The 57,671-nt window shown below is 49.2% G+C and carries 35 protein-coding genes (1 of these 35 cut by a window edge); 9 read left to right on the top strand and 26 right to left on the bottom strand.

The genetic code is table 11. The features are described 5' to 3' along the window. The 9 genes from Pan54_RS05735 to Pan54_RS05695 form a co-directional block, all read right to left on the bottom strand. Positions 1–2,818: the 5' portion of a hypothetical protein gene (locus tag Pan54_RS05735; protein ID WP_146502598.1), read on the bottom strand. 1,070 nt of this gene lie to the left of the window's left edge; the window shows 2,818 of its 3,888 coding nt (coding positions 1–2,818); its start codon is at positions 2,816–2,818; the stop codon falls past the left edge of the window. Positions 2,819–3,018: 200 nt separating this feature from the next. Then, positions 3,019–3,732 (bottom strand): hypothetical protein, encoded by a 714-nt coding sequence (locus Pan54_RS05730; RefSeq protein WP_146502597.1) that lies wholly within the window; start codon positions 3,730–3,732, stop codon positions 3,019–3,021. 37 nt (positions 3,733–3,769) lie between these two features. Next, positions 3,770–4,801, bottom strand: coding sequence for a VWA domain-containing protein (locus tag Pan54_RS05725; protein WP_165441600.1), 1,032 nt, complete (start codon positions 4,799–4,801; stop codon positions 3,770–3,772). Then, on the bottom strand, positions 4,795–5,721 hold the full coding sequence (locus Pan54_RS05720) for a vWA domain-containing protein (RefSeq protein WP_146502595.1): 927 nt from the start codon (positions 5,719–5,721) through the stop codon (positions 4,795–4,797). Before Pan54_RS05720 ends, Pan54_RS05725 begins: the two co-directional genes overlap by 7 nt. Next, positions 5,718–6,683, bottom strand: coding sequence for a hypothetical protein (locus Pan54_RS05715; RefSeq protein WP_146502594.1), 966 nt, complete (start codon positions 6,681–6,683; stop codon positions 5,718–5,720). Before Pan54_RS05715 ends, Pan54_RS05720 begins: the two co-directional genes overlap by 4 nt. Continuing rightward, positions 6,683–7,522: a DUF58 domain-containing protein gene (locus Pan54_RS05710; RefSeq protein WP_242631445.1), complete on the bottom strand. Its 840-nt coding sequence runs from the start codon at positions 7,520–7,522 to the stop codon at positions 6,683–6,685. Before Pan54_RS05710 ends, Pan54_RS05715 begins: the two co-directional genes overlap by 1 nt. A 166-nt stretch (positions 7,523–7,688) precedes the next feature. Next, on the bottom strand, positions 7,689–8,741 hold the full coding sequence (locus Pan54_RS05705; RefSeq protein ID WP_242631228.1) for an AAA family ATPase: 1,053 nt from the start codon (positions 8,739–8,741) through the stop codon (positions 7,689–7,691). A gap of 205 nt (positions 8,742–8,946) precedes the next feature. After that, positions 8,947–9,879 (bottom strand): phytanoyl-CoA dioxygenase family protein, encoded by a 933-nt coding sequence (locus tag Pan54_RS05700; RefSeq protein ID WP_146502592.1) that lies wholly within the window; start codon positions 9,877–9,879, stop codon positions 8,947–8,949. Positions 9,880–9,939: 60 nt separating this feature from the next. Further along, positions 9,940–11,292 (bottom strand): Gfo/Idh/MocA family protein, encoded by a 1,353-nt coding sequence (locus Pan54_RS05695; RefSeq protein ID WP_207310052.1) that lies wholly within the window; start codon positions 11,290–11,292, stop codon positions 9,940–9,942. Positions 11,293–11,681: 389 nt separating this feature from the next. Between Pan54_RS05695 and Pan54_RS05690 the strand changes: the two genes are divergently transcribed. Further along, positions 11,682–12,611, top strand: a complete 930-nt coding sequence (locus Pan54_RS05690; protein ID WP_146502590.1) for a PIG-L deacetylase family protein — start codon at positions 11,682–11,684, stop codon at positions 12,609–12,611. 366 nt (positions 12,612–12,977) lie between these two features. Here the strand turns inward: Pan54_RS05690 and Pan54_RS05685 are convergent, their stop codons facing one another. From Pan54_RS05685 to Pan54_RS05660, 6 genes are read right to left on the bottom strand one after another with little or no spacing between them, the layout of a single operon-like run. Further along, entirely contained in the window at positions 12,978–13,979 is a 1,002-nt protein-coding gene (locus Pan54_RS05685; protein WP_207310051.1) for a hypothetical protein, read from the bottom strand. A gap of 1 nt (position 13,980) precedes the next feature. Then, positions 13,981–16,374: a glutamine amidotransferase gene (locus tag Pan54_RS05680; protein WP_146502589.1), complete on the bottom strand. Its 2,394-nt coding sequence runs from the start codon at positions 16,372–16,374 to the stop codon at positions 13,981–13,983. Next, a complete protein-coding gene (locus Pan54_RS05675; protein WP_146502588.1) occupies positions 16,371–20,126 on the bottom strand; it encodes a hypothetical protein in 3,756 nt (1,251 codons plus the stop codon). Before Pan54_RS05675 ends, Pan54_RS05680 begins: the two co-directional genes overlap by 4 nt. Beyond that, entirely contained in the window at positions 20,123–22,231 is a 2,109-nt protein-coding gene (locus Pan54_RS05670) for a BatA domain-containing protein (protein ID WP_146502587.1), read from the bottom strand. Before Pan54_RS05670 ends, Pan54_RS05675 begins: the two co-directional genes overlap by 4 nt. Further along, positions 22,228–23,220 (bottom strand): DUF58 domain-containing protein, encoded by a 993-nt coding sequence (locus Pan54_RS05665; protein WP_146502586.1) that lies wholly within the window; start codon positions 23,218–23,220, stop codon positions 22,228–22,230. Before Pan54_RS05665 ends, Pan54_RS05670 begins: the two co-directional genes overlap by 4 nt. Then, positions 23,217–24,233, bottom strand: coding sequence for an AAA family ATPase (locus tag Pan54_RS05660; RefSeq protein WP_146502585.1), 1,017 nt, complete (start codon positions 24,231–24,233; stop codon positions 23,217–23,219). Before Pan54_RS05660 ends, Pan54_RS05665 begins: the two co-directional genes overlap by 4 nt. Before the next feature lie 187 nt (positions 24,234–24,420). Between Pan54_RS05660 and Pan54_RS05655 the strand changes: the two genes are divergently transcribed. Then, positions 24,421–24,600 (top strand): IS110 family transposase, encoded by a 180-nt coding sequence (locus Pan54_RS05655; RefSeq protein WP_146502584.1) that lies wholly within the window; start codon positions 24,421–24,423, stop codon positions 24,598–24,600. Between the two features lie 373 nt (positions 24,601–24,973). On the opposite strand, the gene Pan54_RS05650 is transcribed toward Pan54_RS05655, so the two are convergent. Then, positions 24,974–25,738, bottom strand: a complete 765-nt coding sequence (locus Pan54_RS05650; RefSeq protein ID WP_146502583.1) for a creatininase family protein — start codon at positions 25,736–25,738, stop codon at positions 24,974–24,976. A 278-nt stretch (positions 25,739–26,016) separates the two neighbouring features. On the opposite strand from Pan54_RS05650, the gene Pan54_RS05645 reads away from it, so the two are divergent. The 3 genes from Pan54_RS05645 to Pan54_RS05635 all read left to right on the top strand — a co-directional run bounded on the left by Pan54_RS05645 (position 26,017) and on the right by Pan54_RS05635 (position 32,568). After that, positions 26,017–27,558, top strand: a complete 1,542-nt coding sequence (locus Pan54_RS05645) for a sodium:solute symporter family transporter (protein ID WP_146502582.1) — start codon at positions 26,017–26,019, stop codon at positions 27,556–27,558. Positions 27,559–27,601: 43 nt separating this feature from the next. Continuing rightward, positions 27,602–30,535, top strand: a complete 2,934-nt coding sequence (locus tag Pan54_RS26035) for an FAD-dependent oxidoreductase (protein WP_207310049.1) — start codon at positions 27,602–27,604, stop codon at positions 30,533–30,535. A gap of 104 nt (positions 30,536–30,639) precedes the next feature. Continuing rightward, positions 30,640–32,568: a sulfatase gene (locus Pan54_RS05635; RefSeq protein WP_242631227.1), complete on the top strand. Its 1,929-nt coding sequence runs from the start codon at positions 30,640–30,642 to the stop codon at positions 32,566–32,568. Here the strand turns inward: Pan54_RS05635 and Pan54_RS05630 are convergent. The 7 genes from Pan54_RS05630 to Pan54_RS05600 all read right to left on the bottom strand — a co-directional run bounded on the left by Pan54_RS05630 (position 32,565) and on the right by Pan54_RS05600 (position 46,610). Next, on the bottom strand, positions 32,565–33,845 hold the full coding sequence (locus tag Pan54_RS05630; RefSeq protein WP_146502580.1) for a lactonase family protein: 1,281 nt from the start codon (positions 33,843–33,845) through the stop codon (positions 32,565–32,567). The genes Pan54_RS05635 and Pan54_RS05630 overlap by 4 nt on opposite strands. Positions 33,846–34,221: 376 nt before the next feature. Beyond that, positions 34,222–35,508: a DUF1501 domain-containing protein gene (locus Pan54_RS05625; protein ID WP_146502579.1), complete on the bottom strand. Its 1,287-nt coding sequence runs from the start codon at positions 35,506–35,508 to the stop codon at positions 34,222–34,224. Positions 35,509–35,724: 216 nt separating this feature from the next. Beyond that, complete coding sequence (locus Pan54_RS05620) at positions 35,725–39,378, bottom strand: DUF1553 domain-containing protein (protein ID WP_207310048.1); 3,654 nt, start codon at positions 39,376–39,378, stop codon at positions 35,725–35,727. 144 nt (positions 39,379–39,522) lie between these two features. Beyond that, complete coding sequence (locus Pan54_RS05615; RefSeq protein WP_146502578.1) at positions 39,523–40,950, bottom strand: DUF1501 domain-containing protein; 1,428 nt, start codon at positions 40,948–40,950, stop codon at positions 39,523–39,525. Between the two features lie 10 nt (positions 40,951–40,960). Further along, entirely contained in the window at positions 40,961–44,227 is a 3,267-nt protein-coding gene (locus Pan54_RS05610) for a DUF1549 domain-containing protein (protein WP_146502577.1), read from the bottom strand. Further along, entirely contained in the window at positions 44,224–46,026 is a 1,803-nt protein-coding gene (locus Pan54_RS05605; RefSeq protein WP_146502576.1) for a FecR domain-containing protein, read from the bottom strand. Before Pan54_RS05605 ends, Pan54_RS05610 begins: the two co-directional genes overlap by 4 nt. After that, positions 46,023–46,610 (bottom strand): sigma-70 family RNA polymerase sigma factor, encoded by a 588-nt coding sequence (locus Pan54_RS05600; RefSeq protein ID WP_146502575.1) that lies wholly within the window; start codon positions 46,608–46,610, stop codon positions 46,023–46,025. Before Pan54_RS05600 ends, Pan54_RS05605 begins: the two co-directional genes overlap by 4 nt. Positions 46,611–46,990: 380 nt before the next feature. On the opposite strand from Pan54_RS05600, the gene Pan54_RS05595 reads away from it, so the two are divergent. Beyond that, entirely contained in the window at positions 46,991–49,189 is a 2,199-nt protein-coding gene (locus Pan54_RS05595; protein WP_146502574.1) for a right-handed parallel beta-helix repeat-containing protein, read from the top strand. A 140-nt stretch (positions 49,190–49,329) separates the two neighbouring features. On the opposite strand, the gene Pan54_RS05590 is transcribed toward Pan54_RS05595, so the two are convergent. Both Pan54_RS05590 and Pan54_RS05585 read right to left on the bottom strand, forming a co-directional pair. Then, positions 49,330–49,695, bottom strand: a complete 366-nt coding sequence (locus tag Pan54_RS05590; protein WP_146502573.1) for a SpoIIAA family protein — start codon at positions 49,693–49,695, stop codon at positions 49,330–49,332. Between the two features lie 197 nt (positions 49,696–49,892). After that, positions 49,893–51,266, bottom strand: a complete 1,374-nt coding sequence (locus Pan54_RS05585; protein WP_165441599.1) for a hypothetical protein — start codon at positions 51,264–51,266, stop codon at positions 49,893–49,895. Between the two features lie 198 nt (positions 51,267–51,464). Between Pan54_RS05585 and Pan54_RS05580 the strand changes: the two genes are divergently transcribed. Further along, positions 51,465–54,449 carry a PVC-type heme-binding CxxCH protein gene (locus Pan54_RS05580; RefSeq protein WP_146502572.1) on the top strand — a complete coding sequence of 995 codons (2,985 nt, stop codon included), beginning with the start codon at positions 51,465–51,467 and terminating at the stop codon, positions 54,447–54,449. Positions 54,450–54,599: 150 nt separating this feature from the next. Here Pan54_RS05580 and Pan54_RS05575 read toward each other — a convergent pair whose 3' ends face one another. Then, entirely contained in the window at positions 54,600–56,069 is a 1,470-nt protein-coding gene (locus Pan54_RS05575; protein ID WP_242631226.1) for a sulfatase, read from the bottom strand. 283 nt (positions 56,070–56,352) lie between these two features. Here Pan54_RS05575 and Pan54_RS05570 point away from each other — a divergent pair, with 283 nt between their 5' ends. Next, the gene (locus tag Pan54_RS05570) at positions 56,353–57,246 is read left to right on the top strand and encodes a GGDEF domain-containing protein (protein WP_146502571.1); all 894 of its coding nucleotides are present in this window, start codon (positions 56,353–56,355) and stop codon (positions 57,244–57,246) included. Further along, positions 57,233–57,598, top strand: a complete 366-nt coding sequence (locus tag Pan54_RS05565) for a hypothetical protein (RefSeq protein WP_146502570.1) — start codon at positions 57,233–57,235, stop codon at positions 57,596–57,598. The genes Pan54_RS05570 and Pan54_RS05565 overlap by 14 nt, the downstream gene beginning before the upstream one ends. Positions 57,599–57,671: the final 73 nt, after the last annotated feature.

Genomic DNA, 57,671 nt, shown 5'->3' with positions numbered 1-57,671 from the left:
GCTCCAGTTCCTGTGTGTGATGCAGATCAATATAGACACCAAAAGGTTCCTCATTGCCTACGGTACTGCTTCCATCGAGGCGAGCAACCAGTTCGAGTTCGGTGACCAAATCCTTGTAGTAGTCGTAAACTTTGCGGGCTTCAAGTGCTCCCGGGTTATCGCCCACAAGTTTGAAACCTGCTTCGAGATAGCGAAACTTGCAGGAAGGACTGACCGCGCTCATGCGTGTGAACAGTCCATTTGCAAACTGATCGCGGTGACGTTCCCCCAATTCACCGGGCATTTTTTGAAGCATCTCGGCAATCTGCTCGACTTCACCAGGAGCCTCGCTATTCTTTTCGCTGATCCCCTGCAGTTCCGTGGCTCCCAGAGCCGCATAGAACCAGTGTTCGAACACGAGTGTCGACTGTTCGCGCTCAGGAAGTTCTGGTGCCAGTTTTAGATAAGCCTGAGCCGCATTTTCGAAAACGTCAAACGCGACCTGACGACGGGCACTGAATTCGGATGAAGGAGCCACTTCCTGCAAATAGTCATTCTCGTCATGCAATAAACAGGCTTTAGTAAGCGATAATTGCCAATGTTCTGGATACTGTTCCAGAGCCTTACTCAGCACGCTGCTGGCGACCTGATAACCACGCGTCACTTCAGCCTGAATATCCGCTTTTTTACGTTTGGTTTTGGCATCACGTTGCACGTTGGGATCACGCCAGGTGCTGCTCAGATTCGAACGCATTTTCTGGATCAAGCCTGCCATTGTCTCGGGCTCAATCGATCCCCATGTTCCGAATATTTCTTCGATGTCTTCGACATCATAAACCTCGGCGACGCTATGACATGTCATGAAGGCACTGACCAGCAATTCTTCATCGAGCTCTCCTTCAAGTGGCAGGGCTTTCAGACGGGTGATCCATTCTGAGAGTTGCTGTAAATTGCGTTCCTGTCGGGAACGAGTCAGTGGGATTTTCTCGGCCTTCTGTTCGTAGCCGTACATGAACATGTAATAGTTCGTGCGTTCGCGTGCAGCATTGGGGTTGTGATTTTTCGTCCACACTCTCAGGAATTCTTCAGCCAGTTCTCGTGCGGTCTCGGGATGTGTTTCAGAGAGCTGCTCGATATACGGAAAGGCTTCATCGGCTTCGTTAACCTTCAACCAGAGTTGACAGATTGTCTTGGTGAATTCTGGTTGAGAACTTTCATCCAGTATATCAAACCATTGTTCTGAGGGTGAGAATTCCAGAATAGCATTGATATCAATAGGACTCACTTGGCCCATGCGAAATGGTTGTGAAGAATCTCTCATCGAATAGGAGGGTTGAGCATAGTAGATATTTCCATACTGGTCCCGTTGCATTGAGTAGCCGTACTGACTTTGCTGAGAATGTTGATAGGCAACCTTCGCTTCAGTCAGCCAGTTACTGGCCAGCAGATTCAGAATTTCTGACAGCTCGTTTGTCACCTCTGTTTTTGCATCAAAGAATGATTGAACCGCTGCATGCTGTAGTTCGATATATTCCTGACGACTCGTAGCGTCTTGAGGTGTCTGGGCAAGACGCTGAGCAGTTGCGGTACCAATTTTAGCCAGAATTTCCTGACCTCGCTCAGGGTATTTGGTAAAGCTTTCTTCCAGCCAGGTTTTGCCGAGTTCCTCCCGGAGTTTGGGGGCTAAAGTGACAGCTCTGGTCAACGCCTGTGCCCGATCTGTTTCTGCTCCATCTTCTATCGCCAATGCCAACAGCGTGACATCCCAGGCTTGTTCTCGGAAGGATTCTTTCCGGTCTTTATTGAACTGAGCCAGATAATATTCGGCCAGCAGATTGAGTTCCTGCAGACTTTTCTTCTCTTTGGCCTTTTCCACGGAAGGCAGGAAGTCGATCGTGAATTGATTATATGAGGCGGCACTCAACAGGAGTGCGGAATTCTGTTTCGAGAATTCCTCGGTATCGATCTCTTTCAATTGAGCCACAAAATCTTCAATTCGATGTCCTGAAGCTACGGCTCGACGAAGCAAATTGGCCAGTTTACGAATTTGGATATCAGTCAAATCCTTGGGGGAAGCCAGTAAGATTCCCGTGAGATCCTGAAAATTTAACGAATGCTTTTCTGCATACGCCCTGGCGGGGCGATTTTGTGACTGATTCGCGTAATTTTGCAGGAACTGCTGCATTTCCGCAGACAGGCCGACAACCTGAGTGAAATCCATGCCGACCTGTGAACCCAATTGAGTAATCATTCGATCATAAGCGGCAACGGCTTCAGCTTCGGTCAGTCTCTCACGATTGGCCAGCAATTTCTTCAGTTGTTCCCATTCCCCAAGAGTCACAGATTCAGACAACAGCTTGATTGTCTCTGCGAATTTTTCTTTATCTTTCGCCAAAGCCTGCTGACTTTCGGTAAGAGGAGCTGGCTTTGTTGTGGCTGCAGGTTCTTCAGTCTTTTCTTCTTCTGCTGCTGCTTTCTCTGCTGGCTTTTCGGGTTTGTTTTTAATGACCCATAATTTGAAAATCGCTGAGGGGCGGCGGTCAAAACTCATACTTTGAATTTTCTTAAGACGCTGAGCCTTCCATTGTTCCTCTGCCTGCTTTTCTGCAGCTAGCCGCGCCTGTTCTTCCGATGCGGCATTTGCGGCAGGTTTTGTTTCTGTAGATGCATCTGCAGAAGTTGGAGCAGTTACTGAAACCGGCTTCTCTTCAACGGCAGGCTTTGCTGGTACGACCTGCAATGGGACATTTTGAGCAGGGACAGCCTGAGCTTTCAGATTAGGATTCAGATACAAACTAAACACAAGAAAAGCGAACGTGACGGCAAGCTGTCTCGACATAATAACCTCAGCAAAAGTATCTTTATTATCCTTCTCCCTGGGGAGCGGTTTTCTTCCTTTCTCCTGATGGAGAAAGGCCAAAGGCCGGATGAGGGGATCCCTTCGACGTTCTTATTACAATCAACACCCATTGCCCCTAACCCTCTCCCCGAGGAGAGGAAACTTTTTCGTCTCAGGTGAATTCACCCTGACATGTCTGCTCAAGAGCCATTTCCATCCGGGAGTGGCCCCAGACCTGCACTTTTGCCTTTTTTCTCATTTTTCTTGGCAACCTTACGACTCGGTTTCTTCCCCTGGCATTGACCACTACAGCAGCCTTTGCATTGGCAGGGAAGATTCAACGCCTGGAGTTCACTCAAGTCCATTCGTGCCAGTCGAATGGCGGCTTCAAGATCGTGTTGACGCGTGGCAAACTCTGTAGAACTTCCTTCTGCTTTTGCCTGTTCAGCCATCACCCGGTAATGCTGCCGTGAAGCTTCGATCTCTGGTTCCCACTCGGTATTGGGAAGCCCTTCGAGTCGCATCAGCCAGGTCATGTAGTATTGAGCACTGGCGAGGGCCTGACGGGTTTCTTTGACCAACTCGGGAGATGAAGTTTCGTCCGTTTCGAGTTCCTTGAGAAGTCCTTCCAAAGCAACTCTGGCTTCGGGAAGTTCGCTCGATTCCATTTGCGTTTTCGCGAAAGCGAGACGTATTTTTCGTTGTTCCGTTTTGCGATCCTCAGGAATTTCAGAGAGGGACTTTGCAAAGCTATGTTTGGCTTGATCAAAATCTCCTTTCTCGGAACTCATCTGTGCCTGCTGGAGAGAGGCATCAGCTTGATCGAGCTGCATCTGTTGCTGGCCTGGTCCGACATGATAGGCCCAAGCAAAAACCGGAATCGAAAGCCAGCAGAGTATTGCAAAAAGTCGCATCAATTACCTCCTGTTAAAATTCTAATTACAGATTCGTTTAAACAGCAGAGTTGATTTTCGAAACTGTTTGAGAGCCTCGGAGCGATTTTCGCTCATTTTCTCGATTGTTCATTCTAACGCCCGGATAGTAGTTTCGTCCAAAATATTCCAGGAATAATGGTAGAAATGCGAAAGCGAATCCTCCTGCACCAATCAATAACAGAGCATAGTCTCGCTTCGTCCATGGCTCTTTAAGATTTTGTGTACCACGATGGCTGATCTCTGAGACGAGATCGGAAGGCAGATGGTGTCGATTGCCATCGTGATAGATCCCACGCAGTCTGGTCGCGATTTGTCTTAACGTGAAAACATCCTGTTTGGACTGACGTCCGTCGATAAAAGAGCCCTGTGCGGGATCACCCACTCCCACCACAATGACATTACCAACGGAAACGGGCATAGGCTGCAATCCCTGCGGGGGAACCGTATCGCCATCTGTGACCAATAGCAGAGTCGCACTGCCGGGATTCCAGGGTTTCGCTAAAACTGCAGCTTCTTTAACACCATCGAGCAGTCTTGTCTGACCCGATTCAAACGCATGATAGAGGGGTAAATCTCCCAGTACGCCATCGACAACATCAAGATCTTTCGAATCGACAACGACAGGCTTGGCTCCGTTATATACCGCGATGACCGAAACCAGGAATTCCTCAGCCGGGATGCGTTCAAATAACGAACGCATCACATCTCGGGCTCGTGATTTGCGGGATTGTGTCTGAGTGGGGCCGGCATCTTCGAGTCTCATACTCGGCGAAACATCCAACACAATTAAAAGGTGTTGTTCTTTTCCCGGCTGAACTTCTCCCTCAGGTCGAAAAGCCCGCGGTTTTTCAACCAGCAAAGTCGACAATCCCCAAGTCAGGAATCCGATTGAGACGACTCGTATGACAGGGGCAATTTTAACCCAGTGGCCCGGCTGTTGATCATATCCAAAGGCGAGTGGAGCGAGGCGCTGGCAGCGACGCAAATGCCAGAACTCGGCGATGAGCGCCAGCAGGCAGACTATAGCAGTGATAACTTCAATTACCATGGCGTGTACCTCAGTCCGGAAAGTCCGATCATTGAGAGTGCCAGAAAACATAAACCGGTGATTGCCGCAGGCTGAAATTGATCGTGTGTCTCGGCAGAGATCTTGACCAGTTTCGTTTGCTGCATCTTGTCGACCCGAGCAAAGACATCAGATAAAGCGTCCTTATCTCCCGGCTGAAAAACTTCGCCATTGGTTTCGTAAGCAATTTTGACAATCTCATCAGGGACTTCCCCTCCTGCTACATGCACGTCGTAAAGGACGATGTTATCCTCCTTGAGTGCAGTCGCTATTTCGCTGGCTCGATTACCGAACAAGTCGGCACTGGCACCGTCTGAAATGAGGATAATCATGCGGTCCCCTTCCTCTCGTTCCAACAACGTTCGGCGACAGGCTTCCAGAGCCTTGCCGATTTGTGTACCCCCACCAAGTCCAGGAGGCAGTCGTTTGCGCGGGTCCATGAATGGCAATGCGTATTGGAATGCAGATGTGTCAGTCGTTAACGGCACCCATTGCAATGTTGCATCGCTGAAAAATGTCAGACCAAACGCGTCTCCTTCACGATGTTTGACAAAATCATTAATTGCTTTCATCGACGCTTCATAGCGTGTCCCTTCCTCGAACGGAGCAGTCATGCTGCCAGAGATATCCACGCAAAACTCGATGTTGGTCAATGCCCGTTTTGACCGGGGACTTCCTTGCTCTTGAGGGCCGGCCAACAGGAAGATCACAATCATCAGAATTGCAGCCGGTAGCGATTCAAACAAATTGATCGTCCGTCGCCATCCCAGGCCGGAGCCATGATTCCCGTAGTCGCTGGGAATTGCGATCTCACGACCGGATCGTTTCCAGGTCCAGGTCAGTAAACCGATCGGAATAACGAGCAGCGCCAATAGTTCGGGATGAGTGAATCCGACAATCATTTCTCACCTGCTTTAGCCAATTCGAGGTGATGATTAGGATTGTTATCGAGGTTTGTAGAGTCTAATGGATGAACAGACGAGTTGGGAAATTCAGCCTCAGTGATGTTCTCATAAGGAGCCAGCAGAGCAGCAATATCGACGGGAGCGGCTGGATCGGGACAATGCAGCCAGAATTCCAATTGTCTCAGCAATGGCCCGGCTTCATCGTGAGCTTTTAATTTCTTCATCACATCAGCCGGCGACATCTCCTCCAGATGTAACCGCTGACTCCAGTAGCCAATCAACATCCTCTCCAGTTGAGCACGCTGGTCGGCTGGCAAGGAACCATCTCGAGCAGAATGGACAAGCGGAAGCAGGCGTTCGGCTAACGTCAATTGCGATTCCGTTTCACGGACTTCCACTTGCTCTCGTTTTCTTCCAGCAAATATCAGAGCCAGCAAACCGAGCACCCAAACCACGCCGCCAGCAATGAGCAGTAATTGATATCCGCCCAGCGAAGGAAGGATCGGTTCAGATAACTCTGTGGGAACGACTTGACCGGCTGGTAATGTCTCCGTAACACGTACCAGAACAGGATCGATCTCGTCCACAGCCGATCCGTCGGACCGAATGAGATAATCGATCAGATTGTACGTTCCCGGTTCAAGGGCATAAAAATCAAAATCGTACCGATGATCCGTCCCATGCCCGAACGTTTCGATAATTCGTAATAAAAAGGGATCGTGACGATTTTCGAGAGGGCGAACAATCAGTTCTGAACCCGGCAGTACCACTTGTTCCAAAGTCGCGGTCATACCGACTGTTGTTGTGAGATCGGTCTCCGTTTCTTCAGAAACGGAGTTAGTAACTTCAACAGAATCTCCAGTCACATTTTCAGCTACTGCCAAGCTGGATTGGATGATAATCAAAGCATTGAATGCAATGATAACGAGCAGGATTCGATTTGATTTTGACAAAGACATTAGCGGGCTCCTCGTCCGATCAAGCCGCGAGCGGCGAAGAATTGCCGGAGTCGCAATGCGATCGGCTGATCCGTGTCAACAACTAGATGGTCAATCCCACTTCGTCGCAGATCGTCTTTCAGTTTTTCATGATTACTCCAGATTTTGCGGCCATGTCCAACAATTGTCTGCCCGCTTTCCGCTTCACGAGCTCGATAAAAACCGGTTCCTCGTAAAGTTCGCTCTGCAGGATCGCGCATTTGCAGCACGCAACAATCGTGGCGTTGTGAAAGACGTTTGACAATCGGTAATGCGCCCGGTTCGTGCATATCACTGATGATGATCATCAGCACCCGATGAGGCAAACTGGGGCCAAGTTGTGTGAGTCGCTCGGCCATTTGTGTCGGTTCATCGTCGCGGTATTTTCGCAACTTATGCAGCCATTGCAGAATCTGGTCTTTCGCCAGCGAAGGTTGAAAATGCAGAGGTCTCGAACCAACTCCGATGATTCCCACCGGACTGATTCGATCCAGACATGCCAAAGCCAATCCGCCTGCAATCTGCACACCGAGTTCATACTTACTATGACGATAACTGCTGATCGCCATCGAAGCGGAAGTATCCATCACCAGATAGACGGGCAGACGTTTGGGAGCCTCATATTCCTTAACGAAAATTTTCCCCGTTCGAGCTGTCACTCGCCAGTCGATCGACTTGATGGGATCGCCAGGGAGATAAGGCCGCGACTGCACAAACTCCAGCCCAGAACCTAGAAACAGAGAGCGATCCGTTCCGTAATTCAAGCTGTCAGCAAGTCTGCGAACTGCGACCAGAAATTTTCGGGAATCGAGCGGCTCCACGGCGTTCAATGTCCGCGCATTTCGATCCCTGTCTGGAATAGAACTCTGACTCAATGAAAACCGTCTCAATATGATTTACTTTCTGGGCTCGTCAAAGAATATTCGCAGTTCGCAGGTTGGGTTAGCGAAGTCATAACCCAACCGACTTCTGTGGATCAGAATCATTTTAAGCCATTGCAGGCTTTCCATTTGTGATAGGATTTCCCCCCGCTTCTGTCATAATTTGCTGGAGAATTTGTGGACCGGTTTGCCCATCTGCCAGTGCTTCGTAGTTGAGTCGAATTCGATGCAGAATGATGTCTTCTGCAAGTGCATACAGGTCTTCTGGAATGACGTAATGTCGACGGTGAATAATCGCGCGGGCTCGTGCGGCTTTGATGAGTGCAATGCCTGCTCGGGGGCTACATCCGAAATCGAGACGGGAATCGAGTCTTGTTCGGTGGACAATATCAATCACATGATCCGTGAATGTCTCACTGACATAAACCTGTTGCACGGCATTCATGGCCGCAATCAAATCTTCAGCCGAACCGACCGCTTCCTGCTCGAGCACATCAAACTCCGTCCGGGCTACCGCTCCTTCGCCTTCACGTCGAATACCGAGCCGGGCATTTCGTATTAAGACTTCGCGTTCCTCGGCTGGTGTCGGATATTGAAGGCGATGGCAGAGCATGAAGCGGTCAAGTTGAGCCTCAGGCAATTCGAATGTTCCAGCCTGTTCGACGGGATTCTGAGTCGCGATGACGAGAAAAGGAGCCGGCAGTTTGAAGGTTTCGTTTCCGATCGTCACTTTGTGTTCCTGCATCGCTTCGAGCAATGCACTTTGAACTTTCGGAGCGGCTCGATTGATTTCATCTGCAAGCAGCAGGTTCGTGAAGATTGGCCCCTTATGCACGCGAAAGTCGTTCGATTTCTGATCCAGAATTTCCGAGCCGACAATATCCGACGGCAGCAAATCGACCGTAAATTGAATTCGACTGAACTCCAGATGAATACTTTTCGCGAGTGCAGAAACGAGCAACGTTTTTGCCAGACCGGGAACGCCCTGTAGCAGTGTGTGTCCACCCGTGAATAAAGAAATGAGCAAACGTTCGACAACCACATCCTGACCAACCACCACCGTAGCGATTCGTTGTCGAATTCGATCGATAAAATCCCAGATGGGTGTCATGTCTGGACTTTCCTGATGTGGCACAGAGGATTCACCGGAAAGAGACATAGACCTTCTCCATCTACTAATATACAACCGACTCATTATCATAGATTAACAATTGATCACATTTCCATCATCCTACATTGCATCTACTCGAAAGATCAAACAATTAGAGAAAATTATTCGATATGATGTCTCTAAAGTACAAAGGGACTATTAACTGGGCTACTACATATCCATGTCTGCGGTCAATGAAGATGTGGTTTGCATCTCAACGGATTGTTGGCAGGCTCGACCAGAAGTCGGACCATTCGTCAGAAGGGTCGACCAGGAGCGGATAAAATGGATCGCCCATCGGCTTACCGGTTGGGAATTCAGGATATGTTCCGGCTCCGGGACGATTCGTATCATCAACATTTGAAACAACACCATCAGCCATCACATTAATAACCGTCGCCCGACGAGAACGCTCGGACCGATTTTCGTAAGAGCCATGCATGAGAACCGGGTGATGAAAACTGGCCTGGCCAGCTGACATGCAGATCGGTACTTTATTGTCGAAATCAAGCTGTTGCTCAGGCGTGAGAGCGTCTCGAACAGCATCCATGTCACCTGCCAGTTTCGTCTTTTCAACCAGCCCCCAACGATGTGATCCGGGAATGTAATACAAGCAACCGTTTTGCGTGTCGACATCATCCAACCCGATCCAGCAGGTCAAATGAGCCATCGGTTTAGTCCATGTCCAGTAAGAGTAATCCTGATGCCACGCGACTACTCCCCCATGTCGGGCTGGTTTGCTGAATAGCTGATCGTGGAACATTCGAAACCCGCTTCCCAGCAATTGGTATGCGGGAACAAGAAAGGCAGGATTCCAAAGCAGGTCATGGAAACCGGGTCGCACCCGCCATGCTCCAAGAGCGTGAAACAGCGTTGCATTCGTGTCGTCGGCTTCATTGGAATGATACTCGTAGAAATATTCTCGACCACTATGATCCGGAATTACCATCTCTGCCAACTCTGATCGAAGTGCTTCCACTTGAGTAGAGTTGAGCAGTTGGATACCGTGCAGAAATCCTTGTACCTGAAATTGATTAATCTGATCAGGACTCAATTGATGTTGACTCCATTCCTCAACGGTCTTTGGTTGAGTAAACAGTTTCGTCAGAAGCCGGTGTTGTAAGCCGAGATCCTGTCCAGTTGTCATTTTCTGAGCCTTATCAAATCGAAAACTTCAGCGTTTAACACAATCATTTTTTGTGACTCATTAACTGACTTCCCAACCCTTACGGTAGGTGCCATTAATGATCACTTCCGTTTCTGGATTGTTTGTCACCTGCATCTTGTCGTGATTCCAATTTAGTTTTCCGCCAGTGCGAACAGCCAACACCCCTAACAATGTAATTTCGGTCAAACGGGAGCCGTATTCAAAATTGCTGAGAGCAGGTCGTCCTCCTTTGCAGGCATCCAGCCAGTCGCGATAATGGTCCTGCACACGAGGAATTGTGGCAGGTGGCAACTCCGGCTTTTCAATCAGTTCTCCATTTTGTATCAACCGTGGTGTCCCACCTGCACCTTCACAAAGCAAATGTCCCTTTGTGCCGACAAACATCACGCCACGACTGTAACGACTGCGTACAGGATCCACTCCCTCAGGAAGTTCCGGCATCACACCGCCGTCGTACCAGGTAATTTTCAACTCTTGTTGATCTCCTGATTTTGGGAAGTGGAAGTAGCAGATCGTTCCCTGTGGAGCCAGATCCGGGTGAGTCTGGCCGACACAATGAGCTTCGACAGTTGCAGGAGCATACAGGTTGAGTGCCCATGTGGGAGAGTCCATATCGTGGCAGGCGAAATCACCGAGTGCTCCGCAGCCGAACTCCCAGAAGTCGCGCCAGTGGACCGGATGATAAGCCGAATGAAATGGACGCAGCGGACGAGGTCCAATCCATAAATCCCAGTTGAGTCCCTTCGGCACCGACTCTGCTTGAGTTGGAGGAGCCATCAGTTCAGGATTCCAACGCTTGGCGGGAACCCAGGAATGCACTTCAGTCACATCACCAACTGCTCCACTGCGAATCAACTCAATCGTTTGAGCCATCGTGTCGCGTGAGTGTCCCTGATTCCCCATCTGTGTTGCAACCTGCATTTCCTTAGCAACTTTGGAAACGAGACGAGCTTCACGGATGTTATGGGTTAACGGCTTTTCACAGTAACAATGTTTCCCCAATCGCATCGCATGGACTGCATTGTGAGCATGTTGATGATCGGGCGTAGAAATCATCACGGCATCGATGCCCTCTTCGCGATCGAGCATGACACGATAATCTTCGTATTCTGCACAGCCGTGGCTGGGTGTTTTCGCCGCATAAAAACCTTCAATTTCCGATTTGAAAGGCATGCGACCATTCACTGTCCGATAAATCCGCAAGCTTTTGGTATCAGTTTCCTGAGCGGGATCCGCCACCGCGATCACCTGTGCGTCAGCATGTTGCATTACGCCTTTAAGGTTCCCTCTGGCCCGTCCGCCACAGCCAATCATCGCAATATTGATTTTCTCACTCGGAGGGACGAACCCTTTCCCTCCCAGAACATGACGAGGGACAATTTGAAACGCCATACCAGCTGCGACTCCTGTCGCTGCTTGCTTCAAAAATTTACGACGATTAACTGCAGAGGACTTCTCACGTACAGTTTCGACTTGTGATCTATCCGCAGTCGTCGATTGCTGAGTTGATGAAGTGTCTATTGAGTGGTCGGGGTTCATCTATTAGGGCTCTCATTTTAATAGGCAGGGATAATATTTAAGATGGTTCGATGGACCTTATCCATTATCGATCACCTCACTGTGTAATGGTAGGCATTTGAGCTGTGCTATTCATAATGGTTAATACTTTAAACGTGAATTTTAGTCTCACAAGTGATACATTAACTGTCAAGCATATGAATTGAGACATGATCAGAACACAAACCTCATGCGACGAAAAACATTTTAATCAGGAGAGAGACATGCGATCCATTTCTGTTTACACGCTCCTTTTAATGGGACTGATGTTTGTTATCGATCATGTCCAGGCTGCTGAGACTCCGAAGTTACGAATTATCTGCTTTGGTGCCCATCCCGATGACGCCGAATACAAAAGTGGAGGAACTGCCGCCCTCTGGGCTGAACAGGGGCATCATGTCAAACTGGTTTCAGTGACGAACGGGGATATTGGACATTGGAAAATGGCGGGAGGTGAACTCGCGCAGCGAAGGACGGCGGAATCGGCTGAAGTTGCAAAGCGACTGGGAGTCACTTCACAGGTTCTCGATATCCATGACGGTGAACTCCTGCCGACTCTCGAAAACCGGCGAACAATCACGCGGCTGATTCGTGAATGGGACGCAGATATTGTGATTGCTCATCGTCCATGGGATTATCATCCCGATCACCGCTATGTCGGTGTTCTCGTACAGGATGCCGCATTTATGGTCACCGTCCCCTTCTTCTGTCCGGATACTCCCCCTCTGAAGAAAAATCCAGTCTTTTTGTATTCGAGCGACAACTTCAAAAAGCCTTATCCATTCGATGCGGATATTGCAGTCGGGCTGGATGATGTCTTTGAAAAGAAAGTGAATGCTCTACTCGCACTCGAATCCCAGACATTTGAGGGGGGAGCGTTGGGAAGTGCGGAAAAAACAGCGAAAAGTCCACCGGCTTCTCAACCTGAGTTGAGGAAGGCATGGCTACGGGAACGCTGGGAACGTCGCCAGGGAGGCGAAGCGGATCGATTCCGGGCGGCACTCGTTCAGTGGTATGGGCCAGAAAAAGGGAAGCAGATCCGTTACGCCGAAGCGTTTGAAATCTGCGAATATGGCAGGCAACCAACGGCTGCCGAGATTCGAGTACTGTTTCCATTTTTTACGGAACCAGAAAAAACCGGGGAGAGCCGGTAACAAATTGAATTGCAGATTGATATCCCAAGAATATCTCACACGTATTCAATTGGCATCCTAGAGTATATTCATAAATCACCTGCAGCGTTCAGCAGGAGCAAACACAGCGTTTTTAGGACATTTTATGTCCATGCGACTGCAGATACCATTTGAAAATGGTCTAAATGCAAATCGCACACTCAAATGTGAAATACTGATCTATGAAGCTTAAGTATCGCCTGTTTTGCCATTCGTTTAACAGGTTTGACATGGTCAAGATATCGCTGATTATGAATTCCACATCATCGCCTCGCTGACGCACCGGGTTATGATTTTATTGGAAATTGAACCAAGGATCCGCACTGATTTCAGTATACCTGTCGATAATCAATCGGCTTTGTTTCTGTTGTCATCTGATTCCGTTTTTGATTTTCGATAAATTTCAGCCAGGGGAATCAGTAGAGATTCAAGTTCTTTCAAGTACTCCGATTCAGTAAAAGCAGCCTTTCGTTGGCGAAGTCTGGCAAGTTCGACTTCGAGTTGATCGCGTTCACTTCGAAGCTCCTCGGACAGAGCGGCATCGTTTTGATCGGGAACAAGAATGAACTGACTGGCGAAAGTACCATCTGGAAGGAAATCGTCAGTCGTGGATTTAATGAGATGGAGACCTCGGAACCAATCCGCGGGCGTTCCTTTGTGATCGGCATTGTCATCCAGAACTGAGTGTTCGGTCGCGAGTTGGGAATTGGAATCATAATATTCCTGCGTTTGTTTCGACGCGGCCAGCCAGGCTTCGAGCAAAGATGTCTGACCATCTTTGTCAAGATCGGCTGTAGGATCATCGATCAATGTCGAAAGGTATTCCCCGAAACGTGCAAAGTTCGATTCAAATCCACTTTGGGTGGCAGTGACGATTACGCGATTCTTTGCAGATAGTTGGCCAATGAACGGCCCACTCGCAGAGGCACAGTTGATGAATGCGATTCGACAGGAAATTGCAGAGAGCTGTTCATTCAGTTCAGCTGCGGTGATATCTGGACCACGCAAGTTGAACTTTGCCTTGCTGCCATCAAATGTTCCGTGACCGATCAACACGATCCATAGTGTTTCGGGAGTCTCTAAAGACATTGATTTTAGAATTCGGGAAAGTGCATCGCGATCCTGTTCATCAGCAGTTGAGTTCTGCGTTCCGATCACTTGATATTGGGACTGAGATTTAATCGCTGCACGTTCCCAACGTCTGGACCACTCCACAAACATCGTTTCGTAACTGGATTCACCCGACTCCCCAACAACGACGATGACAGACGTATTCGATGGCGTTTCCAGCCCGAAAGTATTGGAAACAGAACATAACAGTAACACAAATAAAGCAGCCACCATTTTCATTTCACGCCAACCCCTTCCATCGTCGTAGACCCCATTCCGAAGCGAGCAGTCCAACTGCCAGTAGAAAGACACTCCACTTATGCCAGATTGAATGTATTTCCGGTTCGACAACGGGGATTTCTCGATCGGGCAGAGTTCTCACAAATTTTTCGAGTGCGTCTATTTTTATGATCTCTCCACCAGTTTTCTCAGCGATCGTTTCCAGAAATTCAAGATTCGGTTTCAGTGTAAGAAATTCATCGGTAGCCGGTTCTGAAATCCAGCCAGTTTCCGATTGACTGATTTCACTTCCATCTGGATTCGAGGTCATAACTTTTGCACGATAAATCCCAGTAGCCCGTGAAACATAATTTGAAGTATATTTCCCTGAAAATGCTTCATTGGGAGAAGCAACCAATTTGACCACTTCTCCATCAGGTGGAGTGATTTCAATTTTGACGTCAGCATTATCGAGCGGCCTGTAGTTTTCGTCATTCACATCGATTGAAATTTCGATCGGATGAATGGGATTATCCAGTTTTCGAGTGGAATCCACCAGAACGCGCTGAGGAACTTCACCAACCAACCAACGAGCCGTTTGTCGCCAGACTTTTTCAAGGTCTTCATTGTCTGGTGCATTTTGGTGCAGTTTCCAACGCCATAAATCCCCAATCATTAACGCACATGTGCGCCCCTTCCCGTAACGTTGCGTCACGAGTGCCGGAGCAGTTTCGCTTTTTGAATTGCGAATGATCGTCAGTAAGCTGGCAGCGGGCTTGAGAGCACCAACCGGATTGAGTGTTTGCAGCAATGGCATTTCAGAAAGACGAAGACGCTCTTCCTGTTCAGTCGAACGGACGCGAATCCAGGGTTCGAGTTTTCCCTCACGAGTCAACTCGAGTCTGTATGCATCATATCCAGATGACTGCCTCACTCCACTTAAGTAGACTGGCAGCATTTCACCAATAGGGGTACGATGATATTCGCCATCGACAAATGATTCCATCCCGCCCAGCATCATGAACCCGCCGCCGCGTTGACTCACGAAGTCTTGCAACAGTGATTTCTGATCCTGAGTAAAAAACTCCGCTTCAAGATCGTCAAGGATGACCGCGTGGTAGTTAAACAATTCCTCTCGTGTTTTCGGAAAACCACCCGAGAGCTCTCCCGGATTCATTTTCCCGACCCGCAATAATACAGGTTCATCGTAACGTTCGACCTGTTCTTTTTTTTCGTCATCGGTGTTTGTGAAAATCCGATTTGCATTCGAGTCTTTTTCTCGAAACTGAAATTTCGGTTCCCGTTTTGCGATGCGAATCAGTGCATGAATGATAATTTCATCATCGCCAGCCAGGGCACGATTCAAGAATTTGAATTCCCAATTCGGGCGACCTGATACATAGAGGATTTTATAGGGCCCTCGACCTCGATTAACCATCACTAATCGCGTGTTGTTGAGTAGCGTCGCTTCGGTACTCTTTTCCGGCTTTTCGAAGACTCCCTGTTCGGCATCTCTGAATGCACGAACCTGATAAGATAACACACCCCTTTGTTCCGGTTTCACTTGAAATCGAACCGCAAATGTCTGATCATTCTGGACATCGTTGATGATCTCAGTTTGCAGAACATCGGACTTTTCATCGAGTAATTCAATAACGACTGACTCGCCAATGATCCCTGAAGCACTGACTTCAGCCATTATCGTGACAGGGGCGGCTTCAAAGTTTGTCTGACTGGCGGTGACACGTCGCACACTGATATCCTTCCCCGATTCCTCCTTACCCAGGACTACGGGATAAACAGAAGGAAACTGGCTCCAGTCTATTTCTGTCCCAGAGAGATCAGCTGCAGCGAGATCGGTCGCGTTGCCATCAGTAAACAGGAGCATCCCGGCAGTCGGACGATCGCGAAACCGGTCTGCAATCGTATTCAGTGAAGACACTATTGATGAACCTTCGCCCTGAGCTGTGTATTCGTCGAAGTCGCTCACCCCAGAAAGTTGAGAATCAAACTGATATCGACGAACTTCGAAATCCTGCCCCAGACGAACCTGCCAGGCTTGCTCACGATTTAATGTGGCTTTAAGAGTATCGGCTCGACTTGAAGATTGCCCCGGATCGGTCAGTTGTAAACTTTGAGACTGATCCGCGAGAATGACGAAGACGTTTACTCCCGGCGTCGGTTTCAAATCACTCCTCATCGGCTCGACGAGAGTGGCAATAAGCAGAAGAATCGCAAAGGTTTTCAGGAGGCCGCAGCAAGACTTGAGCCACAACGGAGCCTTGATGACCCGGTAAGAATACAAAATCAGCAGAAACAGCAAACCGCCTGCAATAAAAGCTGGGACAGCCCAATCAGGAGCCCCCCACATATTCGGGAATTCAATCAAAAACTGTTCACGAATCCAGTCACTCATTCGCCGCTCCCTAAACGTTGGTAATAGCGACGAACTTCGTCTTCATATTCGGCTGGTACTGGATCTTTATCAATGGGTACGCGGGCATCCTCGGCGGTACGTTTCAGCAGTTCCTCCGCAACACGATTTTGCAGTTCGGTGAGCGGTTGAGCAATTTTTTGCTTGATGAGATCCCACTGTGGGGGTGTGGAAGAATTGAGAATTTCTTTGCGAATTTCGCGGGCCTCATCACGAATACGAGCCGCCTCGGCCTGGAGATTAGTATCATCGACAATTTCTTCAACATCGCGAAGGCGATCCGACCATTCGACGAAGTTATCCCCAGAAAATGGAGACGCGGGAGCATTTCCACCATTATTAAGAAATTGTTCAATTCCCCCTGGACCAAAATTCAACGTCTTTGAATCACCTTCTGATTGTCTATTACCTGGACTGTTCTGCTGCTGTCCGGAAGGTTGGTTCTGCTGCGACTGGCCTGGCTGCCCAGGGCTGTTGTTCTGACCAGGAGTTTTCTGTTGGCCGGGTGTTTGCCCCGGCTGCTCAGACTCTTGAGCAGACTCCTGGCCGGGCTTTCCAGGCTGAGCGGAAGGCTTGCCTTGCTGCCCGGATTGCTGCATCTTTGAATCTTGTTCATTCGGCTGCTCTTTAGAGGTGCCTTGACCTGTGGGAGATTCGGCCTCTTCATTTTTCTTCTCATTTTCGCTGACTTCACGGGCTTCTCCAGCGGAAGTATGTCCGACTTGCTCATCAGACTCACGCCCTTCAGCACGAGCTAATTCGCCATCGAGATCTTTATTCAATTGATCAAGTTCAGACAAAGCACGACGCAGAGACTCAACCTCATCACCGAGCACTTTCTCGGCTGCCTTGTCAATTCCTTCGGCCAGTCCCTGCATACTTTCTCTCGCCAGTTCTTCCTGTTCGATAGCATAATCGAGAAGACCTCGCTGGAGCGACAGATCCGTCGCTTCCAGTGCTTTTTCCGGGTCGGCTTTGCGGGTATCGCGAATTGTTTCGTAAAGCTCTTCGGCCAGAAGTGGCTGAGATTCTTCGGCCTGTTCAATCGTTTCACGCATTTTATCGAGCAGGTTCTTGAGTCGCTCTTTCTGCTTGAGCAATTGTTGCTCGCTTGCCTGTTGATCACCCGAGTCTCGTAGCGAATTGCTGGCAGGGTCGTCACCTGAACGAAGATCCTCAAGCTGTTCTGCCAGTTTGTTTTCCTCTTCAACCAACTTCTGCGCCTGTTCCTGGATTTCGCGAAGCTGTTCCTCGAATTCCCCTGCGGTTCGCTTTTGAAATTCTTCCTTAAGATCATCCAATCCCCGTTGAGCCCTCGTTCCCTGATTCGCAGCCTGCGTCAGCATTTCCTGCTGAAGAGATTCCGCGGACTGGCGAATGTTTTCACGAGCCTCATCAAGTTGCTGCTGAGCCTCGGCCATTCGTTCCTGGTTCTGAGGCTGCTCCATTCGCTCCTGCAATTCATCGGTATCGCGAAGAAGTTCTTCCTGCTCTTCTCGTAATCGTTTTAATTGACGCTCTGCTTCCGCTCGTTCTTCTTCTGTCTCCGCCTCTTCCAGGGCTGCCTGTACTTCCTTAATTTGTTCATTAAGATCTCCCTGACGCTCGGCCAGTTCCTTCAATCGATTCAATACCTGACGATCTTCACTGGCTTGCTGTTCCTGTTCGGTTTGTGCCTGCTCCTGTTGTGCATATCGATTTTCATCTTCGCGGAGTTGCAGCTGATTCAACTGCTGTTGAGATCGACTGTTTTTTGATTGTTGTGACTGACCTGACTGCTGAGACTGACTGGACTGTACAACTTCGTGTTCTCTGGCTCGCAAACGAAGCAATGCTTGATAAGCGGCCTGTTCATGATCAAGTGCCGGTTGAAGCTGACTAATTGACGATCCACTTCCTGCTGATTCCAGAGATTGGATCGCCTTCTGCATTTCCTGTTTCACACGTTCTACATGAGCGAGCGATTCAGAATCCTCCAAATTCTGTTCGAGTTCCAACACCTGTGTCAGAGCCGACTGCTGAGATTCCGTAATCAACTGCATGTCTGATTTGAATTCTGCGGACGGTTCATTTCTGGTTTCGCGTCGAATAATTTTCCAGGTCGCATTGATGATTTGTTTCTGAAGTTCTGCTAATTCCTCGGCTTGCTCCGCATTCTGACCACTCTGCTGTTTTTGCTGTTGAGAATTTCCCTCAGGTTGTTGCCCCTGACGGAAAATCTCCTCGAAGGGACGGACCTCGGCAAAAAACAGATCACTGGAAACACGGCGGACCTCCCCATCGGGACCAATATCTTCCGCCCAGAAATACCAGGTGAGTAACTCATCGGACGAGGCATCCAATTCCTCAAAAGCCAGCAGATGTTCAACTTCGATGCGTTCTTTAGCTGGGAAAGTATCGCCAATGGAAATTTCTTGTTCGATTCTTCCGGGAATTGAATAGCTCACCCCCACCTGCTGGAGTCCGAAGTCGTCCCAGGCCGAAGCAGCCAACTCAACTTCTTCGATGGGTGAGACTTCGATATCCCGAGTCGGTTTTGCCAGTTTGATATCCGGAGGGAGATTTTCAATCATCGTGATGCGAAACTTAGGGGGATGCCTGTTCGTGCGTCCGTTCTCATCCGTCAAATAAAGTTCCAGTTCACGCGAACGATTGACAACAAAAGAGGTCTCGTAGATTAAAGTGTCGGTATCACTTGGATTCAAAGAGATCGTTTCCTCCTGATTCTCGATGACTTCAACAAACTGCGCCGTCGCGAGAGCTTTATTCACGCGACACATCAGCGTCAATTTTGTGCCTTCCACTGCCGAAACACGTCGCACATCCTGAACCAGCTTTTCCTCCTGATTGGTATATATCGGGAAGAGAAGTCGGGCGTCCGTCTGAACCAGCATTGGGTAAGTGAATACGTCGACTCGATAGCCACTGGTCCTCTGACTGCCAATTTCTACTCGATAGTTCAGTGGACTTTCTACGGATGCGATCCGACCTCCAAAAAGAGGATCATCTAAAGATCGCGACATGGGAACCGCATGCTCCACTCCACCATCAGTTTTGTAAATCAGTGTCGCTTCTGGAGGTAGCCGATCAGCAAATCGTGCCAGTACGAGTAGACTTGTCCCCTGCTCCACTTCGGTATCACCCGGTTCAATGATGACGTCGTATGCCGTATAGCCAATTTCCACATTGTCGAACAATTTTTCTGGAGTCGATTTTTCTGGTATCCGGTTTGCGGGAAGTGAGTTGAGCCCGAGTGACCCCAAAACCAGAAACACAATTCCGGCGAATGCGGAAAAGCGTGCGAAACCCATCTGTTTTGAAGAGACTAGTGATCGCCAGTCATGAACGAGTGCATGATGCACGGCTTTATCAACGACGGATTGTTGAAGATATCCCCAGTGCCCAGTTGATTTGTCAGGCTGCTGGTCAAGTGCAGTGACTAATACAGAATCGAGTTGCGGATAGCGAGACTCTATCTGTTGAGCCAGACGATGCTGTTCGCGTCTTGTAAAAAAGCTGGCCACGATGACGAAAAAAGATCCCAGCAAAGCGACACTCAATGTGAGTTGCAGTCCTCCTTCGATCGTGTTGCCCGTCCCGCGCTGGTATGCATAAATCAGCCCAGTCAAAACAGCAGTTGAGATCAGGACGATTCCAAGCCCACTCCAGAAACGATACATTCGCAGACGCTTGTCTACGCGGTCGAGTTGATGCTTGAGTTCGCGATTGATCATTCGCGTGATTCCTGTAAGGAAATTGAGGGACGAGTTCGTCTCGCAGCCATGAGTGTTTCGATTCCCAATAGTGCAAGAACTGCAACAATCAGCCACTTCCAGAGTTTTTGCTCATTTTCAAGTTCAAAATCGCGGAGTTGCCGCATCCGTTCGAGTTGTTCGGCCTGTGTGAGCGAAGTTCCAATCGGAATTCCCAGCTGCTCAAGTTGCTCAAGTTCCAGAGATTTGATTTCACTTTCAGAATCTGCCAGATTGACGGCGAATGATTTATCATTCCCATCCACAATCAATGAATAAATCCCCGGCTGAGTTGTCTGCTCAAAGACTTTATTATCATCGCTCAACTGGAGTTCGGTACCGTCCGGCATTTGAACTGTTCGCGTTTCCCCACCTTCCGGCAATGGGACGGGTTGGTTGACAACATATGAATCAGCTGCCATTCGGTTACCTGCAGCCAGTTCCAGCCAGCGGGAAAGCAATGGCACAAACTTCGTCGAACGAGCCAGTTGACTATCCTCTCGATTCCAGCTGGAACTGAGTGTATACAATACTCCTGGGCCTCGATTCAAAGACCACAAGGCAGGTGCCTGGTCCTCGTAGCGTGCGATGACGGTCGCGTTCTCGACCTCCTGAAGCTTGACTTTGCGATGCTTCCAAAATTGTATTTTTGTAAAATCATTGTAGCGGGAGCCTGAAAACGGAACGAAGAGCGGATGCCGGAAGTCAATCTCTCCGAGCATAACATACGAATCATTTTCGGATGCGGATTCCAAAGCAGACGACTCCAGTTGGACATTCCCAAGCCAGGTTCCGAGATCTTTCACCATTTGTTCGCTCGTCAACACCACAAGAACGTGACCACCACGTTTCAGATAATTGTCTACCGCAGTTTGATGAGATTGAGAGATTGATTCTGAAATCACCACAAGTCGAGGAAGCTGATCGAATTCCCAATTCAGAACCGCATCTGGTGCAACCGTTTCAACGTCTACTTTTCGAGCGACTGTTTCACTGAATGCCCGACTCAAGTAGAAACGCATGCCGGCTGGATCATCATCGGCATCCGATCCGAAATAGGCAATCTTGATCTGCTCCTGGGTCGGCGGGACCACATAAAATAGATTGTCGAATTCCATTCCAGCATCATCGCCGCTCAACAGGAGTCGATCAGGAGTTAACTTGGATTGATCATACGGAACTTCAAGGACAAGACTTTCCCCTGCAGGCACATAAAATGGAACTGATTTCGATTGTTGGCCCAGTTCATCGCTCCAGTTGACTTCAAACTGCTCTATTATAGAACCCGAAGCATTACTGACCCGCACGCGAGGAATCGGTTTGTCACCAGTCTCATCATCTGACGATTGAAGCAGACGCAATCGAGCATTTGACTCTTCTGAGGGGGTGATAATTCTCAAATCAAGTCGCACAGCCTCCGGCCACTGATTTGACTGCAACTCGTCCAACTTTGAACTGGTCTGTAAATCAGCAATCAACACGATTTGCAGAGCGGCATGGGCCTGACTGAGATCGTCATGCTCGACCAGTCGTTCGGCGACATTCAACAAAGACGACCCCAGTTCAGTCGCCCCCCACAAGGGTGTTAGATTGTCCAATTGATCCAATATCAGTTGACGACGCTGCTGCCGATCAACTCCGGTTGAATAGTCTGGACCGACCAGAGTTTCGAGTTTCTCCTCAAACGCAAAGAGCGAGACTTCATCCGTTGGCTCAAGATTAGAAACCACCCATTTCGCATCCTGAATTGCTTTCTCCCAGAGTTCGCCGCGTTGCATGCTGGCGCTACGGTCAATGAGAATTGCAATATGCCGAGTCGGTGCGTCGGCCAGTGATAGATCGGCTTGAGCCCGAAAATAGGGACGCATAAATGCAATCGCAAGGAGCAGAATCGCCAGAGAGCGAATTGCCAGAAGTAACCACTGATCCAATCGACTACGGCGTGTCAACTGAGGTGGCGTTGGCTTAAGAAACATCAGCGAACTGAACTCATAATGATCTTTGGGTGTCCGCTTGATCAAATGAAACAGAATCGGAGCCAGGATGGCAGCCGTCCCTAATAGAAATGAGCCGAATAGAAAACTCACGTTCCGCTCCCCCCCATTGGCGAGCGTTGTCGCACGGAATGTCGGTTTCGGTTCAGGCGGTCGCTCAACAGATCGAACAGCATCAATTCCAACGGACGATTAATCGGGAGTTGATGCAAACTGATTCCGAGCTTGCTGCATAGTATTTGAAGAGCCCCGGCATGTTCGCGAAACTTCTCGAGGTAGCTTTCCCGTGCAGATTCAGGATCAATAAACAGATCCCGTCCCGATTCGATATCGTGAAACATGGCAGGCTTTTCGAAGTTGAAATCGATTTCTGTCGGATCGAGAACACGCAGCAGAACCACTTCATGTCCGCGTGCGCAGAGGTAGCCGAGTTGCTTTTCGAGGGTATTCACGGGTGTCAGCAAATCGGATATGAGCACGACCATGCCCCGCTTCGCCACTGTTGCGGCGATTTGTTCCAGTGGTTTTTCGATATCGGTTGCGGTTCCTGTCGGAGTCCGTTCCAGACTCATCATCAGACGGTGAATGTGCCCCGGTCGAAAGCGTGCAGGAATGTGATCGACGATCGACTCATCAAAAGTCAATAAGCCGACCGCATCTCGCTGGAGCGACAGGAAGTAGGCAATGGTGGCCGCAATGGTTTTTGCGTATTCCGCTTTTTTGTATCCAACCGTTCCGTAACTCATCGAACGACTCAAATCAACCAGCAGATGACACCGGAGATTCGTTTCGTCCTCAAAACATTTGATAAAATAGCGGTCGGAGCGGGCAAAGAGTTTCCAGTCGAGAAAGCGTGTGTCGTCTCCCGGTGAATATTGTCGGTACTCGGTGAATTCCACAGAAAAGCCATGATAAGGTGACCGATGTAATCCGGTGAGAAACCCTTCCACGATCGATCTGGCGCGCAGTTCTAGATTTTTTATCCGCATCAGCGAACCCGGGTCAATCAACGCAGGCTTAGCGCGAGATCCTCCGCCCAAGGATCCTGAATCATTCGATGATGGGATCGGTGTGCCGGTCATTCGGTCCCCGGTACTGGAATCGTTTCCAAGAGTCGATCAATCACTTTCTCGACAGTCACCCCTTCCGCTTCTGCTCGATATCCAATTAATATTCGGTGCCGCATCGTCACATGAGCTAGTGCTTTAATATCGCTCGCCGTCACATGCGTACGATCGTTCAATATTGCTCTCGCCTTGGCTCCCAAAACGAGATACTGAGCAGCTCGCAATCCCGCTCCCCACGTGACCCAATCGTTAATGAACTGCGGCGTCCTGGCTCGCCCCGGACGAGAGGCATCTGCCAGACGAACAGCATAGCGAACCAGATCTTCGGCGATGGGCACGCTGCGTACCACATTGTGAAATTGTAAAACATCTTCCCCTGTGAACAGTGCTTCAATCGGCTCATTGCGGCGGGACGTTGTTTGATTCACAACCGCAACTTCATCATCTTCCGGGAGATAGTCAATCCAGATATTGAACATGAAACGATCGAGTTGAGCTTCGGGAAGCGGATAAGTTCCCTCCATCTCGATTGGGTTTTGCGTGGCCAGAACGAAAAAGGGTTCTTCCAGCTGATACCGAACCCCGGCTGCAGTCACCTGATGTTCCTGCATCGCTTCCAATAAAGCAGCCTGTGTTTTGGGAGGCGTTCGATTAATCTCATCGGCAAGAATCACATTGGCAAATATTGGCCCTCTGGCAAACTGCAGCTTCCGTTTGCCATCGTCGGATTCTTCGAGAATTTCTGTCCCGGTGATATCAGCGGGCATCAAATCGGGCGTGAACTGGATGCGGCGAAATTCGAGATCAAATACCTGTGCAATCGAATTGACCAGCAGTGTTTTGGCCAGCCCCGGTGCTCCTGTGATCAGACAATGCCCCCCCGCGAACAGACAGAGCAGGAGTTGCTCAATGACATCCTTTTGACCAATCACGGCTTTGGAAAGTTCAAGGAGGATTCGGTCACGCCCATCCCGAATCTTTTCAACGGCTCGCTTTTCGGCGGCATATTCATCGGTGTCAATACTCACAGGCAAAGGCTTTCTCTGATGAATTATGATTCAATATTTGACGATACTATTCTACACTTGAAAACCAGAATTCCGTTCGAACTCATCTCTTACAGGTTGAAACGCTGAGAAGGCTGAGCCGACTGTGATATTCTCTAGTGCGTGGTCAACATAATTTGTATTCGTTTCCACAAAGAAAGACATCACGATGAATTGTATCGCCTTCGACCTTCATAAACAGTCTATCACTTTATGCATCGTCAATCAAAACCGAACCGCCCTCGCACGGAAACGGATCTTGTCCAGCGATCCCATAGGGATCCTCGCATTACTCGAACAATGGAAAAAGCCTGAAATGGTCGTCGAAGCAACTGCCAGTTACGAATAGTTTACTCAGCTCGCCGATCCGCAATAGCGACAAGTTCGATGCTCAGGCGCTGTCCGCGTTTCTTGTCCAATAGATTTCAGGTGAATCAACTTCGTATGTCAAATACTGTCTGACATGATCAATCCTAATCGGAGTTCTTCAGGTGAAGTGACATGATCCGCTGTGTCGACCAGAATGCGATATTTTTATCTGTGCGGATCCGTGCCCATCTGTGGTTCATTTTCAAAATTGGAATTTTGTAATAGTTCAGTTACCAGAGCATATTCAAAAATCACCTGCAGCGTTCAGAAGGAGCACACACAGCGATTTAGGACATTTGGTGTCCATGCGACTGCAGTTACCATTGGAAAATGCGTTAATCATTGGACTCTCATTAACAGAACTCGTCGTACGACGTCCCCAGTTTCTGTTGGAGAAGTTTTTGAACGGTCGACTCCAGTCTTTTTACGATTCCTTCCATCAGCACTTTACCTTTTTCAACTGTCGCCAGATCCGGTCGCCCCGTGCATCCCTGTCGTGTTCGCTGCTTCATATCTCGCGAGACGAATAGTCCGTCTATCTCATCAGGAATAAGTGCTCCCGCATTGGCAATGATATCCTGCTGAACCAGTTCGGGATGCAAGTACATGATCAATGATGTCTCAAATTCACAGGCGTGGCCGACGAACTTATGATCTCCTGTCAGCGTTTCGTCGATCAGGTCTGAAGCACTTGCCCAGTAAGAACCACCTGCAAGCAATGCTTCTGGAAACTCTAACTGAAGTTGACGCAATGCGACTTTGAGTGGATCAATATTGCCCCCATGTCCGTTAAGAAACAGTACTCTGCGGAATCCATCCTGTAAAACTGATCGAGCGATGTCCTGCAGCAACTCCATGTAATTCGTCAGACAAGAATCAAGTGTGGCCCCAAGACGCAAGTGATGTGCACTGGCTCCCAGCCAGAGCGTAGGAGCGAGCAGAACGCTATCTGATAAACGCTCCTCAAGTAATTCTGCAATCGCAGTACAGATGATGGTATCTGTCCCTGTCGGTAAATGTGGACCGTGTTGTTCAACGGCAGCGATTGGAATTATGACCAATGTTTCACCACGCTCCACCTCAGCCAGTTGAGGAGATGTCATCTCTGCAAATTTCATAGATTGTTTCCAATTCGATCGTTCTATTTCACTGCTGACTTTATGATGCTCGAGTATGACAAACGCATTCCCCTGATCCTTCAGTCTTTGCTTTGTGCAGCCAATTTACAAGTGGCGGCCAATTTTCGACAACAGACACTGCCGTTCATCATTCTATTTGCATTTGCAGTAATTTCAGAATGCCAGGGATTATTCTCCTCACAGACTCGACACTGGCTCCTCTCATCGCCAAAAATCTATAACTAGATTTTTTTACCTCCAAGAACGCGGGCAACCCCATGCATCCTCTCGATTTTGCTGCTGTCTTTATCTATCTCGCTTCCATGCTTGCAATGGGGATGTTTTTTGGACGCAATCAGTCGCGAGAGGAATTCTTCGTCGCCAGACGAACCATGGGCTGGCTCCCCGTCGGCTTAAGTGTGATGGCCACGCTGTTCTCATCAAACAGCTTTGTCTTCTATCCCTCAGCAGCCTTTGGAGACAGCCTGCGCATTGGATTATCGCTGATCTCCTTCGCCCTGATGACTCCGGTCGTCATCTGGATTTTCATTCCAGTGTATTCTCGTCTCAAGTTGGAAACCGCTTACGAGTACCTGGAATTACGCTTTGATGTCGCCGTGCGAACACTGGCCAGTGGATTGTTTATTTTGCTGCGAATTGGCTGGATGGCCTCGGCGACATATGCCGCATCGGTCGTCGTTGCCAGTGTCACTGGTCTCCCTCAGACTGGCGTGATCATCGGCCTGGGGATTGTCTCGGTCTCTTACACGATGGTCGGTGGACTTCGAGCCGTGATGTGGACTGACGTTATCCAGTTCTTCGTATTCGCCATCACGATTTTAGCAACTTTGACACTCATTGTGTTTTTGTCCAACTCAAGTCCTCTGGAGATTTTTGAGACCTATTTCTCGGGAAGAGAAAACCTGATTTTCGATTTCACACCATCAATGACATTACCATATGGCAGTTGGGTGATTTTGATCGGTATCTTTCTGGAAGCGGCGTCCGCATTCGGAGTCGATCAGGTGGCGGTACAACGATATCTTTCCGCACGAAACGAGCGAACCTCTCAGTGGGGTGCACTGGTCAATCTGATTGGTATGTGGATCGTCATGCCAGGTTTGCTGCTCATTGGGGTGGGCCTGTATGCCTACTTTACACAATTCCCGGAACAACTCGGCGATGGAACACTCACACAAATCCTGCAAAACGATCCTCATATTGCTGACCGTGCCTTGCCGGAGTTTGTCAGAATGCACTTTCCTCCTGGGCTCGCTGGACTTTTCCTGGCTGCACTGATGGCAGCCATCATGTCCAGCATCGATTCGGGAGTTCACTCGGTATCGACGGCTATCATCGTTGATTTCCGGGATCGCTTATTCCCTCAACTTCGACCAAAAAACGAAACGCACGAAATTCGCTGGATTCGAACTCTGGTCATTATCATCGGGGTGATATCAATCGCACTTGCGTGTTTCGTCGGTCCACTGGGAAATGTTTTCGACGTCGCTAAAAAATTGACTGCCGCCTTCGGTGGGCCTCTGCTCGCGATTTTCGTTCTCGCATTCTTTTCCCGCAGGGCAAGTTCTGCAGCAGTACTATTCAGCGTCTCGCTGGCAACGATTTTGACACTGTTTCTGATGTATACACAAAACTGGTTCTCGATCTGGTATTGGCCAATTGGATTTGGTACTGCAATGGTTTTAGGCTATGGAATGAGTTTCATTCTCTCCTTATGCTATGGTATTCAACCAACGGGCTTCACCTACTGGCAAATTATGAAATCTAAGCCACAGAAGGTCGCAGAGTCACAGCAATAACGTTCAGACTATCGTCAATAACGCTCAATCGAGGATAGAAATAATGCACCATACTGCTATGCGATGCTCGCTGATTCTCATCGCAATAATCATCGCGAACATGTGTCTTCATCAAAATGATGTCATTGCCGATGATGTGAACGAGCCGATGAAGATCGATCTGTTTGAAGCCGGTCACGGAGGCTACAAGCTCTATCGAATCCCTGGAATTGTCGTCACCCAAAATGGAACGGTGCTGGTGTACTGTGAAGCTCGCAAGAGCGATTCGGGCGACTGGGGACAGATCGATGTGCTGATGCGTCGAAGTACCGATGGCGGTAAAACCTGGCCCCCTCGTCAGCAGATTATCCATATGAAAGGCAACTTGCCGATCAATCCGGTCGCCGCTGCTCAAAACCTTGATCAACCGGGTGAGAACACTGTTAATAACCCGGTCGCAATTGTAGACCATGAAACTGGAACCGTACATTTCCTCTATTGTCTGGAATATATGCGATGTTTCTACATGCGAAGCGAAGACGATGGCGCGTCGTGGAGTAAGCCAGTCGAAATCACATCGACTTTTGAAGACTTTCGCCCGGAATATGACTGGAAGGTGCTTGCGACGGGACCAGCTCACGGCATTCAATTGACACGAGGGCCGCATCGCGGTCGGCTGGTCGTTCCGGTGTGGTTGTCTCTGGGAACTGGCGGACACGCTCATCGTCCCTCGGTGACGGCAACCATTTACAGTGATGACCATGGCAAAACATGGCAGCGCGGTGAGATCGCAGTGCCCGATACTCCCGAGTTTGTCTATCCCAACGAAACCGCTATTGTTCAATTGGACGACGGTCGTGTGATGCTGAATTCGCGCACGGAATCAAAAAAGCATCGACGTGTCATCACAACCAGTCCTGATGGTGCAACGAACTGGTCCGAGCCGAAATTTGACAACGCGTTGGTTGAACCAATCTGCATGAGCGGACTGGTTCGAGTTAGAGAACCTCAGAAAAATGAACCTGGAATTCTTGCTTTCTCTAATCCCGATAACTTGACTCGGCAAGACGGTAAGGAAACTCTCGGCAAAAGTCGGGATCGAAAAAATGTTTCGATCAAACTGAGTTACGATGAGGGAAAGACATGGCCCGTCAATCGGACACTGGAAAAAGGCTTCAGCGGCTACAGCGACCTGGCAGCTCTTCCCGATGGGACAATCCTCTGTTTCTACGAACGAGGCAGTACGGATGGAAAAAGTAATTATCGAACTGGACTGCTCACAGTGGCTCGCTTTGACGAAGCCTGGGTCCGAGGTGCAACTCCGAAAGAGAATCGCACTTCTCAGTTAGACAAATCTATAGAAGCCGATATCTGTGTTTATGGTGGCACCTCAGGCGGTGTGGTTGCTGCGGTCCAGGCAGCACGCATGGGAAAACGCGTCGTATTGATAGAGCCGGGATTGCATCTCGGTGGAATGACCAGTGGCGGATTGAGTGCCGTTGATATCGGAGATCCCCGCAGCGTGGGTGGACTTGCCCGTGAGTATTTCACCAGGCTGGTTGCCAGTTATGGAAAACAGTTGAACTGGGGAGAAGCCTTTCAGGGACATGGTGGCCCGGCTACCGGTGGTGCCTATTCCATTGAGCCCCATGTCGCTGAACGAGTTTTTGAGGAAATGGTTCAAGAAGCAGGTGTTACTGTTTTAAAAAATGCACAACTCAAATCCATCAATAAAAGCGGCCCACGTATTGAGGAGCTAACTTTGCAAGATGGTCGAACCATTCGAGCGAAGATGTATCTCGATACAACCTATGAGGGTGACTTGATGGCTGCGGCTGATGTGAGTTACACATTAATACGCGAAGGAAACGATCAGTACGGAGAGAAATACAATGGTATCCACTACACAGATAAATACAAACCCAGACTCAATCATCTGAAGCCCGGTTCCAATGGACGAGTCCCTGGCGGACAGGGTGTGTGGGATCGCGACTTTCCACTCGATCCGTATATCATGAAAGGCGATCCCTCCAGTGGTCTGTTACCACTCATCAACGAGGGTGAGCCGGGAACACAGGGGGAATCTGCCCCCGGAGTGATGGCCTATTGCTTTCGACTTTGTCTCAGCACAGCCGATGATCGACTGCCGATCTCTCCGCCTCCCAACTACAATGCGAAACAATACGAACTGGTCGTCCGCTTTATTGAAGCATGTGAGGCCATCGGCGATGACATGGACCTGCGCTGGTTCAGCAAACACGATCCCCTCCCAAACAATAAATGGGATTTCAACACCGCAACTTTTGGTGGCAATCTCCCAGGAGCCAGCTGGGAATGGCCGGAAGCAAGTTATGAGCGACGTGTGGAAATCGCTCGGGAGATCGAAAATTATCATCGTGGGCTTCTGTACTTCCTGGCAACCGATCCCCGAGTTCCGGAGAAAGTCCGCAGTGACATGCAACGTTTTGGTCTTCCCAAAGATGAATTCCCAGATACGAATGGCTGGCCTCATCAACTTTACATCCGAGAGGGACGTCGCATGGTCAGCGATCTTGTGCTGACCGAGAATCACACGTTCGGACGCATGATCGCACCACATTCGGTCGGATTAGGTTCCTATGGGACCGACGTGCACGAGATCCGACGTATCGTTAAAGACGGAGTAGTCACTCGCGAAGGCAAAGTCGCGGGCGGCCGGGGTGGGTTTGGTCCCTACAAGATTGGCTATGGAGCGATTGTTCCCAAAGCGGAGGAGTGCGAGAATCTGTTCGTGACGTTTGCCTTATCGGCAAGTCATACAGCATTTGCCAGTATTCGGATGGAACCTGTTTTCATGGTCACCAGCCAGTCAGCTGCGACAGCGGCGTGTCTGGCGATAGAAGAGAATGTTCCCGTGCAGGATGTGAATTACGACCATCTCAAAGAGCAATTATTAACCGATGGGCAGGTTCTGCAATGGCCATTGATTTCGGTTCCTGCTGGTAAAAACAAGAGATAGCCCTATTTTACATGAACTGCAGAATCTCTTTCTGCAAGAATGCATTATTAATCGAAAGTAGAAATATGATAAGATTAATCGCGCTCACTCTATTGATAATAGAATTGCCTGTATCGGTACTCTGTGCTGCAGAAAACAGTCCGAAATCTCAGCCGAATATTATCCTCTTTCTGGTGGATGACATGGGGTGGATGGACAGCACACCTTACGGATCGCAGTATTACGAAACGCCGCATATGCAGGAGTTGGCCCATCAATCCATGCGATTCACTGATGCGTATGCCATACCGCTCTGCTCGCCAACGCGGGCTTGTATTTTAAGTGGCCAATATTCATCCCGACACGGCGTGACTTCTGCAAGTGGACATCAACCTGCTGCTCCTGAAGGTGCTGATCCCTATCCGGCGAGTGCTTCACCCAACAAACAATTCCTGTATGCCAACAGCAAGAACTATCTCGATCCCAACATTGACACCTTAGCTGAAGTTCTCAAAGAAGCCGGATATCAGACAGGGCACTTTGGAAAATGGCATTTGGGTTTAAGTCAGGAACACTGGCCTGACAAGCACGGCTTCGACGTGGCGTTTCACGCACAACCGAGCCCCGGTCCTCCCAGTTACTTTTCACCCTATGGGGTGGATAAAGATGGCAAGCCCTCCGGACGTCATCATGTCGGCACAATTACTGACGGCCCCAAAGGTGAATACATCACAGATCGACTCACCGATGAAGCGATCAAGTTTGTCGAAGACAATCAGAACAAGCCATTCTTTCTCAACTTATGGCACTATGGCGTGCATGGTCCCTGGGGGCACAAGGAAGAGTACACAAAACAATTTGCCCAAAAGGAAGATCCACGAGGCGAACAGCGTAATCCGATCATGGCCTCGATGCTCAAAAGCGTCGATGAAAGTCTTGGCCGATTGATGAATCGACTGGATGAACTCGGTCTGACTGAAAACACGTTATTTATTTTCTATTCTGACAACGGCGGAAACGTCCACAGTCGCACATACGACGATCCTAAGCTTACCAAAATTAAGGAAGGGCATCCTCAGTTTGAGGAGATTCAGAATTGGCGAAAATGGGCCGGTGGGGAACCTCCAACGAACAATGCTCCGCTCTGTGAGGGCAAGGGACGTATTTACGAAGGTGGCCAACGCGTTCCTCTGATGGTCCGCTGGCCAGGGCACATCCAACCAGGGACCACGAGTGATGAAATCGTCGGGCCGATTGACTTGTACCCGACAATTCTCGATGCCGCTGGTCTGAAGACGCCAGAGTCTCACATCGTCGATGGAGAGTCGCTGATTCCCGTATTAGAACAAACAGACAACCTCAAACGAGAGGCGTATTTCACATGGTTTCCCCACCTGATTCCTGCAGTCTCAGTCCGTCAAGGTGACTGGAAACTGATTAGACGGTTTGAACCACACTCCATTTATCCTGCAATTCGGGAGCTATATAATCTCAAAGAAGATGTCGGCGAGTCGAATAATCTGGCGATGCAAAAGCCAGACAAAGTAAAGCAGTTGGATGCCCTGATCGACCAGTTCGTGAAAGAGACCGGGGCACTCTACCCAAAGCCGAATCCAGCTTATCATGTAAAAAAAGAGGTTGAGGTTACTGCAGGACTTGTGCCCAGAAGTTGCAAGCTTGTTAAAGCCGAGGGAGCGATCCGAATTATAGGAGAAGGTCGGTTTCCTTTTCTCGGGACTGCCAGTGTGAAGTTAAGTGGGCCGCTGAAACTAAACATCACAGTTCGCAACACCGCAGGCGGCGAAGGCAAAGTACAGTGGAAGACGAGAAACCAACAGAACTTTCCTGAGACGGGACAGTCCATTATTTTCACATTGCCTGCATCTGAGACACGGCAAACGATTCCCATTAATCTGCCGATTGAAGGTCAGGCGCAGATTGTCCGAATCTATTTACCTGTGCAGGAGACGCCACTCGAAGTCGAGTTGATTCAGTTCCAGGACGATCAAGGCCATACAAAAAACTGGGATTTTCATGATATCATTCCTCGCTAATCGTGTTCGCCAATATTAACGAAAACAATGCACGAAGGATTACCAACCGGAGTGTAATACCCGGTGAATTCGAGACCGCCTGATTTGTGATCAACTTTAAAAACCGTAACATTATCGGCGCGTTGATTGCAGCAGTAGAGAAATCGGCCTGTCAAATCGAAATTAAAACTGCGGGGATAATTTCCTCGAGTCCATTCGTTTCCGACTTGCTTAAGTTCACCGTTTATTCCAACTGAAAATATTCCGATGCTATCGTGCAGCCGATTTCCTGCATACACAAATTTGCCATCGGATGAAACCAGTATTTCCGAACAAAAATTACTCCCGGCATAACCGACGGGCAGCGAAGAGATCGTTTGACGCGGAGATAGAGTCCCCTTTTGGGCATCGTAGTCAAAAAGCACGACCGTCGAGCCTTCTTCCTGGATTGAGTACAGCCAGCGGCCATTGGGATGAAAATGAAAGTGACGTGGACCATCGCCCGGGGGTAACGAAATCGAAGGTGGATCATTAGGTACTAATGTTCCTGCCTGATCATCGAACTTCCAGACAAAGATTTTATCGAGTCCCAAATCGACATGCAGGACATATTTTCCGGCAGGATCTGTCTGAATCATGTGTGCATGGGTCCGGTCATGCCCACTGAAAGCAAAACTTCCCGGAGGTGCATGAGTCGCCTTTGTGGGACCAATTTCGCCGGCATCATTCTTGATATCAGTGGCCTTCCCTAAACGGCCATCAGCCAGAATTGGTAGTACCGCAACCGAACCGCCAAAATAGTTAGCGACAAACAGGAACCGTCCCGAAGGATGTAGACTCACATAAGTTGGGCCATCACCACCAGATGAAACCGTATTGAGCAAAGTCAAATGTCCGTCGGCTTTATCAATAGAAAATGCGCTGACGGTCCCTTCCCTGCCTTCTCCGACACGATCAGTTTCGTTACTGGAATAGAGCCTCGTATGCTCTGCATTCACGACGAGACAGCTTGGACTGGTCCCCATTTCGTAAAATCCAGCTGTAGTCATCTTTCCCGAATCGTGATTCACCTGGAAATAATGGATACCACGACCATTTCCAGGTGGAAGGTCCACTTGAGTTGGTAAGACATCTCCCAGAGGAGAGCTGAAAGTGCCGACATAAGCCATTATTCGTTCAGATTTGGTTGCCAGAACGTCTTGAGGCTCCGCCAGAAGTAATCCGTCTATCTGCATGACGAATGCGGTCAAACCAAGAATAGCCAAAAACGAACGTCGAGATATGGAATTGTTGCTCATGTATAAGACTTCAAATGGCTTGCGACACGATAGAGCATATCTGAATGCTATGTTTCGGAACGTAAAGCTGCTTATTCGGGGAGTGACCGGATGATCCATTCCAATCACTCATTTCAATAAGCAAACTTCCCACACACTATTTACAAACTATCGTGCAGAAACCTCATCCGCAACAGACTTACAATCCAGCAGCGAGCATTACGCTCAGGGAGTCCGGAAACGCCTAACAATATTCTTATTTCAAGTTTTTCGTAATAAGTCATGAAAACAAGGGCGGCGGGGGCTTCTCTTCGAGAGCGCTCCCGCCACCCCTTATTGATTTTTATGATCAAGTATTATCAGGCGTTCAAAGTGAAACTTTCACAAATGAACTGACTCACCCGAACAACGCAGCAACAGGTTTCCCCTGATCTGTAATCGGCACAGGTCGTGAGCCAGCATAGAGTTCCTGAGTGGGATCAATACCCATCGCCGCGTGAATAGTGGCGTGATAATCTGCAACAGAGACAGGATTTTCGAGGATTTTCTTGCTCAGTTCATCGGTCACGCCGTAGGCTCCGTGATGATTCAATCCGCCACCTGCCAGTAATAAGCTGAAGCATGTGCCCTGATGTCCGCGTCCACCGCGACCATCGTATGCAGCTGGTCGTCCGAATTCGGTGCCTAATGCAATCAGTGTTTTATCGAGGATCCCCTGCTTTTCAAGGTCGGTAATCAATGCTGAAAGAGCGATATCGAGTTCTTGGATGAGCACGTGCTGGTTTTGCTGGCCTTCGTTGTGGGTGTCCCAGCCTGTGCCGTTAATAAAGTTCAGGTTGTGTGAGACTTCAATAAAACGGACGCCCGCCTGAACAAGTCTGCGAGCGAGCAGGCAGCGTTGTCCAAACTCTCCGCCGTAGGCGTTGCGTAAATCGCTGGATTCTTCCTGAAGCCGAAAGTGACGCATGAAATCGGGCCCAGCCAGTCGCATCGCTTCGGATTGAGCCTCCCGATATTGTGCAATAATCGAGGACTCTGGAACACGATCAGTTAAAGGTTCGAGTAACTGTTGACGACGAGCAAGACGTTGGGCAGTGACATCTTCGGGCCGTGAAAAACCGGAAGGTCCACTCTCAGTATCGACAAGATATACAAATCCAGCCTTCGCCCCCAGGAACCCAGGACCACGGCTGACATTCGGATAGCCAATCAGCATGTAAGGCGGAACATCCGGGTTTGCAGCGCCGCGCAAGTGACCAACAACCGATCCAATTGAAGGGTATGTAATACTGCCCGTTGTGACACGCCCCGTATGAACGAAGTTTGTCCCGAAGGCGTGTTCGTCAATCAGATGGTGATTGATTGTCCGCATCGCTGTCAGGCGATCGGCGAGCTTCGCAGTCCGATGCAAATGCTCGCAAAACTCAACCCCGGGGACGGCTGTCTCGATGGAATTATATTCCGAGCCGGAAACTTTGGGAGACGCTTTGGAATTGCCTTTGCGTTTGGGATCGAACGTGTCGATCTGCGCCATTCCACCGCCCAGCCAGATAAATATGCAATGCTCTGCTTTTCCTTTGGGAATATTGATTGCCGTCGGAGAAGGTGATGCCAGCAGAGACGAACTGGTCAGAGCAGCACCAGTCAATACTCCAGATTGTTTGAGAAATTGTCGACGTTCCATGAGCTTGATCCTGTCTAATGTTCCGCTGATTTAGAGTTGGGTGGCGGGGGCGCTCCGCGTTAGCGGAAGCCCCCTGAAGATCTATGATTCGGGGGCTTCTCTGCGAGAGCGCCCCCGCCACCCTTTTCTTTGAAACTTTCGTAGTAAAATCAATTTTGTTTATTGTCAGACGTAATAAAAAGGAAGTCTTTGTGACTCATTTGTTTCACATATTTATTACGGTGTATAAATCCATTCGGGAGCATTCAAAACGGCCCAGACGACATCTTCCATACGAAGACGCCATTCCTCGTTCAATGCGTTAGTCGGTGGATCTCCACGACGGGCAGCGGCTTCTTTCTGGGACGCAAGGACATTTGCTGCACCGTCCAGATGATTCGACCAGGAGACATACCGAACCGGTTCATGAGGACCATGTTCTGGACTCACCCGCTCCGATTCAGGAATCACTCGATCGCTGTAGCCTTCCGATAAAAAGCTGACATAGCGCTGTTTTTCTTCAGCCGATGGCAATCGAGTCAGTAGTCGGAGGAAGATTCGATCAACGAGCTGTTCAACAGGTTGATCCTCCAGCGCAAGCTCAGTCATTCCGTGACGATCACTCAGACGAGTGAGCCAAATGCTCATGACGCCGTTTGCGTAAATCGCTGGTTGAAGAATATTGGGATCTGTTTCGCGAATACTGAGGGGATCCTGTCGGGCTCCTCGCCAGCCAAAGGTTTCCAATACATTTGCCACGGCAGTAATCCGCGGCAGGGAAAGGCTGGGACGATCGCGTTCATTGGACGTTGAAGCCAGCATCCATGATCGACGCGGTTTGCCGAGCGTTATCGAAGTTTTAGTCACTCTTACACTGTCCACATCCAGACTGACTTCTTCCAGGTCAAACGGAGTCCCCGTGGCATGGAACACGGAATCAACGATTTGTTCCGCAGTCAAGCGGCGTGGAGCCGGGGAAATAAAGAGCGGACTCGTTTCTGCCAGCGTCGTGTCAGTCGCCCGCTGATAGGCATGAGAATTCAGAATAATTCGACTGACAGCTTTCAGATCGTAACCCGATGCGACCAACTGATGACCAAGCCAACGCAATAACTCGGGATGCGAAGGATCACTCATTTCCCAATCGGAGACACTCTCGACCAGACCTCGCCCCATCATTCTTTGCCAGAGCCGATTCACCATCACCTGAGCAAAACGCTCATTCTGGGGAGCGGTAATCAGGGCGGCGAGCCTGTCACGAGGGTTATCGGGATGTTCCGCCAACTCATCGGCGACTGCTTCGTCGCAATAACGCTCGAAAGGCCAGGCCGGTTGAATTTCAACACCAGGCTCGAGTGTCACCTGTATCAAAGGTTTGCGTCCGGTATGTTCCAAACGTCCCGCTGGGACGCTACTGGTCTCAGGCAGCTTGATGGTTTTCTGCTTTAATAGTGCCGCGACTTGCAGTAAATCCTCTTGCATCGAGACATGCGAAGGAGCATCGTGACAACGGGCACATTTCATCTGCACGCCAAGAAAGGCGGAACTGACGATAATTCCTTTGGCAGCCATCGGCAAATCGTTTTGGGAAGCAGTCGCAAACCCAGCCGGTCCGCCAAAACGTTCACTCCCTTCCATGCGAATCAGTTCGGTTGCGAAGAGATCAGCCGGCTTATTGTCGAGCAGCGATTCGTAAATCCACCAGCGGAAAGGCCCAGTGTTGTTTAACGTCGGGTTGATGATATTCGGATTCTCAGCAAGCACATCCAGCCAATAGCCTGTCCAATGATCGGCCCAGCGAGGATCAGCCAGCAATCGGTCAATCGCATTGGCCCGACGAGTTTCAGGACTATCATTCTGGAATTCGGCAATCTCCTCTTCTGTTGGTGTGACACCAACCGTATCGAGGGTGACACGACGGAGAAAATCCAGATCTTCAGAGAGAGGAGTCGGTGTGAAACTGGCGACATCAAATTGAGGCCAAACAGCTCCCCCTTCGATCCAATTTTTGAGAATCGCAATTTCCTGATCGGAGAGCCGATCCCCTTTTGGCGGCATCACCATGCCATCATCTTCTGTGCTGACACGCTCCAGCAAAATACTTTCATCAACTTTGCCGGGCACAATCGCAGGCTCCTCAGATTCGCCACCAGTCAGCATCGATTCATGATTATCAATCCGCAGTCCTCCCTGAGCCTTACCACCTTGATGGCAGTCGTAACAATGCTTCTCCAGAATCGGGCGAACGTCCTTGAAATAGTCAACACCACCAGCTTCGACCTGACTCGATTCTTTGGCAACCGTTGCAATTCGGGCGGCAATGAAATGATCGATCGCATTATTGGCGGGATATCCCTCTGCCAGTTCCGGCACCTTCACTTGCTCGATACTGGCCAGCCAATCAGCAGCGAAAGAATGGCGATGATTCCAATAATCGCTTTTGTTCGCCAGACAGTTGGCTCTGGCTTTGGCATTCACTTGAGCGAGCCATTGACGTCGCTCAGCTTCGTAACTGGCCCAACCTTCATCGGTATACTTGACCTGTCGATCACCAGGAGAAAGCAGCGACCAGGATTCACGTCCTTCCAATGAGACTGCGACTACCGTTTCCCCAGGTTCAGAGCGAAGTTTGTTCTTACCAGCTAACCCTCCCACGAGAGTTTCCAGAATCACAAAATGCTCGTTGCCGTCGGATTCAAATTCTCCCCAGGTTTCTCGGTTGCCCGGAGGAACAAAGCGGAAATCGGGACCAAGATCGAGATATTTATCCTGCGAGGAAAGTAATCCATGACCGCCTGTATCTGTCGGACGCATGGGCGTTTCGAGAATCAGGTTTCCATCAATCTCCAAACGAGCAGCACCACGTCCGCGTAACAGCAAACGATGCTTCCCAGCTGGCAATTTGACGATAGCCGAGGCTCTCAAATGCAGTGGATTAGCCCGATCGGCTCTCACTCCGGTTGAAATATATTTTTGAGGCAGCTCGAAAATCCCGAACACATCTTCCTGATACGTCTCTGTCACTTGAGGCTCTTCTGGCCAACTGTTAGCCTCAGGAACTCCCTCTTCACTAATTTGCACGAGAACTTTACCTGAAGGAATCATATCCCGCGTCACTGCAGGTGGTGGCGGGATAAAAACATATCGCTCAGCCATTTCCTCTGGAGAAAACGGCTCTCGATATAGGACGACATTATCCATCCAACCCTGGAAAGATACACCTGAACTACGACTTTGACCGGTTCCAATCACAAGATCGTCGACATCCTGAACGGGCGGCAGTGTTGTCGCGCCCCCCATATCCCAGACGCCCTCAACTGGCTTACCATCAATGTAGGCATGCAAGCTGTCCGCTTTGCCAAACGTAAAATCCACAGCAAGATGATGCCATCCTGCGAGAGCCAATTCCGGTGTACTCCACCAGCGATGCCAGTCACGTGCTTTTGTTTTGGGATCTTCACTGGCAAACAGAAATCCTAAACTGGCACCGCCATCGGTTCCCTGAAGGCGAACCGCATAGTTTTGATTATTCTCTCCTAAATTCTCACCCAGCTTGCCATGGCGCCCCTTACCCATCAAATAAACCATCTGCCCCTTACTGATGGATTTTACTTTGATCCAGGCTTCGAAGGCGAAGGTCTCCCCTGCTCCATAGCGAACATTGGTGAAGCCGCCACGCTCGTGATCCTTAACGAGAATCCAACCTTCGTGGCCGACGAACGTTGCTCCACGATTGTTAGTCGAGAATCCTGGATAGCGAGGTTGACGTGGCCCACTAGCTGGAGCACCGAATTTGCCCTGCCAGGCGCCAGGCTGAGATTCGCCATCAAAACGCCATTCCAAAACTGGTTCAGCTGCCAGTGCATTGCTGGCAGTGACCAAGAATATCATCGCGAAAGTAAACATGCTTCGCGAGTAAGTTTGGAGAAAATCGAAATTTCTGACAAGTTTCATTGCGGAAGCGACTGACATTTATTTATAGCCTTTCACTCGACGATTCGAGTTGGAATTTACTCTTCGAAATCAACGATCGACTCAAACACCCGTGACAAGTTCTGAATGCACATGTCCTTCATTGAGGTCGACGCGTTCAGGACGGCCTTTGTGCATATAAACAACTTTCGTGTGGTCCATTCCGAGTAGAGCCATTGTTGTCGCATGAATATCGTGCACGTGCAGTTTGTCTTCGACGGCATACAGGCCAACTTCATCGGTCGCTCCAATTGTCTGGCCCCCTTTGACTCCGCCACCAGCCATCCACATAGTGAAACCTGTCGGGTTATGATCGCGACCAGTCCCCTTCTCGCTCATTGGTGTTCGACCGAATTCACCTCCCCAGATGACGAGAGTTTCATCCAGCAGACCACGCTGTTTGAGGTCAGCTATCAAAGCGGCAATCGGCTGGTCGACACCTTTACAAAGTCGCGAATGGTTCGACTCAATATTGCTGTGACTATCCCATTTGCTCCCCGCTCCGGAGTAGAGCTGAATGAAACGCACACCGCGCTCGACAAGTCTTCGAGCGAGCAAGCACTGGCGGCCGTAAACTTCGGTCTCTTTCTGATCCATCCCGTACATGGATTTGATGTGCTCGGGTTCCTGCTCCAGATCAATCGCTTCGGGTGCGGTCGTCTGCATACGGGCAGCCATCTCGTAACTGTTGATTCGAGCTTCAAGTTCGGTATTGGATTCGCGACCGACATAATGTCGACGATTGAGCTGATTGATAAAATCGAGCTTGCCCTGCTGCTGCGTAGAAGTCACATTTTTCGGATTGTTCAGATTTCGTAATGGCTCCACACCCGGTTCGAATAAAACTCCCTGATGACTCGAAGGCATGAATCCCGATCCCCAGGCGCGGGCTCCATTGACCACCATCGCAGAGCTGTCCTTCATCACAACGAATCCAGGTAAGCTTTCACTCTCATGACCAAGACCATAAGAGACCCAGGCACCGAGTGAAGGCCGACCGCCAAACACCGCTCCGGTATTCATCTGACAGACACCACCCGCATGATTGATCCCGTCAGAAACACAGGAATGAATCACGCACAATTCATCAGCAATCTTACTGTGATGCGGGAACCAGTCTGAAATCCACAATCCACTTTCCCCGTGCCGTTCCCATTTGCGTTTGCATTCGAGGATGGGAGAATTGGCCTCCCCCATCGCGGTCACAGGACGTGGAAAACTGTCGGGCAGTGGCTTCCCGGCCAGTTCATTGACCGCCGGTTTATAATCGAACAGGTCGAGGTGACTAGGTCCCCCTTCCATGAACAGCCAGATGACATTTTTCGCTTTCCCAATACGTTCAGGAATCTTGTCCGCAACCGGGTTTTCAGTCCCGGCTGCCATCAGCGATTGCCCGCTCAGGGCTGCAAATGCCAATGCACCAAAACCACCTCCCGTATTGCACAGGAAGTCACGTCGTGATGTCGATAATTCGATATTATTACAACTCATGATTAATCACCTATTGCAGGTAGAGGAATTCGTTGGAATTGAAAAGGGCATGACAGAAGTCCGTGACCGCTCCAAATGTTTCTTCTGAAACAGCCGTCACGTTGCCTGTCGAACTTCGTCGAAGCCATGCGGTATTTGTGGCAGGATGTTCGCCATCGTCACCATTGAACCTCCAATCGAAAATGCGGCTGGAAGTATCAGATTTCTTGTCAATCAGAAGCTGCTCCTGCGACAACGTACCTCTGCTGACAGCCAGTCGTGCAATCTGTCCATCCCACAAATGGCCTGAGGCATCTCGACCACCAGCAATCAATTTCATTGCAGGATTTTGAATATGACTGACGACAGAGGTTTCGACAGTCGAAGTTTCCAGCTTCGCATTGGGATCGGACAAATCTTTCATGTAGAACGTGACTGTTCCGCTGGTTGGATTCTCTTTGGATGTGCTTGCGGAAATGACTGCGGCGACATAAACCGGTTTGTTGAGTGGGAATTGCAAACCGGAAGCAACCACTTCGTAAGTTGGTTCATCCTGGAAATTGCGTCCGATCAATTGCACGATGAAGTTTTGCGGCTGATAGGATGACTTTTGACTGGTCACACCGATATTCCACCCATTTGTTTTCGTGCTACCATTCCAGCGGGAGAGCAGCGTATTCACACTGGCATCGGTATAAATGCGATCGAGATTCACAATCGCTTCTACGGTGAAATGGTCGTCAAGCTCGTCCGCACTGAGAACCTGCAATCGCTCGAAGCGGCTGTCGGGTTGAATCCAGAGTGTTTTAGCTCCCAGTTCCACATCCTTGACCGCATTAAAATGCTGAGCAATTGGTCTCAAGCCTGTTTCATCCGGATACTTATGCTCGACTTCCGGGCTGGGTATCACTGAAGTTTGATGCTGAATAAAGCTGAGTGCCATATCCACTTCGTCCTGCGTTGCGTCCCGGTTGTAAACCAGTCGATAGGCGGAACGAACTTCATCAGTTCCAAACTCATGCTTGCCAGCGAGCAATCGTTTGGCAAAAGCCTGTGCACGACTCAGTGTCCAGTCTCCATTGACCAGCAATAGCGATTGAATTGGAGTCGTCGTAGAGATTCGATCAGGAGCCGATTCAAAACAGAGTGGTGCATCGAACCCGCACAACATTTCATCGGGTCGATTTCGCATCCTTTTAACATAAACACTGCGATAAGGGGTCGTGCCGCTGACTGCAGAACCACCTTCACGAAACTTCAGTTCTCCCGAGATCGCCAGCATCGCATCGCGAACCTGTTCGGCATCGAGTCGTTGCGGAGGGAATCGCCATAACAATCGATTTGTCGGGTCGACATTATTTTCCATTTCGCCAGGCTCACGCTGTGCAGTCTGGCGATAGGCGGCGCTGTTCATGATCAACTCGTGCAGCGACTTCATCTGCCAGTCTCCTTCGAGGAACCGAAGCGTCAGCCAGTCGAGCAACTTGGGATGGCTGGGCGCTTCGCCCAGTGTGCCGAAGTCGTTCGGTGTCGGAACGATTCCAAATCCAAAATGATGTTGCCACAACCGATTCACAATCACCCGTGTCGAGAACGGATTTTTCTCATCGGCGATCCAGTTGGCTAAAGCCGTCCTGCGCCCTGTGCTGTTCGGCAATGGTTCGATCTTCGGTTCCTGTTCCAGCAAAGTCAGAAACGCTGGCTCAACAGCTTCTTTAGTTGTCCGTGTCATCAGATATGTCGGAGCAGGTTCGGAACTGACATCAGTCGCAACAAATGCTTTGGGTAATGGAGCTGGTTTGAGAGAATCGAATTTCTTCAATTCCTCTTTCAATTCCTTATACCGGGCCAGTTTTTCCGGTTTCTTCTTCAGTGCTTTTTCGTAGTCATATCGCGTCGCAGCTCGATTGGCTTGACGATATACCAGATAGGAGATCTGCTTTTCGTAAGTCGTTTTTTCCGACTCGGGCTTATTGTAGATCTCCTGAACATCGTCCGGAAATTGACCGACGGTGTATTTCTGCTTGCTATCAAACTCGGCTTTGGCCAACGAATGCATTTCATCGCGTATCGCCTGAGTTGCTTCCTCCCATTCCTGCTGTTTTTTTTCGTAAGCAGCAATTTCTGCGGGAGTTGCCAGCGGTTTATCCAGAGGCCAGGCAACTGAAGAAAGAAACGCCTGTAAACCGAAATAATCCTTCTGTAAAATCGGATCGAATTTGTGATCGTGGCACTGAGCACACCCGATCCCAATTCCCAGAAACGCCTCACCTGTGACCCGTGTCATTTCATTGACGATCAGATCCCATTGCATGGTTGCATTGCGTTGATTCCATTCGTACACACCATGACGCAAAAAAGCAGTCCCGATAAAGGCCTCGGGATCATCAGGAGCAATTTCGTCTCCCGCTAATTGCTCACGAACGAACTGATCGTAGGGTTTGTTGTCGTTCAATGAACGAACCACATAATCACGAAACGTACTGGCATCTGGTCGAAACGCGTCCTCGTTATAGCCATCGCTGTCGGCGTAGCGAACAACATCCAGCCAGTGCTGTGCCCAACGCTCGCCGTATCGCGGACTATCGAGCAGCTCACGAATTAATCGCGGCCAGGCATCAGGACGATCATCATTGACAAATGCATCAACCTGTTCGGGAGTCGGCGGCAATCCATGCAAATCGAAATAGGCTCTTCGGACCAGTTCATGACGATCCGCTTCGCGAGCTGGTTGTAACTCATTTGCTTCCAACTTTGCGGCAATAAATCGATCAATCTCATTCCGCGCCCAGCCTGCACCGGACTCTGGAATGGCTGGCTCAACAACAGGTTGAACAGCCCACCACTTGCGGTCTTCTTCTGTTAATCGATCACTATCCATCCGAACGATCAGCGAGTCATCATCGCCCGGCCAGGGAGCTCCCATCTGAATCCACTTTTCGAGGATCGCGATCTCTTTCTCCGGAAGCTGCCCCTGGGGCGGCATTTCATAAGATTCATACTTGATCGCACTGAGCAGCATCCCTTCGTTGGGATGTCCCGGTACGACAGCTGGTTCTTCAGATTCCCCACCCTTCATCATGGCGGAAAGTGAATCGAGCCGAAGCTCACCCTTCTGACTCTCAGCACTGTGACACTCCAGGCAATGCTGAGCCAGCAGAGGCCGAACATGCGTTTCAAAAAACTTTAGTTTTTCAACGGACATATCCTCAGCGAAAGCTGTTGTCCCACATAGAACAACAACGAGCATCAATGCGATTTGAAACGGTAATCGTTTCGAAGTTATTTCCTGAATCATCTTAATGACTTTCCTGGTTTTATATTTTGAACCTCAAGTTGTGAGGGAAGCCCTCCAATGAACACGGGGTCGACATTGTGAACATCATCCATTGCATCCTGAATGAATAGTCCGTCCACACTATCCCCGTTTTCATACCCCAGATCTGACAAGTCGATTCCCACAGCCAGACCACGGAATTTCATACCCGCAAAACGAGAAGCACACTGGGCAGTCTCAAGCATCTCCAGAGACTTCACCTTTTCTTCAAACATATGGATCTGAAACCCCTGCAGATCGAGAGCTGCTGGTGATTCCATTGTTAAATCGTATGCGTGGATCGTGTGAGATTTCAATCCCTCTGTAAATTTGAGTGGACTGACATGAAAAGCATCGCCCTCAGGTGGATTTCCAAATGTTTGCAGATCAAAGAAGACCACGTCCGGACCGGGTCCGTTGATGACAGGAGACTTAAAATGGATCGCCATTCCCGGCGTTTCAGATTTCCCTGGATCCCCCGATTCACTCAGCACGGGATCAGACGTAAGCGGTTCCCGGCTGCCATCCGGATTAATGACTCCAGTGATCAGACTATAGTCGGAAGAAGTCTCGCTGCGATGGGACGGGAGCAATCCTTTTGTCGCAACATGAGCGTGCCCGGAATGTCCAGTGAACGAAATCACCTCGATAGGAATCAAATCCTCGACTGGGATATCGTAAATTATACCGCCGCGTTGAAGTCTAACACTTGTGAGCATCTCAGCCCTTCCATTGGCATCTTTTGTCGCCTGATAGGAAATCACCCTGTCGGGTAACTGACGATGATAAACACTGGAATTGAACGGGACTGCGTCTGCTGAAAACTTACCTAAATGAGTGAATGACTGCGCCTCATTGCTGGCCATCCGCACCTGAAACTTCTGCTGTGATTGCTGCTTCAATCCAATCTGGCCAGTTGGCCGATCAGGTTTCTGATAAACATCTGCGGCTCCCTCAATCACCTGCACTTCGGTTTCACTCGTTTCGGAAACACTGATCGCAAAACGCGTCCCACGATCGACAACGCTTGTCACAGGCGTTTCAATACGAAACCCTTCGGCTCCATCGGGGGCATGCACACTGCATCGTCCGACATCGAGCGCGAGACATTCATCAGTCAGTACCCGAAACACAGCCGGGCCTTCCAGAATGGCTGATGCACCTTCCGGAAACTCAATTTCCACCAGACCGCTCATCAGAACATAGTCGCGACCAAAAGCGAGTGCCGAATTAACGGGAGGCAATAACTCACCAAAAAACTTTGCATGAGCCATGTGTGCAAACCGCGCTTCGCTTTGTGTCACATCCTCTGTTGAAGGATTGGGAACTTTTCCAGCCAGACCTGTATTTTTATTGGACCGGAAGGAATACGCGGAGAGAGCCAGAACTGCAATTAAAGCCGTGGTGATCAAGCCTCGATGCAACTTACGCTTTTCCAGTCGCGAATTTTCAGAAGTCATGTTCGACAGCGGTTTGATTGAATGACGAACGACTTGACCATCATTTGAAATTTGATCGATGTCAGCCATCACCTGACTGACGAAATTTCCAGTATCGACTGGCAAACGAGAGAGCGTTTCACGGATGAATTTTTCTTTTCGAGACTGCGTCCCATCAACGACCATGCCCAACAGATGATGAGTCTGATAGAGATCAGCCGCAGATTTCAACAGACTCTCATCCGATGCAAGCAGTTCTCGCAATTCCGTTAGCGCGGCATCATCGAGTTCCCCTTCCAGGTAATCGGTGAACAACTCGGCAAAGCGTTCCTGATTTTTCATGACAGCTCTCCCTCTGCAGCGGCGACTCGATTTTCAACGCACTGCTGTAACTTTTGACGAATTAACCAGAGTTGTTTTTTCACCGCCGCCACAGATCGACCACAACGGGATGCCATCTCGTCCAGAGGAATTTCTTCTTCGTAACGCCAGGTGATAAACCTGCGAAGATGCTCGCCCAGTGAATCTACACAAACTTTGAGATAATCGAGTCGCTCAACAAATATCTCCGGTGGTTCCGAACTTCTTCTTTCCAGTTCACGCTGCAGTAAATCGGGTGCGTAGCGGGCATGGTAATCCGCGACTCGTCTTAATCGTGTCAGTTCTGTTTTGAGTTGATAATTCGCAATGGTGAATAACCACGAACCAAATTGCGTTCCTGGTGTATATTCCTCCAGCCGAGTGTAGGCTGCGACAAATGTCCGTTGAGCGACCTCATCAACATCGATTCCGGGCGGAACGTGTCCCGCCAGCCATGCCCGTAATGGTGCCTCAAACCTGCGCACCACGATCTCAAAAGCGGCTGGCTCCCCTTTTTGGGTGCGACAAATCGCCTTTTCAAGCTGATGATCATTAATATCATTCATCTCATAAGCATTCATACATAAAGATATGGCAGTTATTTCCGACAGGTTACCCATAAACAGAAAGAAATTTGATGAATTGATGAAGAAATCCCATTCAATCCGTAAATTGCCACTTTAAAGTGAGATTATAATTTGCCATATCTCATTACTGATCATCAACTTAAAGAATTCCGAAACATGAATGATGGGTATCATTTAAGATCAGTCAATTCTAATGTATACATCATTTTATGATAATCGATTTCTCTCAACCAATAGAATGCGTTTCTCTGAGTTGCTACCATTGACGAAGAAAATGTGTGGATTCAGCAGGTCATAGCTGTTATTCGCAGGTCATTTTTCTATTTCCTCGCGATCTTCTCACTCCTCAGAGGTGCCTCTTGAAAGCGTTTGTATTCCTCTCCTGTCTGGTTTTCCCTGGATTCCTCTCGTTCACATTTGCAGAACAGAATCTGTACGTCTCAGCAGATGCCAATGCCGAAAGCGACGGCAGTCCTGAGCAACCATTCAAAACTTTAAATCAAGCTCGTGATAAAATTCGACAACTTCGAAAAGAGGGAATCCTCAAACAAGGTGAAGGAGTCACGGTGCATGTGAATCCGGGAGTCTATTCGCAGCAATCCTCGTTTGAGTTGACGGCTCAGGATAGCGGCACTGAAAATGGACCAATTGTTTACCAGGCCGCCAAAGGTGGAAAAGTTCTGATTCAGGGTGGCATTTCGCTGAATGCAGAATCTTTTCAGCAAATAACTGATGAGGCTGTTTTGTCACGACTGGATCCCGCGGTTCGCAACAAAGTGAAGGTCTGCGATCTTTCCAAAATCATTTCCTCTGCGTTCCCCGAATTCAAAACCGCCTATCGCGGTTCGCCTTCGGCTCCCTGGCTCTATGTCGATCAGCAACCGATGACACTGTCCCGCTGGCCAAACATTTCCGGGGAAACTGATAGTAGCTGGGCAGAATTCTCCAAGACAATCGATACTGGCCTACCCCGCCCCGATTCTGATGCCCCGGCTTTAAAAAAACTTCATCCTGGTTCATTTGTCTTTGAAGATTCTAGACCTGCTCGCTGGAATCTGGAAGAGGGTGTCTGGCTGCATGGATATTGGACACATGACTGGAACGATGAAGCGATCCGCATTGATTCCTACGACAAAGAGAAAAAAATTATCAAGCTGGCCGCTCCCCATTCCTACGGCATCAACGCGGGAACCTGGGGCGCGAAGAAACGGCGTTTCTTTGCTTTAAATACTCTCGAAGAATTAGATGCCCCCAATGAATGGTATCTGGACCGCAATCACAAACGGCTTTATTTTTATCCCGAAAATGAACTGGCAACATCTGAGATCGTCCTGGCGACTTCTACTCAATCGCTGGTCAAGGTCGAGGGAACAAAACATGTCAAACTGATTGGTATGGATTTTCAGTATGCCCACGCCAACGGGATGCTCATTCGCAATACCGACCACTTTGAAGTTATTGGGTGTATCGTCGCGAATCTGGCGGGAAGTGGAATTTCGTTTCATGGAACCTCAGGTGCAATTCGTTCCTGTGATGTCTTCAATATTGGTCGCGGAGGAATTTCCTTAAACGGAGGTGATCGTCAATCACTCACGCCAGCGAAAAATGTTGCAGAAAACAATCATATTCATCATTACGGCCTCTTTCAGCGAACTTATGCACCTGGGATCGGAGTCCACGGCTGTGGACAGATCGTTCGCAACAACAGTATTCACGATGCTCCTCACAATGCCGTCTTATATAGTGGTAACGAACATCTGTTCGAATTCAACGATGTCTATCGAGTCGTCATGGAAACCGGAGATGCTGGGGCTTTCTATACAGGTCGGGACTGGACGAGCAGAGGGAATATCCTCCGTCACAATTTCATTCACGATCTCGGTGGAGGCGATGCAAGTCATGTCAACACGATGGGAATCTATCTGGATGACTGCGACAGCGGAGATACTCTTGAGGGAAACATTTTCTATCGCGCAGGCCGCGCCCTCATGATTGGCGGAGGACGCGATAATCCGGTATTAAATAATCTGGTTGTCGATTGCCCGATTGGTCTACATATCGACGCGCGAGGGATGACCTGGAAGCAATGGAACAACCCTGATCACCCAAGTTGGATGCTGGAAGAAAAAGCCGAGCGTCTCAACTACAAGCAAGCACCATGGAGTACTCGTTACCCACGCCTGGCTGCAATCATGAACGAGAATCCTCGTGAACCGCTGGGAAACCCCATTCGCAACAACGCGTTCATCAACTGCAGCAAACAGGTTTGCAGCTTTGATGGCAATGTCAAAAAACTGCTCGATAAATTTGAAATCGTTGACAATCTGGCAGTCAGCACAAACGGTGAGGCCCAGGTGAGCGAAGTTAAAGGATTCACTGACATTTCCGGCAGCAAAGAGAAGCCGATCGAACTTGGCGACGATTCGCTAACCGCTCGCGAATCCCTTACGCTGATGCAGGCATGGATACAAATACAGATTCCAACATTCGAAACGATTCCGATCGAGAATATCGGCTTATACAAGGATGAATACCGAAACACACTACCAACGCAATGAAGCGATGGGCGTGGTCGTTTGCAAACTCCACGCCCATCTCTCCGTTTTGAAAAGTGCCCCCCTGAAACTTGCATGTATCAATTACGGATTCAGCAGACGATTGGCAGACTCAAAAGAAACCTGTGCCCCACATCGCAGAATCAGGCCGCATCCTCTTCGAGCCATTCCCAGGCTTCGTCGATCTTCGTGGCATCAAAATATTGAATCTTGGCCATTGTAAAAGGCTTGCAAACCTTGGCCATCCACTCTTCCCAGCGTTTGTCGCCAACGAGGGCGATGCGTTCAACCTTGGTGCAATGGGTAGTGGCGAATTTAATGTCGTCCCAGCCCGCATGAAGATCCCATCCGTGGAAGTCAACAAAGTGAGCAAGAAGCCGAACCTTGCCATGAGATGCGATGACCTCATCGACTGCAGGGACAAAGAACTTGTAATCTTCGTCGTGCAATTTGCCGCTGAGAGTGAATCCGAGGATATTGTCTTTACTTTTATCGATACGAGTGATCATAAGATATTCTTCCTTGCAGAAAGTTCAGAATCATCGTCAAAGAATTGTCAAAACGCAATGGCTTAATGGAAGTGCGAGAATGTCATCGATTACAGCTTAAGCGTCTACCGATTCAGTAGCTTCAACTATTCCCATGAACTTCGCAAGCATATTTGTCACTTGATCGTAAAACAATTGAGCGTAAAACAAATATCAAGTCACTTCAGTAGCTTTTGCATTGCCTCCATCAGAACCGCTTCGACATCTTCTGTCACACGGGAAGCGCGATCACTCGCCTCGTACCCGCCCTGGCTGTAGGCAATTTTGGTGCCAATATAGCCTGGGGCATACTCTCCGTAAGCAGCCATTAAAACGTGCAGGTCAGGTCGCATTTTTTGTGCGGCCAGTTGATACTCGACAAATAGCTCGCCTGGCATATGGAGTATGCGGACATCCCCTACTGACAGGCATCCGATATCAACCTTTTCTCCCGCCTGACAACTTCGCAGCCAGGCCAGATACTTGGCCGAATAGTACCGAGCATCTGGCTTTGCTGTCTGGTCGTTAATGACGGCAACTAGCTCCTCTTCAACCAGATGAGTCGCCACTGGTAACTGAACCGCCTCAGTCTTCCAGGATACCTGCTCGCTGCTCAGAGGACTCCGCTTGATATTATTCCAGGCTTGTTCCATCCCCTTCTCGACTTTGTCTGCAAGTACTTGCCGGTTTTCATGGGATCCATCATTCCATTTCCCTGCCCCAATATTACCACCGGCGCCGTTGAAATGAATGTGCGGAATCTCTGTTTTCTTCTCACGGGCATTCCGCGCCATTCCAGGAAAATCGGGATTCGCAAGGCCAGTGCGGTAATAACTTTGTGGATGCGTTGCGTAATAAGTCATTACGACGATCGGTTGGTCGCCATTGTAAAGTACAAAAGTCTTGAGGAGTGGATCGATTGTGCCAACCGGAAAAGCACGAATTTTCGGATCGGCCGTTGCCGTGTATCGGGTATACAGAACCTTTCCATCTGGTCCGAGAATCCTTCGATTGGAAGCGACTTCTTTAACCTCAGCTTCACCAAATCCAAAATGAGTTACTTCCACAGCATGCTGCAAACCTTCTTCAATCGCCCCTGCAGCCCGTTTAATCACAGTCATCGCAAAGCGAGGATCAAATCCAACGCCAGAAGCACCGGACTGATTGAGCAAGGCTTCGGCGGAAAAGTCACAGCGAGGGGCATCGTGCTGGTGAATCGTATGGACTGAAACTCTCTCGGGAATCGTCCCTGCTGCTTCTGCTAATTCTTCCTTAAAGCGAGTTTGGCCTCCATTACTGATGCCGATCCAGTCGACCGAACAGAGTACAATCGGCTGACCGGAACCCAGCAGAACAACTCCACGACAACTCAGTGGTTCCTGAATACCAATCGTCGGGTCGTAAGCCAGCGGACTGCCGACTGGCGGCGAGGCATCCACATTGAAGGTCGCAACTCGTAAATCGGCAGCTTCGATATTCATCCCGGAAATGAGCAGAATACTGGCCACACAGGTTAGAATCAGAAAGATTAGATGATCATTTCGAGAGTTCATGATTTTCTCACTTGTTCGTTGGGGTAACATAAGCCTGTTCAGGTTAACAGGCAAATCGTGGAGATAATTTCGAGCGACTCTCTGAAATTGATGGTTGAGAGGTTTTGATTTTTACAAGTTTTAGTATAACGTGATATCAGTTAGCCGCTCAAGCTTCCCGCCCGTGTCCTTCCTGCTGAAATCTGAGCGAGAGAATCTATGCCAAGAATTCACTTTGCTGTGTTCCTGTTTCTGTTCCTGACTTTACCTCCCTGCACTTCAAGTAACTCCTGCTTGTTGCAAGCCGATGAAAAACAAAGCTACGCTGATGAACTTCCGCGAGTTCCGGCTTTATCCCCCGTCGAAGCGATGAAACATTTTAATGTCGCCCCCACTTACCAGATTCAACAAACAGCAACTGAACCGCTGTTGAACGATCCAGTAGCGATGTGTTTTGATGAACAAAGTCGTTTATACGTCGCCGAAATGCGTGGCTATTCGGAACAGTCGGAAGATAACCTGGGTCAGATCCGTCTGCTGGAAGATGTCGATGGGGATGGCATTTTCGATAAGAGTCACATTTTTGCAGAAGGACTCTCCTGGCCGACGGCGATCATTTGTTATCGCGGAGGTGTGTTTGTCGGCGCTGCACCGGATATCTTTTACCTCAAAGACACGAACGGCGATCATAAAGCCGATCTCAAGGAAATTGTCTTTACGGGTTTTGGTAAAACCAATGTTCAAGGTCTACTCAACTGTTTCCGCTGGGGACTCGATAATCGAATCCATGGAGCAGCCAGTTCATCCGGAGGACTCGTACGACGGCCCGATCAGCCAGAATCCGCAGCCGTCAATTTACGCGGACGCGATTTTTCTTTCGATCCTGAGACTTACGAGATTCAATCAGAGAGCGGTGGCGCACAACACGGAATGAGTTTTGATGACTGGGGTCGGAAGTTTGTCTGCTCAAACAGCGATCACCTGCAGATGGTCGTTTACGATGATCGATACGCTGCCCGGAATCCTTATCTGACCGCACCCAATTCCCGTAAGAGTATCGCTGATGATGGAGGACAAGCTCCCGTATTTCGATCCAGCCCAGTCGAACCCTGGCGGATTGTCCGTACTCGCCTGCGTGTTTCAGGAGCAGTGAAAGGCGTTGTTGAGGGAGGCGGAAAGCCTGCCGGATATTTCACCGGATCCACTGGAGTAACAATCTATCGAGGAGATGCCTGGCCGAAAGAGGATCAGGGGTTAGCTATTATTGGAGACGTCGGAAGTAATATCGTACATCGCAAACGACTCATTCCGGATGGCGTGCTCTTTCACGGAACAAGAATCGATGATCACTCAGAATTATTGACATCCAGCGACATCTGGTTTCGACCGGTTCAATTTGAAAACGGTCCTGATGGAGCCTTACACATTCTGGATATGTACCGCGAAGTGATTGAGCATCCTGCAAGCCTCCCACCAATGATCAAACAACATCTGGATTTGACAAGTGGCCGCGATCGCGGTCGGCTCTATCGCCTTGTCCCTGAGGGATATACCCAGCCTTCGCGTCCCGTTGTAGACGAACTCTCGTCAAAGGAATTAGTCGATTTACTGCAGCACCCAAACTCATGGCACCGGGAGACAGCCAGCCGATTGTTGTTCGAACGGCAGGATCAATCTGTACGTGATGAATTGATCAAAGTTGCGAGTGGCGATTCCGCTCTCGGACGTATGCACGCACTGGCAACCCTGGATGGACTATCACTGCTAACTCCAGATATTCTGGCTGAGAAAATTAACGATCCGCATCCACAAGTACGGCGACACGCCATAATGTACGCTGAACAATTTGCCAACAATGCCCTGGTTAAGCAAAAGCTGGAACAATGCATCGATGATCAGGATCCTGAAGTCATCTTCCAACTTGCTTTCACGCTCGGAGAATTTTCAGCGACATGGCGAACACCGCTGATTACGAAACTCCTGAAATCTCATGGTGATAATGAGTGGATTCGTTTTGCACTGTTCACTTCAATCGGTGATCAAGTCGGATTGGTGCTCAAGCAACTGGCAAACGAATCTCAGTTTGTGACGACCCCATCAGCCAAAAAGGTCATCGATGAACTAGTCACTTTAATGGCCAATCAACCCGATCCCACGCACTTGGCGACTCTTGTAAAATTAACCACAGACGAGACTGCTCTCTCACCCGCAGTCAAACAGGAATTGTTGCAACGTTATCTCGTTAAATCTGCCGCTCAGGGACGACTTGATCGCAGCGGTGTCTCAATGGGCCAAGGCGAATTGCAAAAGTTGCTCGACGATCTCCTCGTAACAGCCCGCTTACAGACAGATGATAATATACTCACAGTCCAGAAACGCGTCGATGCGATTCGTTTGTTAGCGATCTCTTCCGATTCTGAAGACCACCAACGGCTGATGAATCTGATTGATCCCCGGGAACCGGACGAAATCCAGACAGCTGCTTTGTCAGTACTTGCTGGTCAGGCCGATTCAAAACTCGACAGTTTTCTGCTGTCCAACTGGGAAAGTCTCAGCCCCAAACTCCGTAAGACCGCTGTCGATATTTTATTGAGTCGCGATCCATGGACTGTCTCGCTCTTGACTGCGTTGAATGAGGAAAAATTACCAATCTCAACGATTTCATTGAGTACTCTGCAGATACTGGCGCAATCCGAGACTGCGGAAGTTCGAGACATTTCAAATCAGCTGAAAAAGAGAGTAAGCAGTACACCACGCGCAAGCATTGTCACTGCTTATGAACCGGTGCTCAACGAATCTGGTGGTATTGACAAGGGCCGGGTGATCTTTGAAAAAAACTGCTCGAGTTGTCATCGACTCGAAGGCAAAGGTCAGGCGATTGGCCCCAATCTGGCTTCGTTCCGGAATCGTGGAAAAATGGCCATCCTCATTAACATTCTCGATCCCAACCGGGAAGTGACGCCCGAATATCTCAATTACGTGATTGTGACCGAAGACGGACGATCTCATACGGGAATCCTTACATCTCAGAATGCAACGACTGTTACATTAAAACGAGCGGAAGGAAAAGAAACTCAAATTCGCCGGATTGAAATTGAAGACATTCGCAGTACTGGTATGTCGCTGATGCCGGAAGGACTGGAAAAAGAGATCAGTCAAGAATCGATGGCCGACTTGCTAACCTATCTGATGCAAGCCGAATAATCAGTCAATTAAATATGTGGAAATTCCGAATGCGATTTCTATCAATAAATGTCGTTTGACGTGTAACACTGCTGGCTTGCCCAGCAGTGTTTCATTCGACTTTGGAATTCAGCAGATCGCGCATATCTTCCGTTAGACATATCGCTCTGCTTACTCTGCGATGACTCGTTTAGTGGGAAGCCTCGCATCGAGCTTCAACAGAGCATCACTGAGTTGATGTTTAAGTTCACGTGATTTTACTGGCTCCTTCCGGTCGAGATTCCTAGCCTCACTGGGATCTTTCATCAGATTGTATAACTCAACTCGATCATCCTCGAAAAAGTGGAGCAGCTTGTAGTGCCCCTTCCGAATTGCTGCATGGGGACGTGTCTGGCTGGTCAGGAAATCTCCAACTCCAATTTCCGCAGGCGACTGGGCAAACTTTTTCTCGGGATGATAATAAGGGAAGTGCCACACAAGCGGTTGCTCACGATTCAAAACGGATTGAGGATTGTGAAGCAATGGCAATAAGCTGACACCATCCAACGTTCCTGATGGCGCCTTACGATTTGAGACCTCAGCAAATGTTGGCAATAAATCACAACCGTGTACAACATCGTCACAGGTTGTATCGGGAGTTACTTCACCCGGCCACCGGACAATGAAAGGCACTCGTATGCCTCCTTCGTACAGATTCCATTTGCTGCCTCGGTACGGCTCATTTGTTGTATAATTAGGATGGCCCCCATTATCAGACATGAATACGACAAGCGTTCGGTCGGCAATCCTGGCATCATCCAAAGACTGCAATAACTCTCCAATCAGATGATCTAGAGTTTCCACCATCGCACCATAAGGCGCCCGAGACTCTGGGCCGATTCCTGCTAGCTTATTGCGATATTTCTCGACCAGCCACTCGCAGCGACTGTGGATCGGATCATGCACGAAATAATGGGATAGATAGAGAAAAAATCGTTTGTCACGGTGATCGTTGATGAAATTGACTGCTTTCTCAGTCAACGTATCAACAGGATATTTGCCAGTCGGAATTGGTTGGTCACGAATGTTGTTCAAACGGTAGCTGTAAGGATGAGACCCGAAGTCTCCTGCACCAGTCAAAAACCCCTGCTGCAAAGGGCCATGAGTCGGCGACCAGCCCAGATATCCGTCATGATGCTGGCTGATATGCCATTTCCCATAGAAACCTGTTTCGTAACCAACTGCCGACAATACTTCGGCAATTGTCTGTTCATCCAACGGCAGGTTGAGTGTAAATGGTGGAGACTGCAGAGGCACCGACAGGTCCTGTTGACCAGCCGAGTTTTTAGTTACAAATTCAAAATGCAATCGGGCTGGAAACTTACCTGTCATAATTGCAGCACGCGATGCAGAACAAATTGGTGCGGGAGCGTAAGCCTGAGTAAAGCGCATTCCTTCACGGGCCAGCCGATCAATGTTAGGCGTGTCGTGAATCCGGTTTCCATAACAGCCGAGATCACTCCACGATAAATCGTCAACTAATATAAAAACGATATTCGGAGGTTCCTCACCAGCTAAACAGATGATTCCAGCCAACGGTACTGTAACTTGAGTGAGTAGAATCAGTACTACACGACAGATCATCGTTTTGATCAGGCTCATCGACATACAGTCCCTGGCAATTGCAGATAATTAAATGTGATACAAACAGATTGCAGGAATACGGTCTATTCCGCAAATAATTCTACACTTCGACAATTCACGAGTCCAAACAGACGACCCTGGCATTTCATTGAACGGAATCGGCTGCATAATTGCTATAATCGATAACACTGACCTGGCCAGAAGCTCTTTCGCAAAGAAACTCTACGCGGGCATGAATCAATAACCTACAATTCAGTCAGACCCCGTATTCATCATCGATAAAACTGTCTGGATCGTAACGATGACCAACATCTGGCAAGCCACCGTATCGAGCAAGAATAACACATCCGTTCCCAAATCGAACGGTCCGGGAAAACTGCTTCAGATACATCCGGTTCAAATCAATACCGGACTGATCGACATTCCAGAAAGTGGCTTAAAAATCGGTCGAGGAAACACTGCCGAACTCATTCTGCACGATGATTCCATATCCCGCGAACATGCGTCAATTTCTTTCCAGAATGGGACGTGCTATCTGCAAGACCTTGGCAGTACCAATGGCACTTTCCTCAACGGCGTAGACGTTGAAAAGGCAGATATTCGCCCCGGCGATCGAATTTCTGTCGGGTCGTACATTTTCAAATTGCTCTCCAACGATGAAACGGAAGCCCAGTACTACGAAGCCGTTTACGACATGATGACTCAGGATGGATTGACCCGAGCCACCAACAAGCGAGCATTTCTGGACATCCTCAAACGTGAAACACTTCGTTCGATCAACACCAATCGCCCACTCTCGCTAATTATGTTCGATATCGATCACTTCAAATCGATAAATGACACTTACGGGCATCTCGCTGGAGACCAGGTACTTCGTGAAGTTTCTCAACGAATACGAAGCGTGATCGAATCTCACGTCACTTTTGCTCGTTATGGTGGGGAAGAATTTGCACTTTTGATCCCCGAGCTCAATATTGAACAGATCGCAACGATTGCAGAACGATGCAGAGCGGTCATTTCTGAGACTAAATTTGATTGCGAAAGTGACACAATCACAGTCTCGATCAGCCTGGGTGTCTCCAATATGCAATCTCTCAGCCAGGATACTTTACAACCGGATACCGATCTTATTGCAATCGCAGATGCAAAACTATATCGCTCCAAGAACGAGGGGCGAAATCGTGTCACTATCTGATCCGCCCAAAGAGAACTTGCAAACTATTGACCTCGACTTCCAACTCAACCAACTCCCGCATGTCGCCAGGCACGATATCGATAATGCTCATTGGGAAGCTGAAAACACAGCTGAAAATGTTACGAATGCAGGGGGGCGACGGCTGGAAAACAGCACTCGCTCCCTGATCGGCAAGCGATTCGGAAATTATATCGTTGAAGCCAAAATCGGCTCTGGAGGAATGGGTACCGTCTATCGAGCCAGGCAACTTGCTCCTGTCAAACGCACCGTTGCGATGAAAGTCATCAAACACAGTGATGCTAACCCGGATTTCTCACCCGGGGGTGGAAAAAGGCTGCCTGGTTTGGGATAAGTTGTTTTCTCACAACAGCTTTCACCCCAAACGACAGGCAGCCTTCTCATGACACAGTGTTCCACAAAGTCCC

This window comes from Rubinisphaera italica (assembly GCF_007859715.1).
Taxonomy (GTDB): Bacteria; Planctomycetota; Planctomycetia; order Planctomycetales; family Planctomycetaceae; genus Rubinisphaera; species Rubinisphaera italica.
Note: the sequence above shows the minus strand (reverse complement) of the source record. Positions and strands in the feature narration are given on the sequence as shown.

Coding starts and splice junctions, on each gene's coding strand:
- Pan54_RS05730 (WP_146502597.1), bottom strand. CDS start 3,732: ATGCGACTTTTTGCAATACTCTGCTGGCTTTCGATTCCGGTTTTTGCT.
- Pan54_RS05725 (WP_165441600.1), bottom strand. CDS start 4,801: ATGGTAATTGAAGTTATCACTGCTATAGTCTGCCTGCTGGCGCTCATC.
- Pan54_RS05720 (WP_146502595.1), bottom strand. CDS start 5,721: ATGATTGTCGGATTCACTCATCCCGAACTATTGGCGCTGCTCGTTATT.
- Pan54_RS05715 (WP_146502594.1), bottom strand. CDS start 6,683: ATGTCTTTGTCAAAATCAAATCGAATCCTGCTCGTTATCATTGCATTC.
- Pan54_RS05705 (WP_242631228.1), bottom strand. CDS start 8,741: ATGTCTCTTTCCGGTGAATCCTCTGTGCCACATCAGGAAAGTCCAGAC.
- Pan54_RS05700 (WP_146502592.1), bottom strand. CDS start 9,879: ATGACAACTGGACAGGATCTCGGCTTACAACACCGGCTTCTGACGAAA.
- Pan54_RS05695 (WP_207310052.1), bottom strand. CDS start 11,292: ATGGCGTTTCAAATTGTCCCTCGTCATGTTCTGGGAGGGAAAGGGTTC.
- Pan54_RS05690 (WP_146502590.1), top strand. CDS start 11,682: ATGCGATCCATTTCTGTTTACACGCTCCTTTTAATGGGACTGATGTTT.
- Pan54_RS05685 (WP_207310051.1), bottom strand. CDS start 13,979: ATGAAAATGGTGGCTGCTTTATTTGTGTTACTGTTATGTTCTGTTTCC.
- Pan54_RS05680 (WP_146502589.1), bottom strand. CDS start 16,374: ATGAGTGACTGGATTCGTGAACAGTTTTTGATTGAATTCCCGAATATG.
- Pan54_RS05675 (WP_146502588.1), bottom strand. CDS start 20,126: ATGATCAATCGCGAACTCAAGCATCAACTCGACCGCGTAGACAAGCGT.
- Pan54_RS05665 (WP_146502586.1), bottom strand. CDS start 23,220: ATGACCGGCACACCGATCCCATCATCGAATGATTCAGGATCCTTGGGC.
- Pan54_RS05655 (WP_146502584.1), top strand. CDS start 24,421: ATGAATTGTATCGCCTTCGACCTTCATAAACAGTCTATCACTTTATGC.
- Pan54_RS05650 (WP_146502583.1), bottom strand. CDS start 25,738: ATGAAATTTGCAGAGATGACATCTCCTCAACTGGCTGAGGTGGAGCGT.
- Pan54_RS05645 (WP_146502582.1), top strand. CDS start 26,017: ATGCATCCTCTCGATTTTGCTGCTGTCTTTATCTATCTCGCTTCCATG.
- Pan54_RS26035 (WP_207310049.1), top strand. CDS start 27,602: ATGCACCATACTGCTATGCGATGCTCGCTGATTCTCATCGCAATAATC.
- Pan54_RS05630 (WP_146502580.1), bottom strand. CDS start 33,845: ATGAGCAACAATTCCATATCTCGACGTTCGTTTTTGGCTATTCTTGGT.
- Pan54_RS05625 (WP_146502579.1), bottom strand. CDS start 35,508: ATGGAACGTCGACAATTTCTCAAACAATCTGGAGTATTGACTGGTGCT.
- Pan54_RS05620 (WP_207310048.1), bottom strand. CDS start 39,378: ATGATATTCTTGGTCACTGCCAGCAATGCACTGGCAGCTGAACCAGTT.
- Pan54_RS05615 (WP_146502578.1), bottom strand. CDS start 40,950: ATGAGTTGTAATAATATCGAATTATCGACATCACGACGTGACTTCCTG.
- Pan54_RS05610 (WP_146502577.1), bottom strand. CDS start 44,227: ATGATTCAGGAAATAACTTCGAAACGATTACCGTTTCAAATCGCATTG.
- Pan54_RS05605 (WP_146502576.1), bottom strand. CDS start 46,026: ATGAAAAATCAGGAACGCTTTGCCGAGTTGTTCACCGATTACCTGGAA.
- Pan54_RS05600 (WP_146502575.1), bottom strand. CDS start 46,610: ATGAATGATATTAATGATCATCAGCTTGAAAAGGCGATTTGTCGCACC.
- Pan54_RS05590 (WP_146502573.1), bottom strand. CDS start 49,695: ATGATCACTCGTATCGATAAAAGTAAAGACAATATCCTCGGATTCACT.
- Pan54_RS05585 (WP_165441599.1), bottom strand. CDS start 51,266: ATGAACTCTCGAAATGATCATCTAATCTTTCTGATTCTAACCTGTGTG.
- Pan54_RS05580 (WP_146502572.1), top strand. CDS start 51,465: ATGCCAAGAATTCACTTTGCTGTGTTCCTGTTTCTGTTCCTGACTTTA.
- Pan54_RS05575 (WP_242631226.1), bottom strand. CDS start 56,069: ATGAGCCTGATCAAAACGATGATCTGTCGTGTAGTACTGATTCTACTC.
- Pan54_RS05570 (WP_146502571.1), top strand. CDS start 56,353: ATGACCAACATCTGGCAAGCCACCGTATCGAGCAAGAATAACACATCC.